This is a genomic window from Staphylococcus sp. FW104-15G4D (genome assembly GCF_058790135.1).
In genome coordinates, this window is record NZ_JBYTCH010000003.1 from 115,344 (window position 1) to 158,698 (window position 43,355).

A 43,355-nucleotide genomic window follows, 5' to 3' on the forward strand; every position below is an offset into this window, starting at 1 on the left:
GTTTCCTTGGGTATTTCTTAGAAGTCTGTCTACGTTTATCAATCACTATCATTTGTCTTTCGCCAGCATCCTCAGGCAATTCAAATGAAAATGTTTCTTTCACGTTTCCACCTAAAATATTAATAGCAAAGTTCGCTTCTTGCAATTCCTCTTCGCCTTTAGATGACTTAAGTGCGATAAATTGGCCACCTTTTTTAACTAAAGGTAAGCACAATTCACTCAATACAGTAAGACGTGCAACAGCACGTGCTGTAACGATATCATAAGACTCCCTGTAGGCTCCCTTACCATAAGATTCCGCACGATCATGCACAAAACTGACATCTTGGAGGCCTAACTCTGCAGCTAAGTGATTGAGAAATTGAATTCGTTTATTAAGTGAATCCACAATCGTTACCTTCAATTCAGGAAAAACTATTTTCAAAGGAATACTTGGAAATCCTGCACCAGCTCCAACATCGCAAATGCTTAATTCTCCATCGAAGTCATAATAGAAGCTAGGTGTAATTGAATCATAGAAGTGTTTTAAGTATACATCATGTTCTTCCGTAATACTTGTTAAGTTCATCTTTTCATTCCACTCAACAAGTAATTGATAGTACGTTTGGAATTGTTCTTTTTGCGTTTCAGACAATTCAATGCCATGTTCACTTAATTTCTTAGATAGCCATTCTACACTCATTATTGATTCACCCTTTGAAGTTTCCCTTGTTCTAAATAGACAAGTAAAATTGAGATATCTGCTGGATTTACACCAGATATACGTGAAGCTTGTGCAATATTTAATGGTTTTACTTCTGCTAATTTTTCTCTAGCTTCAGAAGCTAAACTATCTACTTTATTATAATCCAAGTCTTCAGGAATTTTCTTCTCTTCCATACGTTTTACTTTTTCAACTTGTTGTAAAGATTTATTGATATAACCTTCATATTTCGTTTGTATTTCAACTTGTTCTTCAACCGCATCAGGTAGTTGGTGGTCTTCTTCTAGAATCTCTAAAATCGTATCATAAGTCATCTCAGGACGACGTAATAAATCAATTGCTAAGATACCATCTTTCAAGCGTGAGCCACCTTTAGACTCGATAACAGATTGAGTGTGATCGTTTGGTTTAATACGAATGTCAGTTAAGCGTTGAATTTCATTTTGAATTTGTTGACGTTTCTCATTAAAGCGTGCGTAGCGTTCATCAGAAATCATGCCTAACTCATAACCTACATCAGTTAAACGTAAATCTGCATTATCATGACGTAGTAATAAACGATATTCAGCACGAGAAGTTAATAATCTATATGGTTCATTAGTTCCTTTAGTCACTAAGTCATCAATTAATACACCGATATATGCATCAGAACGACTTAAGATTTTCTCTCCAGTACCTAGCACTTTACCTGCTGCGTTAATACCTGCCATGATACCTTGTCCTGCCGCTTCTTCGTACCCTGACGTACCATTAATTTGACCTGCAGTATATAAGTTCTTAATTGATTTTGTTTCAAGGGTTGGCCATAACTGTGTAGGCACAATCGCATCATATTCGATTGCATAACCTGCGCGCATCATGTCTGCCTTTTCAAGACCAGGAATTGTCTCTAACATTTGACGTTGAACATGTTCAGGAAGACTTGTAGATAAACCTTGTACATACACTTCATTCGTATTACGACCTTCAGGCTCTAAGAAAAGTTGGTGTCTAGGTTTATCGTTAAAACGAACAAATTTATCTTCAATTGATGGACAATATCTAGGACCAGTACCTTTAATCATACCTGAATACATCGCAGATAAATGAAGATTATCATCAATCACTTTGTGAGTTTCACCATTTGTATATGTTAACCAACAAGGTAATTGATCTAAAATATATTCAGTCGTTTCATAACTAAATGCACGACCTACATCATCACCGGGTTGAATTTCAGTTTTAGAATAGTCGATTGTTTTAGCATTCACACGTGGAGGCGTACCTGTCTTGAATCGAACTACATCAAATCCAAGTTGTCTCAAGTTGTCAGCTAAAGTGATAGAAGGTAATTGATGGTTTGGACCACTAGAGTATTTCATGTTACCTAAGATGATTTCACCACGTAAGAACGTACCTGTTGTAACAACTACTGCTTTAGAGCGGTATTCTGTTCCAATATTCGTACGTACGCCTTTCACTTCATTTTCTTCAATAATTAACTCATCCACCATGCCTTGCATAATATCTAAGTTATCTTCGTCCTCGATTACACGTTTCATTTCTTGTTGATATAACACTTTATCTGCTTGTGCACGTAATGCTCTTACAGCCGGCCCTTTACCAGTATTCAACATACGCATTTGGATATGTGTTTTATCAATCGTTTTAGCCATTTGTCCACCTAACGCATCGATTTCACGCACTACAATACCTTTTGCAGGGCCACCAACGGATGGATTACATGGCATAAAGGCAATATTATCTAAATTAATTGTTAACATTAACGTTTTCGCGCCACGTCTTGCAGAAGCTAAGCCCGCTTCAATTCCTGCATGACCAGCTCCAATGACAATTACATCATACTCTTGAACCACTTTTTTACCTCCTTATATTCTTAAAAACTTTTCCGGAAAATGAAGACACCCTACCGTCTTATTCCTTAAATATTAAATATCATTATTTACCTAAACAGAATTGACTAAACAGTTGATCAATTAACTCATCGCTCGCTGATTCTCCAATGATTTCACCAAGTATTTCCCAAGTACGCGTTAAATCAATTTGAACCATATCCATAGGCACACCAGATTCAGCAGCATCTATCGCATCTTGAATTGAATGTCTAGCTTGTTTTAATAAAGAAATATGACGTGAGTTAGATACATATGTCATATCCTGATTTTGAACTTCTCCACCGAAGAATAAATCTCTAATTTGAATTTCTAATTCATCTATACCTTCTTGTTTTAACATAGAAGTTTGGATTAATGGCATGTCACCAATCATTTCTTTAACTTCATTTATATCTAAACGTGGTTCTAAATCTGTTTTATTAATAATTACAATAACGTCTTCGTTCTTCACAACTTCATACAATGTTTGATCGTCTTCTGTTAGAGGTTCATTATTGTTAAGAACAAATAAGATTAGATCCGCTTCACTTAATGCTTTACGTGAACGTTCGACACCAATCTTCTCTACAATATCTTCTGTATCACGTATACCTGCTGTATCAACTAATCGTAATGGTACCCCTCGTACATTGACATATTCTTCTAAAACGTCTCTAGTCGTACCAGCTACTTCAGTAACGATCGCTTTATTATCTTGAATAAGATTATTTAACATTGAAGATTTACCTACATTAGGACGACCAACGATAACGGTTGATAATCCTTCACGCATTATCTTACCTTGAGTACCTGTTTCAAGCAGTCGATTAATTTCTTCTTTAATATTCTTAGACTGTTCAAGTAAAAACTCAGTTGTGGCATCTTCAACGTCATCATATTCAGGGTAATCAATATTAACTTCTACTTGAGCGAGAATCTCCAATATGGATTGACGTTGTTTTTTAATAAGGTCACTTAAACGACCTTCAATTTGATTCATTGCTACTTTAGAGGCGCGATCAGTTTTAGAGCGTATGAAATCCATAACTGCCTCTGCTTGAGATAAATCAATACGACCATTTAAGAAAGCACGCTTCGTATATTCACCTGGTTCAGCCATACGTGCACCATACGTCATAGTTAATTCCAGTATGCGATTAATTGTTAAAATACCGCCGTGACAATTAATTTCAATGATATCTTCTCTAGTAAATGTTTTTGGTGCACGTAGCACAGATATCATCACTTCTTCGACAGTTTCATTAGTTTCTGGATCAATAATATGACCGTAGTTAATCGTATGTGTATCTACTTCAGATAATTTTTTCTTTCCTTTATAAAGTGTATCTCCTATTTCAATGGCTTGTGGGCCTGATAAACGGACAATACCGATAGCTCCTTCGCCGATAGGTGTTGAAATACTAGTAATCGTATCAAAATCCATAAGAGTCTCGCCTCCTTATTCAAGTAAAATTTCATTATAACATTGTAAATTGTTTCTCTATAAAAAGCTAACATAGTGCTTTTAAAGTATCCGAGTTAGGCTTACGTTTGTCTTAGGTAAGACTTCGGTTAGTCTTATTTAAAGCATATCCCCTACCCTACTTTATCTTTTTATTAAATACCTTAGCTATTTTTAGTACATGTTCTAAACTACCTTGAATTTCTAAAGTTGTCATATCTCTAGATGGATGCCTTGCAATAACAACAATATCTTTAGCTATAATATCTTCTTTGTGAACTTTAAAATTTTCTCTAATAGCTCTTTTAATTCTATTTCTAGTTACAGCATTACCCAATTTCTTAGAAACACTTATACCTAAACGAAAATGTTTATTTTCTTTATTATTATAGGTATAAACCACAAATTGTCTATTCGCTACAGATTTACCTTTTTTATAAATAGTTTGGAAATCTGAATTTTTCTTTATACGATATGCTTTTTCCACATAACATCACTCGCTTATTCAATTATCCATTATATGAATGTTTTTATTTCAAATGAATCTTTTTTCCTAATTAAAACGAAAAAAAAGACCACTGATGAGTCAGTGATCTTATGCTGATAAAACTTTACGGCCTTTACGACGACGACGCGCTAAAACTTTACGGCCATTTTTAGTGCTCATGCGTTTTCTGAAACCATGAACTTTACTATGTTTACGTTTATTTGGTTGATAAGTACGTTTTACCATGCAAAACACCTCCATCTGTATTCAATTATCTAATATTTCCAATTTCATACCTTGAAACTGGCTCATATACATAGATAAATTATCAAAGTATGTTGCAGCCTATAGTACTAACATACTTCATTTGAGCAATTGCTCTCTTATTGTGTCTGCTATTAAGAAATTTCTTATTTAGCTCATTATTATCTAGTCATAATTCAAGCAACTACTACAATATAACAAAATCCCTTTTATAAAGCAAGATGATTTTATGATGTATAGCATATCTTTCAATTAAATTTTCAGTTTTAAATCATTACGATTCTTGCAGCTCAAGAATTTTATATTAGTTATACATTTTTCATACATGTGTTATAAATTATTTCCCAAACGATTATTAAGAAATAATGAAGATTATATAAAGTTATCCACTTATTCACAAAACTATTGCTTATTTCTGTGGATAAAATAGAGTTCATACACATAGTTATGCCAAATTTAAGAACATATTCACAGTCATTTGACATCTGTCTAAGTTAAAAAGTATAATTATGTGGATAAGTCGTTCAATCAATGATTTTATAAGGATTTATTTATTAAACTTTTATACATAATTACTGTGAATAAATCATAGTATTGTGATAGTTATCCACTATATGTGATTAACTTGTGGATAATTATTAACATGCTGTGATTATTTTTATCCACTAATGTTATTTATGTGTATAAGTCAAAAATTTTAAGAAAGATGGAGTTTTTATGTCAGAGAAAGAAATTTGGGACAAAGTTTTAGAACTTGCTCAAGAAAGAATTTCACATACCAGTTATCATACGTTTATTAAAGATACTCAACTCTATTCACTTAAAAATGACGAAGCCATTATTTTAACGAGCCTATCTTTTAATGCGAATTGGCTTAATCAAAAATACTCTGAAATAATGCAAGCTATTATATATGATGTCATTGGTTATGAAGTGAAACCGCTATTTATTACTGAAGATGAACTCGCCGACTATAACAATGGTGCATCTAATGAACCTCAAGAACCACAAACGTCAACATCTACAATTGAAGATAATGATGGTGGTAAAGAACAATTTAATATTCATAACACATTCGATACATTTGTTATTGGTCCAGGGAACCGCTTCCCACATGCTGCAAGTTTAGCTGTAGCTGAAGCACCAGCTGAAGCTTATAACCCATTATTCATTTATGGGGGCGTAGGTTTAGGTAAAACACACTTGATGCATGCGATTGGTCATCATGTTCTTAGTAATCAACCTAGTGCTAAAGTGATTTACACATCTAGTGAGAAATTTACTAACGAATTTATCAAATCTATTCGTGATAATGAGACTGAAGCTTTCCGTGAGAAGTATCGAAACATCGATGTATTACTTATAGATGATATTCAATTCATTCAAAATAAAGAACAGACGCAAGAAGAATTCTTCCATACATTTAATGAATTACATCAAAACAATAAACAAATAGTTATTTCAAGTGATCGTCCACCTAAAGAAATTGCTAAATTAGAAGATCGATTACGTTCACGTTTCGAGTGGGGATTAATCGTTGACATTACACCACCTGATTACGAAACAAGAATGGCGATATTACAAAAGAAAATTGAAGAAGAAAACCTTGATATACCACCAGAAGCGCTTAATTATATTGCCAATCAAATCCAGTCAAATATTCGTGAACTTGAAGGTGCACTCACTAGACTTTTAGCTTATTCCAAACTTCAAGGCAAACCGATAACTACAGAATTAGCTGCTGAAGCTCTAAAAGATATTATTCAAGCACCTAAATCCAAAAAGATTACAATTCAAGATATTCAAAAAGTCGTTGGTCAATATTATAGTGTACGCATTGAGGATTTCAGTGCTAAAAAACGTACTAAATCTATTGCATATCCGCGTCAAATTGCTATGTATCTATCCCGTGAATTGACTGATTTCTCACTACCAAAAATTGGAGAAGAATTTGGTGGACGAGATCATACAACTGTCATTCATGCACATGAAAAGATAGCTAACGACATCAAAGCAGATCCTACTTTTAAACAAGAAATCGAAAACTTAGAAAAAGAAATTAGAAATCAGTAACGGGAAATAACAAGATAAGTCTTATACTCTAAGCAACCAGATTTAAAAAGATAAATTTCGGGAATAATTACAATGAAAATGAAGTAAATAATTTTCTCAAAATATGAGAGTTAAGAAATGGATAAAGCAAAGAATTGTGGATAATGTTTAAAAGTAGTACACAGCATACACAGTTTATCCACATGTGCATAACTTTGCTATTTCGGACATTTATGGACTTATCCACCAATCCACAGTCCCTACTACTATTACTATGAATTTAAAACCTATATAATTATATATAAACGACTGGAAGGAGTTTAGAAATTAATGATGGAATTCACAATTAAAAGAGATTATTTTATTAATCAACTTAATGACACATTAAAAGCAATTTCACCTAGAACAACATTACCAATTTTAACTGGTATCAAAATTGATGCTAAAGATAATGAAGTGATTTTAACTGGTTCAGATTCAGAAATCTCAATTGAAATTACAATTCCTAAACAAGTTGACGGTGAGGACATCGTTGAAATCTCAGAAACAGGATCAGTAGTACTCCCTGGTCGTTTCTTCGTAGATATCATCAAAAAGTTACCTGGTAAAGATGTTAAATTATCTACAAATGAACAGTTCCAAACATTGATTACTTCAGGACATTCAGAATTTAACTTAAGTGGATTAGATCCAGATCAATATCCATTATTACCTGAAGTATCAAGAGATGACGCAATTCAATTATCAGTTAAAGTACTTAAAAACATCATTGCTCAAACAAATTTTGCAGTGTCCACCTCAGAAACACGCCCAGTGTTAACTGGTGTGAACTGGCTTATACAAGATAATGAATTAATATGCACTGCCACTGACTCACACCGCTTGGCTGTAAGAAAGTTACAATTGGAAGATACTTCTGAAAATAAAAATGTCATCATTCCAGGTAAAGCTTTATCAGAATTAAATAAAATTATGAGTGATAGTGACGAAGATATTGATATCTTCTTTGCATCAAACCAAGTTCTATTTAGAGTAGGAAACGTTAACTTTATCTCTCGTTTACTTGAAGGTCATTATCCAGATACAACGCGTTTATTCCCAGAAAACTATGAAATTAAGTTAGGCATCAATAACGGTGATTTCTATCACGCTATCGATCGTGCATCTCTTTTAGCACGTGAAGGTGGAAATAATGTTATTAAATTGAGCATTGGAAATGAGTTAGTAGAATTATCCTCAACATCACCAGAAATTGGTACAGTAAAAGAAGAAGTAACTGCAAATGATGTTGAAGGTGGAAACTTAAAAATTTCATTCAACTCTAAATACATGATGGATGCTTTAAAAGCCATCGATAATGACGAAGTTGAAGTAGAATTCTTTGGAACAATGAAACCATTTATTTTGAAACCGAAAGATGACGATTCAGTAACTCAATTGATTTTACCAATTAGAACTTATTAGTTAGACCATATGGATTAAAACATAAAAATTTAATAATGCTATAATGAGTTTAGAGATTGTCACTTAGACAATCTCTTTTTAGTTACTTTAAATTCATTTTAAAGATACTGAGAGGTATTTTAAGAAACATCAATAAATTTTTTAGGGTAAACCTCCTATTTGTTAAAATTAAGTAAAATACCCCTTTAAATTTAAATTAGAGAAGCATACACAATTAAAATATGATGTCTCTTAAAACTAAAAAAATTTACCAAGTAGATTGCAGATTTTGAAAAATAAAAATATATATCAAAGTAAACGATTTCATTCTTTATTTTAAATGAAATCTAAGGCAAAAAAAGGTATAATATATTAATGACACATAAAGAAATGGAGTGATAATTTTGGTTCAAGAAGTTGTTGTAGAAGGAAACATAACTTTAGGTCAATTTCTTAAAACTGAAGGCATTATTGAATCTGGTGGACAAGCTAAATGGTTCCTCCAAGATTTCGAAGTTTTAATAAACGGCCAACGTGAGACACGTCGCGGGAAGAAATTAGAACATAACGACCGAATTGATATCACAGAATTACCTGAAGATACTGGTTCTTTTCTAATCATCCATCAAGGTGAACAATGAAACTTAATACACTCCAATTAGAGAATTATCGTAACTATGAAGAGGTTACATTAGATTGTCATCCTGAAGTGAATATCCTCATAGGAGAAAACGCGCAAGGAAAGACAAATTTACTTGAATCAATTTATACGCTAGCGCTAGCTAAAAGTCATCGTACTTCGAATGACAAGGAACTCATACGTTTTAAAGCTGACTATGCTAAAATAGAAGGTGAGCTGAGTTATAGACATGGCACAATGCCACTTACAATGTTTATAACTAAAAAAGGTAAACAAGTTAAAGTCAATCACCTTGAACAAAGTAAACTGACTCAATATGTGGGACACTTGAATGTCGTTTTATTTGCTCCTGAAGATTTGAATATTGTTAAAGGTTCACCACAGATACGACGACGTTTCATAGACATGGAGTTAGGACAAATTTCAGCCGTTTACTTAAATGATTTAGCTCAATACCAACGTATTCTTAAACAAAAGAATAACTATTTGAAGCAATTACAAATTGGGCAGAAGACAGATACGACAATGTTAGAAGTGTTAAATCAACAATTTGCTCAATATGCTTTAAAGGTAACGTTACGTCGTGAGCATTTTATAAAAGAACTGGAAGAACTTGCGCAACCGATTCATTCAGGGATTACGAATGAGCGTGAGAAGTTAGGACTTAAATATTTACCAAGTTTAAAGTTAAGTGATTATGAGAAGGAAGAGTCAGAATTGCTCGAGGAGGTCATCGAATTATTAAACGATAACCTTCAAAGAGAGAAAGAAAGAGGTGTGTGTCTTTATGGACCACATCGAGATGATTTAGGATTCAATGTTAATGACATGGATGCACAAACATATGGATCACAAGGACAACAAAGAACTACAGCATTGTCGATCAAATTGGCAGAGATTGAATTAATGAACATCGAAGTTGGAGAGTATCCAATATTATTACTGGACGATGTACTCAGTGAACTTGATGATTCACGTCAAACGCATCTTCTAAGTACAATCCAACATAAAGTACAGACATTTGTGACTACAACCTCTGTTGACGGTATAGACCATGAAATTATGAATAATGCTAAGTTATACCGTATAAGTCAAGGCGAATTACTAAAGTAATAAGAAAGTGATGGTGAATACATTGTCAGATGTAAACAACACAGATAATTATGGTGCTGGACAGATACAAGTATTAGAAGGTCTTGAAGCGGTGCGTAAAAGACCAGGTATGTATATTGGTTCAACTTCTGAAAGAGGCTTGCACCATTTAGTATGGGAAATTGTTGATAATAGTATTGACGAAGCATTAGCAGGTTATGCTAATCAAATAGAAGTCGTAATTGAGAAAGACAATTGGATAAAAGTTACTGACAATGGCCGTGGAATTCCAGTTGATATTCAGGAGAAAATGGGACGTCCTGCTGTCGAAGTTATCTTAACGGTATTACATGCTGGAGGTAAATTCGGCGGTGGCGGATATAAAGTATCAGGTGGGCTTCATGGTGTTGGTTCATCAGTAGTTAACGCGCTTTCCCAAGACTTAGAAGTATATGTGTACAGAAATGATACTATTTACCACCAAGCGTATAAAAAAGGTGTACCTCAATTTGACTTAAAAGAAATCGGTGAAACAGATCAAACAGGTACGGCAATTCGTTTTAAAGCTGATGGCGAAATTTTTACAGAGACAACTGTGTATAATTATGAAACATTACAACAACGTATACGCGAACTTGCTTTCTTAAACAAAGGTATCCAAATTACGTTAAGAGATGAGCGTGAAGAGGAAGGCCGTGAGGATTCTTATCACTATGAAGGCGGTATTAAATCTTACGTAGAATTATTAAATGAAAATAAAGAGCCACTTCATGAAGAACCTATCTACATACATCAAACAAAAGATGATATTGAGGTTGAAATCGCTCTTCAATATAACAGTGGATATGCGACTAACTTATTAACATATGCCAATAACATTCATACGTACGAAGGTGGTACGCACGAAGATGGCTTCAAACGTGCGTTAACACGTATTCTTAATAGTTACGGTATTCAAAGTAAGATTATTAAAGAAGACAAAGATAAACTTTCAGGTGAGGATACACGTGAAGGTCTAACAGCTATTATTTCAATTAAACACGGCGATCCTCAATTCGAAGGACAAACTAAAACGAAATTAGGTAACTCTGAAGTACGTCAAGTAGTGGATAAATTATTCGCTGAATACTTCGAGCGTTTCTTATTCGAGCATCCTGCCGTAGGTCGAATTATCGTTGAAAAAGGTATCATGGCGTCTAGAGCACGAGTAGCAGCTAAAAAAGCACGTGAGGTTACACGTCGTAAATCAGCATTAGATGTATCAAGTTTACCTGGTAAATTAGCGGATTGCTCTAGTAAAAATCCTGAAGAGAGTGAGATTTTCTTAGTAGAGGGTGACTCTGCCGGGGGGTCTACAAAATCAGGTCGTGATTCAAGAACTCAAGCGATTTTACCATTAAGAGGTAAAATCTTGAACGTGGAAAAAGCACGTTTAGACCGTATCTTAAATAACAATGAAATTCGCCAAATGATCACTGCTTTTGGTACAGGTATTGGTGGAGAATTTGATATTTCAAAAGCACGCTATCATAAAATCGTAATCATGACTGATGCGGACGTTGATGGTGCGCATATCAGAACACTATTACTCACATTCTTCTATCGCTTTATGAGACCGTTAATTGAAGCGGGCTATGTTTACATTGCACAGCCACCTTTATACAAATTAACGCAAGGTAAACAAAAGTATTATGTATTTAACGATAGAGAGTTAGACAAGCTTAAAGCTGAATTAAACCCTACTCCTAAATGGTCAATCTCTCGTTACAAAGGTCTTGGTGAGATGAATGCAGACCAATTATGGGAAACGACTATGAATCCAGAACATCGTTCAATGTTACAAGTAAGACTTGAAGATGCAATTGATGCAGACCAAACATTTGAAATGTTAATGGGTGATGTTGTTGAAAATCGTAGACAATTTATAGAAGATAATGCAGTTTACGCCAACTTAGATTTCTAAGCATTATGAATTGAACTTTTGAAGGAGGATATCTTGATGGCTGAATTACCTCAATCAAGAATTAATGAACGAAATATAACCAGTGAAATGCGTGAATCATTCTTAGACTATGCCATGAGTGTTATCGTGTCACGTGCATTACCTGATGTTAGAGATGGTTTAAAGCCAGTGCACCGTCGTATATTATATGGTCTGAATGAACAAGGTATGACACCAGATAAACCATATAAGAAATCTGCACGTATTGTTGGGGACGTTATGGGTAAATATCACCCACATGGTGACTCTTCAATATACGAAGCCATGGTAAGAATGGCACAAGACTTCAGTTACCGTTATCCTCTTGTAGATGGTCAAGGTAACTTTGGTTCAATGGATGGTGATGGCGCAGCAGCAATGCGTTATACCGAAGCACGTATGACTAAGATTACGTTAGAACTTTTACGTGATATCAACAAAGATACAATTGATTTTATCGACAACTATGATGGTAATGAAAGAGAGCCGTCAGTCTTACCTGCACGCTTCCCAAACCTTTTAGTTAACGGTGCTGCAGGGATTGCCGTAGGTATGGCTACTAATATTCCTCCTCACAATTTAACAGAAGTCATTGATGGTGTATTAAGTTTAAGTAAGAATCCTGATATCACGATCAATGAATTGATGGAAGATATTCAAGGTCCTGACTTTCCGACTGCAGGTCTTATTTTAGGAAAAAGTGGTATCCGCCGTGCATATGAAACAGGTCGTGGTTCTATCCAAATGCGTTCACGTGCAGAGATTGAAGAACGCGGTGGTGGACGTCAACGTATCGTAGTAACTGAAATACCATTCCAAGTTAATAAAGCACGTATGATTGAGAAAATTGCTGAACTTGTTAGAGATAAAAAAATCGATGGTATTACCGACTTACGAGATGAAACAAGTTTACGTACAGGTGTTAGAATCGTTATTGACGTACGTAAAGATGCGAATGCAAGCGTTATTCTTAACAACTTATACAAACAAACACCGTTACAAACATCATTCGGTGTAAATATGATTGCCTTAGTTAATGGCAGACCTAAGTTAATTAACTTAAAAGAAGCATTAATTCACTACTTAGAGCATCAAAAAACAGTTGTAAGACGACGCACTGAGTACAATTTAAGAAAAGCTAAAGACCGTGCGCATATTCTAGAAGGTTTAAGAATAGCTCTAGATCATATTGATGAAATTATCACGACAATTCGTGAATCAGAAACAGATAAAATCGCGATGGAAAGCTTACAAGAACGCTTTAAGCTATCTGAACGTCAAGCACAAGCTATCTTAGATATGCGTTTAAGACGTTTAACAGGTTTAGAACGCGATAAGATTGAATCTGAATATAATGAATTACTTGAATACATTAAAGAATTAGAAGAAATTCTAGCTGATGAAGAAGTATTATTACAATTGGTTCGTGATGAACTCTCTGAAATCAAAGAACGATTTGGAGATGAACGTCGTACTGAAATTCAATTAGGTGGATTAGACGATATTGAAGATGAAGATTTAATCCCAGAAGAACAAATTGTAATTACTTTAAGTCATAATAATTATATTAAACGATTACCTGTTTCTACATATCGTTCACAAAACCGTGGCGGACGTGGTGTACAAGGTATGAACACACTTGAAGAAGATTTCGTGAGTCAGTTAGTTACTTTAAGTACACACGATAACGTGCTCTTCTTCACGAATAAAGGTCGAGTATATAAACTTAAAGGTTATGAAGTTCCTGAGCTGTCTCGTCAATCTAAAGGTATCCCAGTCGTTAACGCGATAGAACTTGAGAATGACGAAACGATAAGTACGATGATTGCGGTTAAAGATCTTGAAAGTGAAGAACATTACCTTGTATTTGCTACAAAACGAGGTATTGTTAAACGTTCAGCGTTAAGTAATTTCTCACGTATTAATAAGAACGGTAAAATCGCAATAGGCTTCAAAGAAGACGATGAACTAATAGCCGTACGCTTAACAACTGGTAATGAAGATATACTTATCGGTACATCGCACGCATCACTTATTCGCTTCCCTGAATCTGCCTTACGTCCTCTAGGTCGTACAGCAGCAGGTGTGAAAGGTATCACACTACGTGAAGGCGACGTGGTTGTAGGTTTAGATGTGGCTCACGCAGAAAGTGAAGATGAAGTTCTAGTTGTTACTGAAAATGGCTACGGTAAACGTACACCAGTAGATGAATACCGATTATCTAATCGTGGTGGTAAAGGTATTAAAACAGCAACTATTACTGAACGTAACGGTAATATCGTTTGTATCACAACAGTCACTGGTGAAGAAGACTTAATGGTTGTGACCAATGCAGGTGTGATTATTCGCTTAGATGTGGAAGATATCTCTCAAAATGGTCGTGCTGCACAAGGTGTACGTCTAATGAGATTAGGCGAAGGTCAATTTGTTTCAACAGTTGCTAAAGTTAAAGAGGAAGAAGATAATCAAGCAGACTCAGATGATACTGATGCGAGCGAGACAGCAACTGAAGAAGTTATTGATGACCAAACACCTGGTAATGCTATTCATACAGAAGAAGCCGAAGATGTAACTAATGAAGAAACAGATGATAACGCTAATGATGATAGAATCGATGTTCGACAAGACTTTATGGATCGTGTAAATGAAGATATTGAAAGTGCTTCAGACGACGATGATGACAACGAATAATAGATATTAAAGCAGGTTCTCGCTATATAGTGAGAACCTGTTAATTTTTAGACTACCCTGCTTGAGGGTAGTCTTTTTTATTATAAAAAAAGCACACCAGCAATAGGTATTCACAATAAGTGAACAACTTTGAGGTGTGCATCGTAAATAGTATTTAATATATAACGTGTCTATAACTTAACCTTCCAATTGTTTCATAACATAAGGAATTTCACTGATTAAACGAGAAGGTGGTACGACATACATAGACTCAGATAATTTCTCTCCAATATAACTATGTGTGTAAGTCGCACTTGTAACGGCATCTTTAAGACTATCAAATTGACCAACGAAGCTTGTAATCATACCAGCAAGTGTATCTCCCATACCACCAGTAGCCATTGCTGGTGTACCGATAGATAATTTGTAAGCATCATCTTTAAAGTAAATTTCAGTACCATGTTGTTTTAAAACGACAGTAGCACCTAAGTTATTAACAGCTTCACGATTACGTTCATATGTTTGTTCTTCGATAGGAATCCCACTTAAACGTTCCCATTCTTTTTGATGAGGAGTGAAAATCACACGACATGTAGGAATTTGAGGTTTCAATTTACTAAATATGATGATTGCATCTCCATCTACAATAAGATTTTGGTGTGGTTGAATATTTTGTAGTAAAAACGTAATCGCATTATTACCTTTGAAGTCCACACCTAATCCAGGCCCGATTAAGATACTATCGGTAGCTTCGATCATTTTAGTTAGCATCTTCGTATCATTGATATCAATTACCATTGCTTCTGGGCAACGTGAATGTAATGCTGCATGATTATTAGGATGTGTTGCGACTGTAATTAATCCACTACCACTATAGACGCATGCGCGCGCAGCAAGCATAATTGCGCCACCCATATTGGCAGAACCACCAATTAATAAAATCTTACCATAATCGCCTTTATGCGTTTCATCTTTTCTTATAGGAATGTTAACTGTATCTAACGTTTCCATAATGACATAACCTCCGTTAAAAAACTCACTTCTCGCATCTCGTACACAAGACATCCGACCGTCTTAAATTTCACTTTATAAATTGTTGTGTACATCCATTTTTAAGAAATTAAAGTCCTTTAAAATTGCCCAATCTCTTTTAAATACAATAGAAAATACTATACCTGTAATACTCTTTAGTCAATAGCTATTTTAGAAATTTAATAATGAATACCTCTATCCGCACAAAATATCAAAAATACCATTTCCATCTACCTTATTAAAATAATAAATAATAATATTCCTATTTCTTTAACCTGTTAAATTATTACATTGATAATGCATTATAAAAAGTGCAAAAAGTGTTGTTAATATAAAAATGAAAACGTATACTTTCCTGTAATGGGGTTAAAATTTAAACAAAGGGGTTGTTTATATGACATTAATTTTAGATGGAGAGGCTTTGACTATTAAGGAAATTAAGACGTTTTTAAGCCAAGACTTACAAATTGATATTTCAGAGGATGCCATTGAACGAGTGACGAAAAGTCGCCAAGTCGTTGAACGTATCATACAGAATAAAGAAACAATCTATGGTATCACAACTGGCTTCGGTCTATTTAGTGATGTTTTAATCGATCCAGGTCAATATAACGAATTACAAGTCAATCTCATTCGTTCACATGCATGTGGTATCGGGAAACCATTTTCAGAAGAAGTGGCATTAGTCATGATGGTGTTGCGCTTAAATACATTATTGAAGGGGCATTCAGGTGCGACACTTGAGTTAGTTGAACAATTAAAATTCTTCATTAACGAACGTATTATTCCAGTGATTCCGCAACAAGGTTCATTAGGGGCATCAGGGGATTTAGCGCCTCTATCACATCTTGCACTTGCACTCATTGGTGAGGGTGACGTTTATTATAACAATGAACAAGTCGACAGTCGCTACGTCCTTAATGAGTTAGGACGTGAACCGTTAAAACTACAAGCTAAAGAAGGCTTGGCACTTATCAATGGGACACAAGCAATGACAGCTCAAGGTGTGATTAATTTCATTGAGGCAGAGGATTTAGGTTATCAAGTGGAATGGATTGCTTCACTCACGCATCAAGCTTTAAATGGTATTACAGATGCGTATAATCATAACGTGCACAAAGTCCGGAATATTAAAGAACAAGTAGATGTGGCAGCACGCATGCTTAACTGGCTTGAAGATTCACAGCTTACGACACGCCAAGCTGAATTACGAGTGCAGGACGCTTATAGTTTACGTTGTATTCCTCAAATCCATGGTGCAAGTTTCCAAGTGTTCAATTATGTAAGAGAAAAATTAGAATTTGAGATGAATGCAGCTAATGATAATCCTCTTATCTTCGATGAGGATGATGAAACATTAGTGATTTCAGGTGGTAACTTCCACGGTCAACCAGTCGCACTTGCATTAGACCATCTAAAATTAGGCGTGAGTGAATTAGCCAACGTTGCAGAGCGACGTCTAGAACGTTTGATTAATCCTCAATTAAATGGAGATTTACCTGCATTTTTAAGTCCTGAGCCAGGGTTACAAAGTGGCGCTATGATTATGCAATATGCTGCTGCAAGCCTTGTCTCTGAAAATAAAACCCTCGCACACCCAGCGAGTGTAGATTCAATTCCATCTTCAGCAAACCAAGAAGATCATGTATCAATGGGCACAATCGCTTCAAGACATGGTTACCAAATGATTGAGAATACACGTCGTGTGATTGCGATTGAATGTGTCATCGCATTGCAAGCTGTGGAATTAAAAGGTGTAGATAAATTATCTCCTAAAACACGTGAGAAATATGAAGAATATCGTAAAATCGTGCCTTCAATCAATCAAGATCGACAATTCCACAAAGATATCGAAGCGGTAGCGCAGTATCTAAAAGATGATGCTTATCACAGAGCATAAATACGAGGTAGTTTACACACATTTACATTTACTTGAAAAGTTAAAAAGACTTTGCTATATTAAAAATAACTTAATAAAACATTGTTCGTAGGCTAAGTAGCATTAACCGGACGATTTCAGAGAACTTGTGGTTAGTGAGAACAAGCAATCGACTTTGATGTGAATCTACCTACTTTATGAGAGCAATCGGTAATAACCGTTATTTTAGTTAAGTGCAGTTTAGAATAAGTGATTCAACGTTTATTTTAAATTGTTAAATAGGGTGGCAACGCGTAGACCACGTCCCTTGTCTGGGATGTGGTCTTTTTTTATGATTTTATACATACGTGCCCCCATTAAATCTATATTTTATTTGGGAAAGGATGAAGGTTACATGTTAGATATTCGTTTATTTAGAAATGAACCAGAAAAAGTTAAGAGCAAAATTGAATTAAGAGGAGACGATCCTAAGGTCGTTGACGAAGTTTTAGAATTAGATGAACAACGACGTCAATTAATCAGTAAAACTGAAGAAATGAAAGCAAGACGTAATAAAGTCAGTGAAGAAATCGCTCAGAAGAAACGTAATAAAGAAGATGCTGATGACGTTATTGCAGAAATGCGTAACTTAGGTGATGAAATTAAAGAAAACGATGCTAAATTAAATGAAGTTGATAATAAAGTAAGAGATATTTTAATCCGTATTCCAAACTTAATTAACGACGATGTACCTCAAGGGGATTCAGATGAAGAAAACGTTGAATTGAAAAAATGGGGTACACCACGTGAATTTGATTTCGAACCAAAAGCACATTGGGACTTAGTTGAAGAACTAAAAATGGCAGACTTCGAACGTGCTGCTAAAGTATCTGGTGCGCGTTTCGTTTACTTAACTAAAGATGGTGCATTATTAGAACGTGCATTAATGAACTATATGATTACGAAACATACAACTCAACATGGTTACACAGAAATGATGACACCTCAATTAGTGAATGCAGATACTATGTTTGGTACAGGTCAACTTCCTAAATTCGAAGAAGATTTATTTAAAGTTGAAAAAGAAGGCCTATACACAATTCCAACAGCAGAAGTACCTTTAACAAACTTCTACAGAGATGAAATCATTCAACCAGGAGTGTTACCTGAAAAATTCACTGGGCAAACGGCATGTTTCCGTAGTGAAGCGGGTTCAGCTGGTAGAGATACAAGAGGATTAATTCGTTTACACCAATTCGATAAAGTTGAAATGGTTCGTATCGAAAAACCTGAAGATTCTTGGGATGCTTTAGAAGATATGACTAAAAATGCTGAATCAATTTTAGAAGAATTAGGATTACCATATCGTCGAGTTATCTTATGTACAGGCGACATTGGCTTCAGCGCTAGTAAAACATATGACCTAGAGGTATGGTTACCAAGCTACAATGATTATAAAGAAATTAGTTCTTGCTCAAACTGTACTGATTTCCAAGCACGTCGTGCTAACATTCGCTTTAAACGTGATAACTCAGCTAAACCAGAATTAGCTCATACATTAAATGGTAGTGGTTTAGCCGTAGGTCGTACATTTGCAGCTATCGTTGAAAATTATCAAAATGAAGACGGTACAATCACAATTCCTGAAGCATTAGTTCCATTCATGGGTGGAAAAACTAAAATTTCTAAACCTACAAAATAATAACTTAGAATAGGCTAAATAATTACTACAATACAACGATGAATGACTCAATTAATTATTTGAACTGTCGATAAGATCTTAACGATTTTGTCGACAGTTTTTTTGTTGAACAGGGTAGGGGAAGAGAAATGATTCAACTTCAAATCTTCAAAAATGAGAGGGATGTCTAAAAGAAGAAACAAAATTCTGAAATTTTATAATCGTTGTAGTTACAACGATTTGACTATGAGGTTTGTCTTACTTCACACAAACCGAAGTCTAAAAATATTGAACAACTTTTCCAAATATAATAGACTTATTTTACTATTTTAGAAAGTGGAATGGAGGCTGATCAAATGACCCATCTTTCATTTAAGCAAGGGGTAAAAGAATGTATTCCTACTTTATTTGGATACGCCGGAGTAGGTTTATCATTTGGTATCGTTGCAGCCTCTCAAAACTTTAGTATCTTAGAAATTATTTTATTATGTCTCATTATTTACGCCGGTGCCGCACAATTTATTGTTTGCGCTTTAGCGATTACAGGTACTCCAATATCTGCTATCGTGTTGACCACACTTATCGTTAACTCACGTATGTTTCTATTAAGTATGACTTTGGCGCCTAATTATAAACAATATGGATTATGGAATAGGGTAGGTCTCGGTACATTATTAACCGATGAAACCTTCGGAGTTGCCATTACGCCATATATTAAAGGTGAAAAGATTAATGATCGTTGGCTTCATGGTCTTAATATCACAGCATATCTTTTTTGGACTATTTCGTGTGTGGCCGGCGCCCTTTTCGGCAAATATATTTCTAATCCTAATGCACTTGGATTAGACTATGCGATTACTGCAATGTTCATTTTCCTAGGTATATCTCAATTTGAGTCAGTGAAGAAATCAAGATTTCGTATATATATAATTTTAATTATCTGTGTAATCACAATGATGCTTCTTTTAAGTTTAGTGATGCCTTCATATGTAGCAATATTAATAGCCGCAACATTCGCTGCAGCCTTAGGGGTGGTGATGGATAAATGACAACAGATTTACACACACTGATACTTATTATTTTATGTGGAATTGTAACGTTACTCGTTCGAATTATTCCCTTTATGATGATATCTAGAGTTCATTTACCTGAAATTGTCGTTAAATGGCTTTCATTTATTCCTATCACATTATTTACCGCACTTGTCATTGATGGCGTCATACAACAACACGATAACACCTTTGGATATACGCTCAATTTGTCATATATTATTGCGATTATACCAACAGTACTCCTTGCCATTTTCACACGTAGCCTTACTATCACAATAATTGGAGGTATTATTACTATCGCTTGTTTACGTTTAATTTTTTAACTCCTGAAAATGACAGCAAAGTATTGAAGTCATAAACCATTTTAGTTAATATTATATTAATTAGAAAATTCCGACTATTTAAGATTGAAATTTAATCAACATCAATATACAAATCAATTCAACAAATCTTATTTCGAGAAGCTGAGGGAATTGGCCCGACGATGCTTCAGCAACCGACTAATGATAGCACGGTGCTACAACCAACGAGAATCTCGAATGATAAGTACTGACCAGCTTCCTACTTTTTTCATTTGAGTAGGAAGCTTTTTTGTAAGAGGAGGTAGCGTTAACGATGACGAATTACAGAGTAGATACGTTAGAATTAGGGACATTTACAACTGAATCAGGAGAAACCATTAATAATTTAAAATTACGCTATGAACACGTTGGATATAAAGGTCAACCATTAGTTGTTGTTTGTCACGCATTAACAGGTAATCACTTAACTTATGGAACAGACGAGAAACATGGATGGTGGCGTGAAATTATAGATGGTGGTTATATTCCACGTCATGATTATCAATTTCTAACTTTCAACGTTATTGGTAGTCCCTTTGGTTCAAGTTCCAAACTTAATGACCCTAATTTTCCACAGCATCTTACATTACGAGATATTGTTAAAGCGATTGAAAAAGGTATCAAAGCACTAGACTTCGATAAGATAAACATCCTAATTGGAGCAAGTCTAGGTGGTATGCAAGCAATGGAATTGCTGTATAATAATCAATTTCAAATCGACAAAGCCATTATTCTCGCAGCAACTGGTAAAACGTCATCATACAGTCGTGCTTTCAACGAGATCGCCCGACAAGCAATTCATCTTGGTGGGAAGGAAGGCTTAAGTATCGCTCGACAACTTGGCTTCTTAACATACCGCTCCTCTAAAAGTTATGACCAACGATTTACACCAGATGAAGTTGTAACGTATCAACAGTATCAAGGAAATAAATTCAAGAAAAACTTTGATTTACAATGTTATTTAACACTGCTCGACGTCTTAGATAGTCACAATATTGATAGAGGACGAGATGATGTTGATGAAGTCTATCAATCATTAGATACAAAAGTTCTAACGATGGGGTTTATAGATGATTTACTTTATCCAGATGATCAAGTAAGAGCAGTCGGAGAGAGATTTAAATATCATCGCCATTTCTTTGTGCCAGATAATGTAGGACATGACGGCTTCCTTCTAAACTTTAACGATTGGGCTCCAAACCTCTACCATTTCTTGAACTTAAAACAATTTAAAAGGAAATAAACACAGCTATATTTAGACATACTAAACTTTGGCTAAGCAAAGTAAGTATGTCTTTAGCATAAGTGCTACTAATTAATGACGAAGTCATTAAAAGTAGCGCTTTATTGTTAATTTTTGGCAAAGAGGTTAAAATAGAAGTTATAGTCAAAAAGTATGGGAGTGGCGTGTGTGTTTTCAAAAATACAACCTAAAGCAACTATTATTGCAACTATTTCATTACTGATAGTCGCTTTAGTAACACATGTATTACCTATTCTCGGCTTAATTTTATGTTTATTTGCAACGATTCCTGGCATCGTGCTATGGAACCGCTCTGTACAATCATTTGGAATTAGCGCTTTAGTAACAGTGATTCTGACAACGTTATTAGGTAATACATTTGTCTTAAGTATGATGGTACTTATCTTAATTTTAAGTTTTATCATCGGTCAATTACTTAAGGAAAGAACTTCAAAAGAAAGAATTCTTTATGTTTCAACGGTTTCATTGAGTTTAATAACATTGATTGGATTCATGTTATTACAAACATTCGAAAAAATTCCAAAAGCAGCCGTATTAATTAAGCCATTTAAAGATGCGATGTATGATGCCATCTTAACAAGTGGATTAAATTCTAACTATAGACAGATTCTTGAGGAAGGTTTCCGACAATCAACGGTCCAACTCCCTAGTTATCTTATTATAGTCATTTTCCTTTTAATCTTAATTAATCTGATTATTACATTTCCTATCTTACGTAAGTTTAAGGTCGCAACTCCGATCTTTAAGCCATTATTCGCATGGCAAATGAATCGTGTACTATTATGGATTTATCTTATAGTTCTTATTTGTGTAATGTTTGCGAACCAACCAAGTATATTCCAAAGTATCGTCTTGAACTTTGAGGTTGTGTTATCATTAGTGATGTATATCCAAGGTTTAAGCGTTATACATTTCTTCGGTAAAGCTAAGAGATGGCCGAATGCTGTAACGATTTTATTAATGGTGGTGGGGACACTACTTACACCGATGACACATATCGTTGGTTTACTTGGAGTTATTGATTTATGTATTAATTTAAAACGAATTATTAAAAAATGATTATTAACTAAGTGATTAGAGGTGGAAGAATGAACCGTCAATCCACTAAAAAAGCATTGCTCATACCTTTTATACTCATGGTACTTACAGCCATTGCATTAGTCATCGTATGGTTTATTTTCAACCAAATCGTCGCTGGCATTGCTGCAGCAATCCTCGTCGTGATGATTATTATTAGTGGCGTGTTATTGAGACAAGCTTTTCTTAAAATGGATAATTATGTGGATGATTTAAGTGGTCACATCTCGGCAAGTAGCAATAAAGCAATCAAACATTTGCCGATTGGGATGATTGTGTTAGATGAAGATAACCACATTGAATGGATGAACCAATTCATGACAGAACACGTTGAAACTAATGTGATTTCTGAAAATGTAAACGAAGTCTTTCCTAACATATTGAAACAATTAGAAAAAGTACAAGAAGTAGAAATTGAACATAACAATTATCATTACCATGTGCGATATTCAGAGAATGAACATTGTTTATATTTCTTTGATATCACAGAAAGCGTACATACCAACGAGTTGTATGAAGATTCAAAGCCAATTATCGCAACGTTGTTCTTAGACAACTATGACGAGATTACGCAGAATATGAACGATACACAACGTTCAGAAATCAACTCAATGGTTACACGTGTCATTAGCAGATGGGCACAAGAATACAATATTTATTTCAAACGTTATAATTCTGATCAATTCGTTGCATATCTTAACCAAAAGATATTAGCAGAACTTGAAGATTCAAACTTTGAAATTTTAAGTCAGTTGAGAGAGAAAAGTGTCGGTTACCGTGCACAACTCACTTTAAGTATCGGTGTCGGTGAAGGTACAGAGAACCTTATTGACCTAGGGGATTTATCTCAATCTGGTTTAGACTTAGCACTCGGTCGAGGAGGCGACCAAGTAGCCATTAAAAATATGAATGGTAACGTTCGCTTCTACGGTGGTAAGACTGACCCTATGGAGAAACGTACGCGTGTACGTGCCCGAGTAATTTCTCACGCACTTAAAGATATATTAACTGAAGGCGACAAGGTAATTATTATGGGACATAAACGCCCTGATTTAGATGCAATTGGTGCAGCAATTGGTGTCTCACGTTTTGCATTAATGAATAATTTAGAAGCCTTTGTCGTTCTCAATGATTCAGATATTGATCCGACTTTACGTCGTGTCATGGACGAAATTGATAAGAAACCAGAATTGAAAGAACGCTTTGTCACTTCAGATGAAGCTTGGGATATGATGACGTCTAAGACGACAGTCGTTGTCGTGGATACGCACAAGCCTGAAATGGTCTTAGATGAAAATGTCTTAAATAAAGCAAACCGTAAAGTCGTTATTGACCACCACAGACGTGGCGAAAGCTTTATTTCAAACCCACTATTGGTATATATGGAGCCATATGCAAGTTCAACTGCAGAGCTTGTTACTGAATTATTAGAATATCAACCAACTGAACAAAGATTGACACGTTTAGAATCAACAGTCATGTATGCAGGTATTATAGTAGATACTAGAAACTTCACATTAAGAACAGGTTCAAGAACATTTGATGCTGCAAGTTATTTACGTGCGCATGGTGCAGATACAATCTTAACGCAACACTTCTTAAAAGATGATGTAGATACTTATATTAATCGTTCAGAACTTATTAGAACGGTTCAATTACAAGATCATGGCGTAGCAATCGCTCATGGTTCAAATGATAAAATCTACCATCCTGTTACGGTTGCACAAGCAGCCGACGAGTTGTTAAGTTTAGAAGGTATCGAGGCATCTTATGTTGTGGCTAAACGTGAAGATAACCTCATCGGTATCTCTGCACGTTCACTAGGTTCTATCAACGTTCAATTAACGATGGAAGCATTAGGTGGTGGTGGACACCTTACAAATGCTGCCACACAAATTAAAGGTGTCACTATAGAAGATGCTATAGAACAATTACAGCAAGCAATTACAGAACAAATGAGTAGGAGTGAAGATGCATGAAAGTAATTTTCAAACAAGATGTTAAAGGTAAAGGTAAAAAAGGCGAAGTAAAAGACGTACCAGTAGGTTACGCAAACAACTTCTTACTTAAAAACAACTATGCTGTAGAAGCAACTCCTGGTAACTTAAAACAATTAGAACAACAAAATAAACGTGCTGAAGCAGACAGACAACAAGAAATTGATGATGCGAAAGCACTTAAAGAAAAATTAGAAAACATCGAAGTTGAAGTATCAGCTAAAACAGGTGAAGGCGGTAAATTGTTTGGTTCAATCAGTACTAAACAAATTGCCGAAGCATTAAATAAACAACATGATATTAAAATTGATAAACGCAAAATGGACTTACCACATGGTATCCACGCGTTAGGTTATACAAATGTGCCAGTTAAATTAGATAAAGAAGTTGAAGGTACAATTAGAGTACACACAGTAGAACAGTAATTTCGAAAATAACAAAGATGGATTGAAATAAGAGGTGTAAAGCAAACAATGGATGGAATGTATGAGCAAAATCAAATGCCGCATAGCAATGAAGCTGAACAATCTGTCTTAGGTGCCATTATTATAGATCCAGAATTGATTAATACAACTCAGGAAGTCCTCCTTCCTGAGTCGTTTTATAGAGGCGCCCATCAACATATCTTCCGAGCAATGATGCATCTTAATGAAGATAACAAAGAAATCGACGTTGTCACACTTATGGATCAACTATCTAGTGATGGAAGCTTAAGTGAAGCGGGTGGCCCTCAATATCTCGCAGAGCTATCGACTAACGTTCCAACAACGCGAAACGTTCAATATTATACAGATATCGTCTTTAAACACGCGTTAAAACGTAAGTTAATTCAAACGGCAGATAGTATTGCAAATGATGGCTATAATGATGAATTAGAACTAGATACAATCCTAAGTGATGCCGAAAGACGTATCCTTGAACTTTCTTCTACAAGAGAAAGTGACGGGTTTAAAGATATTAGAGATGTCTTAGGACAAGTGTATGAGACTGCCGAAGAACTCGACCAAAATAGTGGTCAAACGCCTGGTATTCCAACAGGTTATCGAGATCTCGACCAAATGACTGCTGGGTTTAACCGTAATGATTTAATCATCTTAGCGGCTCGTCCTTCCGTGGGTAAGACTGCCTTCGCTCTTAATATTGCCCAAAAAGTTGCGACACATGAAGATATGTTTACAGTAGGCATATTCTCGCTTGAGATGGGTGCAGACCAGTTAGCAACGCGTATGATTTGTAGTTCAGGTAACGTAGATTCAAACCGCTTAAGAACTGGTACGATGACAGAAGAAGACTGGAGTCGTTTTACGATTGCAGTTGGTAAATTATCAAAAACTAAGATTTTTATCGATGATACACCAGGTATTCGTATTAATGACTTACGATCTAAATGTCGCCGTCTTAAACAAGAACACGGCTTAGATATGATAGTGATTGACTATCTACAATTAATTCAAGGTAGCGGTTCTCGATTCTCAGACAACCGTCAACAAGAAGTATCAGAAATCTCACGTACACTTAAAGCCATTGCCCGTGAACTAGAATGCCCAGTTATCGCACTGAGTCAGCTTTCACGTGGTGTTGAACAACGTCAGGATAAACGTCCAATGATGAGTGATATTCGTGAATCTGGGTCTATCGAGCAAGACGCTGATATCGTTGCTTTCTTATACCGTGATGATTACTACAATCGTGGCGAGGATGAAGATGATGACGATGATGCAGGCTTTGAGCCACAAACGAATGATGATAACGGTGAAATTGAAATCATAATTGCTAAACAACGTAACGGCCCAACAGGAACTGTGAAACTTCATTTTATGAAACAATATAATAAATTTACAGACATTGATTATGCTCATGCAGAAATGACATAAAATTTATTTTTCCGTACAATAAACTTATTTTTAGTTTTATTGTACGGTTTTTATTTTGTTTTCATTCTTTGCAATCACTTGAAGTATGTATATCATTTTCCGGAAAATGAATTCAAAAGCACTGATAACACAACGATGAAACTGTATAAAAAGTAAAAACAAGATGAATCAATTGCAAACAACTTAAACAAATTTAATGTTCGATTTTTATTTGCAATCTCATAGGCATATTGGTAGAATATCTAATGGTTAAACGAGAAAAACTTGGAGGTGCTCTTATGTCATCAATCGTAGTAGTTGGGACACAATGGGGAGACGAAGGTAAAGGTAAAATCACAGATTTCTTAGCAGAACAAGCAGATGTTATCGCTAGATTCTCAGGTGGTAATAATGCAGGACACACAATTCAATTTGGTGGAGAAACTTACAAATTACATTTGGTACCATCAGGTATCTTTTATAAAGATAAATTAGCAGTTATCGGTAACGGTGTAGTTGTAGATCCAGTAGCATTATTGAAAGAATTAGACGGTTTAAATGAACGTGGTATTTCAACTAACAACTTACGTATCTCTAACCGTGCACAAGTCATCTTACCTTATCACCTAGCTCAAGACGAATATGAAGAACGTCGTCGTGGAGATAATAAAATCGGTACAACTAAAAAAGGTATCGGCCCAGCATACGTAGATAAAGCACAACGTATCGGTATTCGAGTAGCAGACTTATTAGAGAAAGAAACATTCGAACGTCGTCTTAAAGAAAACATTGAATATAAAAATGCTTATTTCAAAGGAATGTTCAACGAAACATGCCCTACGTTTGATGAAATCTTTGACGAGTACTATGCAGCAGGTCAACGCTTAAAAGAATATGTCACTGACACAGCTAAAATCTTAGATGATGCTAACGTTGCAGACGACAAAGTATTATTCGAAGGTGCCCAAGGTGTCATGTTAGACATCGATCACGGTACTTACCCATTCGTTACGTCAAGTAACCCAGTTGCTGGTAATGTCACAGTAGGTACAGGTGTAGGTCCTACATCAGTTTCTAAAGTCATCGGTGTATGTAAATCTTATACGTCACGTGTAGGTGACGGTCCATTCCCTACAGAATTATTCGATGAAGACGGCCATCACATTAGAGAAGTAGGTCGTGAATATGGTACAACAACAGGACGTCCACGCCGTGTAGGTTGGTTCGACTCAGTAGTACTACGTCATTCACGTCGCGTAAGTGGTATTACAGACCTTTCAATCAACTCTATCGACGTTTTAACAGGTTTAGATACAGTTAAGATTTGTACAGCATATGAGTTAGATGGCGAAGAAATCACTGAATACCCAGCTAACTTAGATCAATTAAGACGTTGTAAACCAATCTTCGAAGAACTTCCAGGTTGGACAGAAGATATCACAGGCTGCCGCAGTTTAGAAGAACTCCCTGAAAATGCACGCAAATACTTAGAGCGTATTTCAGAATTATGTGGCGTACACATTTCAATCTTCTCTGTAGGCCCAGACCGTGAACAAACAAACCTATTAGAACAATTATGGTAAAACAAAGGTGTAAAAGAAAGCTGAGATCATTAATGATATCCCAGCTTCAAAGAAGACCGACTTGTTTCATTACAACGAGTCGGTCTTACTTTATTTATATAGAAGAAAGTAGTTGAATACGCGATATGCAATCCCGTTTTAAACGGCGCCATCAACACTTTTATAGCAATATTTCTCATTTATTAACCCTTAAAAAATATTGTTAAATTTATGTAAAAAATAGCTTGTCATGAAAAGATGAGCTATGCTATAATCTATTTTGTGCTTAAGAACGGCTCCTTGGTCAAGCGGTTAAGACACCGCCCTTTCACGGCGGTAACACGGGTTCGAGTCCCGTAGGAGTCACCATGATAGGTCCCGTAGTGTAGCGGTTAACACGCCTGCCTGTCACGCAGGAGATCGCGGGTTCGATTCCCGTCGGGACCGTATTGCCTACCCAATAGGGTAGGCATTTTTTATACCTTCATATCCGTTTTATTCCTGTTACAATCCATCCACTCATATAAAGTAATAACTCTATCCTCACCCAGACATAACGCTCACTTTACAATATCCATGACGTTGCAATAAAAACTTAACATTTACGCTATTTGTTTACATTTTCAAAAGGGAGAATCGCATAAGCATACGTTTTACACCAAATATTTATATTACAAAATAATGAAAACACTGATATATAGATAATTTGAGCTATTTGCAACTGTTCAACATATTTTGTAATACAGTATTTCAATGGTAAAATTATAAATAATATTATTCTATAATTTTTAATACAAAAATAGAATTACCCGTTCATAAATGGTAAATTATATATTAGGTAACTATGCGCTATATATATTACATACATCACCTTTCACAAGGTATAATAGAGAAAAATATAGCCTTCACATAATTAAACGAACGGAAGAATTACACTTTGAGAAAAGAGGTTAAAATATATGGCTAGAAAAGTTGTTGTTGTCGACGATGAAAAACCAATTGCTGATATTTTAGAATTTAATTTGAAGAAAGAGGGATACGAAGTATTCTGCGCTTACGATGGTAACGATGCAGTAGATTTAATCTATGAAGAAGAACCAGATATCGTACTCTTAGACATCATGTTACCAGGCAGAGATGGCATGGAAGTATGTCGCGAAGTACGTAAAAAATTCGAAATGCCAATCATCATGTTAACAGCGAAAGACTCAGAAATTGATAAAGTATTAGGACTTGAACTTGGTGCAGACGACTATGTAACAAAACCTTTCAGCACGCGTGAACTTATCGCACGTGTGAAAGCAAACTTACGTCGCCATTATTCACAACCAGCTCAAGAAGTGAGTGGCGCTACAAATGAAATAACAATCAAAGATATCGTCATCTACCCAGACGCTTACTCAATTAAAAAACGTGGTGAAGATATCGAATTAACACATCGTGAATTTGAATTATTCCACTACCTTTCTAAACATATGGGTCAAGTAATGACACGTGAACATTTATTACAAACAGTGTGGGGTTATGATTATTTCGGTGACGTACGTACAGTTGACGTAACGATTCGTCGTTTACGCGAAAAAATTGAAGACGATCCATCGCACCCAGAATACATTGTGACACGTAGAGGCGTTGGATACTTCCTCCAACAACATGATTAGAGGCAACATCCTATGAAGTGGCTTAAACAATTACAATCCCTTCACACTAAACTCGTTATTGTTTATGTATTACTGATTATTATTGGTATGCAAATCATCGGTTTGTATTTTACTAATAGTTTAGAAAAAGAATTACTAGATAATTTTAAAAAGAACATAACGCAATATGCGAAGCAGTTAGATGTTAATATAGAAAAAGTTTATAACGATAATGACAAAGGTACGGTAAACGCTCAAAAGGATATCCAAAACCTTTTGAGTGAATATGCCAACCGTCAAGAAATCGGAGAAATTCGCTTCGTTGATAAAGACCAAATTATTATGGCTACGACAAAGCAGTCTAACCGTAGTCTAATTAATCAAAAAGCGAATGACGGTTCCGTCCAAAAGGCACTTTCTCTCGGTGAAACCAACAACCACATGGTCCTTAAAGACTATGGTAGTGGTAAGGAACGTGTCTGGGTTTATAACATACCAGTTAAAGTCGACAAACAAACTATCGGTGATATTTACATAGAATCGAAAATCAACGACGTATATAACCAACTCAATAACATTAACCAAATCTTTATCGTCGGTACAGCTATATCATTATTCATCACAGTAATCCTCGGTTTCTTTATCGCCCGAACGATTACCAAACCAATTACCGATATGCGTAACCAGACTGTTGAGATGTCTAAGGGTAACTATACTCAACGTGTGAAGATTTATGGTAACGACGAAATCGGTGAGCTCGCACTTGCTTTCAACAACCTATCTAAACGTGTGCAAGAGGCGCAGGCTAACACCGAAAGTGAGAAACGCCGTCTAGATTCAGTTATCACACATATGAGTGATGGTATCCTCGCGACAGATCGCCGTGGACGCGTGCGTATTGCGAATGATATGGCGCTTAAGATGCTCGGTCTCGCGAAAGAAGACGTTATCGGCTATTACATGCTCGGTCTTCTTAACCTTGAAAATGAATTCTCACTAGACGAAATTCAAGAAAATAATGATTCCTTCTTATTAGATATTAACGAAGAAGAGGGCATTATTGCACGTGTCAACTTTAGTACCATCGTGCAAGAAACAGGATTCGTCACAGGTTACATTGCCGTGTTACATGATGTAACAGAACAACAACAAGTTGAACGTGAACGTCGCGAATTCGTAGCAAACGTTTCACACGAACTACGTACGCCACTCACATCAATGAACAGCTATATCGAAGCACTCGAAGAAGGCGCTTGGCAAGATGAAAGCCTTGCACCACAATTCTTATCCGTTACACGTGAAGAAACAGAACGTATGATACGACTCGTTAACGACTTACTCCAATTATCCAAAATGGACAACGAGTCAGACCAAATTACTAAAGAAATCGTTGACTTCAACATGTACATTAATAAAATTATTAATCGACATGAAATGGCAGCGAAAGATACAACATTCGTAAGAGAAATCCCACAACAAACAATATTCACAGAAATCGATCCAGATAAGATGACACAAGTATTCGACAACGTTATCACTAACGCAATGAAATATTCACGTGGTGATAAACGAGTTGAGTTTCATGTGAAACAAAATGCACTTTACAATAGAATGACCATTCGTATAAAAGATAATGGTATTGGAATTCCAATCAATAAAGTAGATAAAATATTCGATAGATTCTACCGTGTTGATAAAGCACGTACACGTAAGATGGGTGGTACAGGACTCGGTCTCGCAATTTCCAAAGAAATTGTAGAAGCGCACAATGGACGCATCTGGGCAAACAGCGTAGAAGGTCAAGGTACGTCTATCTTCATCACACTTCCTTGTGAAATCATTGAAGACGGTGATTGGGATGAATAGTAAAGAACATATTAAATCAATTATCCTAGGTCTTCTCGTACTCATCAGTATCGTTTTGACATACTTGGTCTGGAACTATACACCAGACCTCAATAATGTTACTAACTCAGATAGCAGTAAAAAGAACGAGCCGAAACCACTAAGTAAACCTATGACAGCAAGCATGGAAGGCACGGTTACACCATTTCAGATCATTCATTCAAAGGATGATAAACCACAAGGAACGGTCTCAACAGGTGATGCACTTGATAGCATTACGAAGCCATTGAAGAATCAAGAAGTTAAATCTGTGTCACATATGCGCAGAGATCATAACCTTGTTATACCAGAACTAAGTAATGACTTTACCGTGCTAGATTTCACATACGATTTACCTTTAACGACATACTTAAGTCAGGTATTGAACATCGATGCGAACGTACCCAACCACTTTAACTTCAATCGATTACTTATAGACCAAGATAATGACAATCACGTGGTGCTTTATGCGATAAGTAAAGACCGTCACGAAGTCGTGAAATTAAAAACATCAGCACAAGGTAAAAATATAGATAGCGCCTTAGACAGTATTAAGTCAGATATGCAACCATATACTGAAATCATCACTAATAAAGACACTATCGATAAAGCAACACACGTCTTCGCGCCAAGTAAACCTAAAGACTTAAAATCATATCGTATGGTCTTCTCAACAATGAACGTCGAACGAATGAATTCCATTCTCTTTGAAGATTCAACTATCGTACGAAGCTCTCAAAGTGGTGCGACAACATATAACAACAACACAGGCGTCGCGAACTATGACGATAACAGTGAAATGTATCATTATAAAAACCTATCTGAAGACGCGAAAAGCTCAAGCAATATGGAAGAAACAATTCCAGGTACCTTTGAATTTATCAACGGCCATGGTGGATTCCTTAACGAAGATTATCGTTTATTCAGTACAGATAATAAGACAGGTAAACTGACTTACCAACGCTTCTTGAATGGTTACCCTACATTCAACAACCAGAATTTAAATGAAATTCAAGTCACATGGGGTAAAAAAGGCGTCTTCGATTACCAACGCTCATTACTTAAGAGCAGCGTTCAACTGAACAGTGAAGAACCTAAGACCTTACCTACAGCCGAATCCGTTCGTTCAGCACTTGCCAATAATAATAATATTGACTTTGAAAAGGTAACCAACATTGCAGTCGGCTATGATATGGATGACAAACCAGATAAAGATGATATAGAAGTTCAACGCAATAGTGAATTCACACCACAATGGTACGTAGAATACGATGGCAATTGGTACGCCTATAAAGATGGGAGGCTTGAATAAATGAATTGGAAACGCACAAAGACGCTATTCATTTTCGTATTTATTCTCGTCAACATCTTACTCGTCATGATATACATCGATAAAGTCAATAAAGCACAGATTAATGACGCAGAAAGTGGGAACAACGTTAATTTTCAACAAGAAGAAATTAAAGTCCCTACAGACGTACTTAATAAGAAAGTTAAAGATACGAAACTCGCACAAATCACAGCACGCTCTAAAGACTTCTCGAGCTACGCTAAAGAACATTCAAGCTTAGATACATCAGACAAAAACAAGACATTAGAAGGCGATATAGACAAAACTGTGAAAGTAAGCGATAAGAACCTAAAAGACATTAAAGATTTTATTGCAGATAGTATTTATAACGGTAAACAATATCAATTGAGTGATCTAAGTTCAGATAAAATCACTTACGAACAAACCTTTGAAGGTTATCCTATTATGAATAACAATAAAGCCCGTTTAACCTTTAATTTAAATGATGGAAAAGCAACAAGCTACAAACAAACAGCGATGAATAATATCCATATCGCAGAAGGGTCAAATAGTACTAAGAAACAAGTCATTAGCCCACGTAAAGCCGTCGAAGCACTTTACTTCAACAGATATCTAAAACGAAACGACCAAGTCATCGACGCACGCCTAGGCTATTACTCAGTCGTCAAAGAAACCAACGTACAATTACTACAACCCAACTGGGAAATTAAAGTTAAACACCACGGTAAAGACAACATAGAAACCTATTACGTCGAAGCCACCACCAAAAACCCAAAAGTTATAAATTAAGGTGCTAAGAAAAGCGCTTAGGTCGCGAGCAATAACTAGCATCAAGCGAAAATTGTTCCTCAAATTTTAGCGCGATGCGTATTATTGTCGAACGACCTGCTTTTCGAAGCCCGTCAATTAAGGTGCGAAAGTGAGCGTTTAGGTTTTGAGCAGAACCGAAAAGCGAGCAAAACTGTTCTTTAGTTTTGACGAGAGTTTGAGAGTTTCTGCCGAAAAACCTGCTCACTGAAGCCCGTCTATCATTCCTGCAACACTCAGTACAATAACGTTCATCATAAACGACCACTCCCCGAAACAGAGTGGTCGTTTCTTTATGCTATAACGAAGCGGTCAAAAAATGATATTCCACGACACTAATTATTCATAAACTGACAATTGGCACACACCTCTTAAAATTGGTATAGTATAATATAAAGGAATTTTAGAGAACGTTTCGTTTCGAGAATTCATATTTAGAATCAACACACCTCGAAACCTCATTTATAACTCACATTAACGTGCAAAAAAGTAAAATAAAACTTAAGAACTACTAGAACCAAATGCACGTCTCACCCGTACCGCACAAACAATTCTCAAACAAATACAGATTGTACATATTAGAAAGGATGAAGTCGCTTGATACGTATGAGTGTATTAGCAAGTGGTAGTACAGGTAACGCCACTTACGTAGAAAGTGAGAAAGGTAGCCTACTTGTAGACGTAGGTCTAACCGGCAAGAAAATGGAAGAGCTATTTAGCCAGATTGATCGAAATATCAAGGATCTAAACGGCATTCTAGTCACACATGAACATATCGACCACATCAAAGGACTTGGAGTTCTCGCACGTAAATATAACCTTCCAATTTATGCAAATGAGAATACATGGAAAGCCATTGAAAAGAAAGATAGCCGAATCCCAATGGATCAGAAATTCATCTTCAATCCATATGAAACGAAATCTATCGCAGGATTCGATATCGAGTCATTCAACGTCTCACATGACGCGATTGACCCACAATTCTATATTTTCAACAATAACTATAAGAAATTCACGATACTGACGGACACAGGCTATGTGTCAGACCGTATGAAAGGCATGATTCGTGGTAGCGATGCATTCATGTTCGAGAGTAATCACGATGTTGATATGTTACGCATGTGTCGCTATCCTTGGAAGACGAAACAACGAATTTTAAGTGATATGGGACATGTGTCTAACGAAGATGCTGGTCTCGCTATGACAGACGTCATCACAGGTAACACGAAGCGTATTTACCTATCTCACTTATCTCAAGACAACAACATGAAGGATCTTGCTCGTATGAGTGTCGGCCAAGTGTTAAATGAACATGATATTGATACTGAGAAAGAAGTACTTCTCTGCGATACGGATAAAGCTCAAGCTACACCAATTTATACTTTATAATTGAATAACAGTAAGACACCTGACCTACTTAAGTATCTTTCTTAAGTAGGTTCTTTTTTTGAAAATATTCTGTGGAAAAGTAATGAAAAATGAGGAAAATAATACGTAAGTTAGTCTTAAAAGTAGGTTATATATATGCTATAAATGTAATTATTGAGTTTAGACACCCTCAAAGTTATCCACTAAAATGTCCATAGTTATCCAGTATTGTGTACAATACACACAAAAATACCCACATTATACACAGAGTTATCCACAAAATAACAGGTTATTACACAGGAAATGTGTATAAATCTCAAAAATAATTAAGAAAGTATAAATATTATTGTTATAATAAGAGGGAATAGTGTGCACAAGTGAATAATTTGTGGATAAGTTGGATAAATCATACATATTTACATGGAGGATAAAATGAAAATTACAATCCTGTCAGTAGGAAAACTAAAAGAAAAATATTGGAAACAAGCAATAGCAGAATATGAGAAACGACTAGGACCTTATACCAAAGTTGAAATTATAGAAGTTCCAGATGAGAAAGCCCCAGAAAATATGAGCGACAAAGAAATAGAACAAGTAAAAGAAAAAGAAGGCCAACGACTACTCGCCAAAATCAAACCACAATCCACAGTCATCACATTAGAAATACAAGGTAAAATGTTGTCATCAGAAGGATTAGCCAAAGAATTACAAACACGTATGACCCAAGGACAAAGCGATTTTGTTTACGTCATAGGTGGATCAAATGGCCTACACCAAGATGTCTTAAACCGCAGCAACTACGCACTCTCCTTCAGCAAAATGACCTTCCCACACCAAATGATGCGAGTAGTCTTAATCGAGCAAATCTACCGCGCCTTCAAAATTATGCGTGGTGAAGCGTATCACAAATAAAACTAAAAAATAAGTTGTATATAACTTATTTTGAAATTGGTTAAGTATATAGTATCTCCAATAAAATGTAGTTAACTTACGATAATGCTGAACTATAGCTTTGTAAACTAAAATGTAAATAATTACAATCAAATTGCAACAATATAGTTCAAGAATGCTACAATTTGAGGACAGATTGATAGCATTAATCCCTTTAAAATGAAGCTAGGAGATAACTTACATTATGATTAGTAAACAAATAAAGGATTTACGAAAGCAACATAATTATACTCAAGAAGAGCTAGCTGAAAAATTAAATACTTCAAGACAAACAATTTCTAAATGGGAACAAGGTATTTCAGAACCAGACTTAATTATGCTTATGCAATTGTCACAATTATTTTCTGTTAGTACAGACTATCTCATTACAGGAAGTGACAATATTATTAAAAAAGATAATAAAAGCTATTATGAAATGAATTTTTGGGCATTTATGTCTGAAAAATGGTGGGTAATTATTATTATAGTAATCATAATTTGTGGAACAATAGGACAAATTTTTTCAAACTAATGTAAGTATCTCTCAAATATTTTGGGAGGTTTTATTATGAAAATCAAAAAATTATTAAAGACATTATTAATTATTTTATTATGTTTTGTATTGTCTGTTATTGTGCAAAATATTTCAATGCTATGGCATATTGTGAGCATTTGGAGTGTTGAATATATTTTACATGCATTAACTTATATAGTACTTTCATACTTTTCAGTAAAATGGTTCATTGAAATTGTGCTTAAAAGCAATATGAAAGATTATAGAATAATACCGGTGAAATTTTTCAAGTCTTGTTTTCTTATAGGATTAATTTTGATATTAGTAATTGATTTAATATATCTATTATTTATTCCTGGTAAATTGATAATACCTCATTATTCAACAAGCGTTGGATTTATGGAGATGTTCTTTAGCGCATTTTTAATTACTGGTATTGCTGCGCCTATATTTGAAGAGATGGTATTTCGAGGAATACTAATGAGATACTTTGAAAAACAATATGGAATTTTATTTGGAATTATAATACCCTCGATTTTATTTTCTCTTGTTCATCTATTTAATGGAGAGTTAAAGGGAGAAAATTTATTATTACTACTTATAGGTGGCTCAATTGCTGGAATAATGTATGCAGTGACTGCATGGACGTTTAATAGTATATGGGCCTCTGCTATATTACATATGCTTTGGAATATAAATGGTTTATTAAATATCACAACTCAAGATGATCATTGGGGAGTATATCAGTACATATTAGAAACAAAAAATGTACTGATTACAGGTGGGGATTATGGTATGGATACATCATTACTTTCAATATGTAGTTATATTGCAGTTATTATAGTTATGATTGTTACTAAAAGACACTTTAACTTTTTACTAAAGTAATTATAGAATAGTGTGGTTAATCCTGACGACTAGTCGGATACAATTTAAAGAGTAATAAAAAGTGTATTATTAACTGATATGCAAAAGTATCCCACTAAAGAAATAAAAAAACAGATGGTAGAATATGTTAGCATTTAATATACAAATTAGTTTTTAACTTACATGAAAACTAGTTCAATAAAAAAGTTAAATTAGGAGCTTATTATGAATATCTATCAAACCTATGCATGCTTAGTCATAGGAATAATCGTTAATAGTACTACTACTATACTAAAAAGAAAAAAATTAATTTCAAATATTAAACAACTTTGGAAAAGTAAAAAGACTTTAGAAGAATTTATACGTTCAAATTCGAGATTTGATTATTAGTTTAATCTTCGACGTAAGAATTATTCTGATACATTAGTAGATGATAAAACATGGATAGACTTAGATATGGATACTTTGCTTCATAAAATTAATTTTAACTATACAGTTATCGGAGAAATGAACTCCCTATAATCTAATTGAGAAAATATAAGAAGAAAAAATTTAAGGTTTTAGAGTCCCATGTATTATTCCGTTCTTTCTTGATAGATGTGTAATATTTTAGTGGATTTAATAATTAGTAAATTTTTAACAGGCATAATAACTTACAATTAAGAAAAGATTAAAACTTATTAATAATAGAGAGGTTATGTGAATAATGAATGATTTGTTAAAAATTTATGAAAAATTGAAAAAAGATATTGAAAACAGGTGGTTAATACCATTTCATTATGTGGTTTTTGGATTAGCATTAGTTGTATATTTTCTGGAAATTCCTATTTATAAATTGGTGAATAACTTAGATAAAGAGCTTGTTGATAAGGTTTTATATGCTTTTTCATTAGTGTATGATCACATTGTATTGATATTTATATTAATTATAATTATCATTTTGATAGTTTATTTATTCTTTGATGTGTTTAATATGAATCGTTTTGTTCCATCGCCTACAACTTATGTAGATGGTAGTGAAAGTTCTATAAACTATGTAAGTGCTATTAAAAGATTGATAAACTTTATGATATTAATTATCACAAAGTACTGGATAACTTACTTTATTGTAAACTTAATATTTCATAATGATAAATTACTGTATTTAAACAATGATTCAAAACATTTGTATAAGTGTCTCTTGTTTTTAAATATCTGTATCTTTATAGTGCATATATTAAAATCAATTTTTATAATAAAAATTATGGCAGATGATTCGCTAAGACTTATTAATGAAAATGATTTAACTGATTTTTACATAACATTAAATAAAAATGATGAATATCGTATGGTAAAACCTAAATATAGAAAAATAGATAATTTTATTATTATTAAAAAAAGTGAAGATTTCACTAATTCAAATGAGTATAAAGTTATTAATAAAAGTAAAAATTTTGAGGAAATAATTTATCATTTTGACAATCTTACTTCAAATCATTGATGATTTATAAATTATTATTCTAAGTTTAACTAGAAATTAAATTTTTATGCAGGCCAATCGATTTCTTTATCGATTAATAAAAATGGTTATATTAATAACAGTTTTGATGCTTCGCGAGATGTCATTAGAAACATCGAAGTAAGCATCTTAGACTATAAATAAAGTCATTGTTTATAAAAACAATTGCATTAAAAAAGGGAGTATAGAACTCCCTTAATAAGTTGATATATAAGTCACTTATTTTTTTAATAAAATTTTAATTCCTCTGATAATGTTGAGAATATATAATATTAAAGCAATTAAAAAGAATACAATAGCAATGATTAAAGCAATAACAAATATTAATAATTGATGATCAAACGGTTTATCAAAGACTCCTTTTGAAAAAATAAAAATTCCTCTGCCTACACAAAAACTAATCCATGTCATAATATGATTCCCTAATGCTTTTTTACCATGTCCTGATGTTGGCTCATCAGCAAGTATCCATACAAATAAAGGTAAAATGACAGGTGCGAAAAAGATACTTAAATAACTCAATGCTGATAAAACGTAACTATTGTCATTTTTATGCATATTACTATTTGTATTTTCCACTTTTTTCACCTTCTTTACTTTTCTTTATTATTATAAAAACATTAATAGCGAGCTATTACAACAGTTATAAGAGAAACTTACAATAATGAAAGTATTCCACTAGACCTTCAAATCTTACTTTGGCACATGGTAGAAGAAAAAGATAACCAGCCTCAAAAGCTTTATCACTTATTATTGATAATTTTGACTGCATCATTAATAATATTTTTTGTTAATTGAGCTGCATCGACTGTGTCAGCTAATCTAGTACTTTGTCCACTCCAAATATGGGTCCACTCAGTATATCCTTTCTCCAAAGCAGATTTTCGTATTTGCGTTGTTAATTGATTTTGTAAAGGATAAGGAGGCACCTGTTTTGAATATAAATTCATATTGTGTACAAATTCATTCATAATTCCGCGAGCCAATTTGCCACTAAATACATTTGTCAGTATTGTATCTGTTTCAGAGCTTTCAATAATTTCATTTTTGATTTTGTCATCAGCGCCACTTTCATTCGTTGTTAAATAAGCAGTACCTAATTGCGCTGCTCCAGCCCCCAAAGCTAAACTAGCTACTAAACCTCTTCCATCCATAATACCACCAGCTGCAATAACTGGTATAGACACATTATCAACAATTTGTGGTACTAAAGATAAAGTACCGACCAATGGAAATTCACCATTGATTGTTGTAAATGATCCTCTGTGGCCACCTGCTTCATAGCCCTGGGCTACAACTATATCCATACCAGCATTTTCATTTTCAACTGCTTCTTCGACTGATGTTGCAGTTCCAATTAAAATTTTTCCTGCATTATGAAGTCGTTTAATAATATTTTGATTTGGAATACCAAAAGTAAAAGCAATGATAGGTACTTTTAATGATTCAATAACTTCTATTGCATCTTCAAACTTTTCTTTTTCTTTAGCCGTACTATTTTTGGGAGTAGATAATCCAAGCGCTTCTCTATATGGTTTGAGTTTTGTATTCATCTGCTCAATTTGTTTTTTATCGTACTTAATATCATTGGGTGTAAATAGATTTACTGCAAAAGGAGCTTGTGTCAGTTTTTGAACTTCTAAAATCTCTTTCGAAAGTTGATGTGAATCAAAATAACCTGCTCCTATCATACCTAAGCCTCCTTGTTTACTAACAGTAGAAACTAGTTCTGGCGTAGTACTTCCTGCCATTCCAGCTTGTATAATAGGATATTTAATACCTAACATTTTTGTGATTTGAGTAGTTAAATTCATAATTAACACCTTCTATTTTATTATATTTGATTTCATTTTCTCAAAAGCAACTTGTTTCAATTGATTTATCACATTATTATTTTTATTATCTTGTCGATAAATGATATTTAGTGATATTGTTTGAAATGACTCCTCTACTTTGGTTATTTCTATACCATCGCTATTTCCTTTATTTAATACTGACATAGGTAAAAATGCTATACCTAATCCAGCTTCAACACACCCCAAAATGCCATCTAAAGTATTTAATGTCATTTTATTTTCTATATTAATATCATGATAATTAAGCCAATCTTCAAAAATTTTTCTATAAAAACAACCTTCGCCAAACATTATAATAGACTTATTTTCGTTTATATTCTGTTTAAAGTTGCTCTTTTGAGATAAAATCACTAATTTTTCATTAAAGATATTTGTGCAAATAAGATCTTTATCGTTAATATTCCCAGATATAAAAGCACAATCCATTTCTCTATTCTTTACATGTTCAATTAATTTAATACTATTATCTGTTTTTAAATTAATTTGAATTTTTGGATTTTTCCTCTTATATTCATTCAATAATTTAGGTAAATGAACTGCAGCTATTGTTTCAATTGTCCCTATGTTAATATTTAATTTTTTATTGTTGCTTACATTATGTTCTGCTTCATGTAAAATTGTGAATATTCTCTTAATATATTTTAGTAATTCAATACCTTCTGGTGTCGGTTTAATTCCTTTTTTATCTCTATATAGTAATTTCACTTGATAATAAGACTCTAATCTTTGAATTTTAGCTGTTACATTTGATTGAACATAATTCAGTTCTTGCGCTGCTTTAGTAAAGCTACGATTTTCGCAGACTTTATAAAAAGCTTCTAAGTCATTTAAGTTCATATTTTTCACCAATACTTTCGTTTTGTTTATAGCTAAATATTGTAGAAATAAGACCCAGTATTAATAAAACAGTTGCAAATATTAAAGCAATGTTATAATTATTCGATTTACCAATTAAGATTCCCGCAAACATAGGAGCTAACATTTGTCCTAAACTGTATATTACAGTCAGTAATGAGACTAAATTTAAGGGGTCATCTGTTTTGTACATTAAACTTTGCCCTTTAGAAATAAATAATGTAGTTAAACCTAAAAAAGTCCCTCCAAATAGAACTGAACTAATAACTAAACTAAAAATTTCATGAGTAAAAACAGGTAGACAAACGCTTATAATTTGTAAAATAAATGCACCATAAATGGCTTTTTTATAACTGATTTTTTCAGCTATAAGTGACCAAATTAATGTAGAAGGAATTGCACCTAATCCAACAAACATCCAGCTTAAAGTCGCATATTCAGCAACAGAAGGAATTGATTTAACTATAGCAACTAGAAAAGTACCAGTAATAATATAACCTGCCCCTTCAAAGAAGTAAGCAATAGAAAAAAAGATAACAAACTTTTTGTTTAGTCTATTATTAATTTTCATTTTTTCTTCTTTAAAATTTATTATTGTATTTGTATTTTCTTTCATAAAAACCAATACAATTAAGCCCAAAACCAGTGAAACTATTCCTAAAACAAACCAAACCATTTTCCATGAATCCACACTGGCAAAAAAATAAAGATAAATACTACTTAAAAAAATACCTAATCCAACAGCACTATATAATACACCTGATATCCCCTCTCTTTGTATTTTCTTTAATGAATCTAGTACTATGTTTGAAGTTAATACAAATACCGTCCCGCTTGTTATCCCGGAAATCAATCGAAAAATTGACCAAATTAAATATTGTTCTGTAAATCCCATTAAGATAGTAGAAATAATATTTAAAGCAAGGTAAATTTTCAAATCTATTACTTTAGTTTTATAAATATAAAATATTGGAATAACAGCGCCAACTAAATACCCTAAATAATTCCATGTAGCTAAAAACCCCGCTTCTTGATTGTCCATAGATGTATCTTGTTGCATAAATGGTAATATAGGTGTATAAGCAAACCTACTGATAGACATAACGATTAACATTGCTATCATACCTAATAAAAGTTGTTTATATGCATGTTTTTTCATATAATTATCCTTTCATTTCAACTTAATTTTAGTATAGTCAATTTGTTATATTAATAAAAATGATTATTTAAGATAATTATTATCAAAAATAATGATGTATATAACCATGATTTTTTGATTTTTACAAATATGTATGACAAACATGTCTTTAAGTGGTTCTGTTGCAAAGTTGAATTTATAGTATAATTTTAACAAAAAGGAGCCTTCTGTATGAACTATTTCAGATATAAACAATTTAACAAGGATGTTATCACTGTAGCCGTTGGCTACTATCTAAGAT

General features: G+C 34.3%; 35 protein-coding genes, 2 tRNA genes, 1 pseudogene, 1 riboswitch and 1 other annotated feature (1 of these 40 only partly in view). Of the genes and pseudogenes, 28 read left to right on the forward strand and 10 right to left on the reverse strand.

Annotated elements, in window-relative coordinates; translation table 11 throughout:
* The 5 genes from rsmG to rpmH form a co-directional block, all read right to left on the reverse strand.
* On the reverse strand, positions 1 to 682 hold the 5' portion of the coding sequence (gene rsmG / locus AC3WQX_RS10185) for a 16S rRNA (guanine(527)-N(7))-methyltransferase RsmG (RefSeq protein WP_002454373.1). Its footprint begins 38 nt before the window's first position; 682 of the gene's 720 nt are visible here — the first part of the coding sequence; the start codon lies at positions 680 to 682; its stop codon lies off the left edge, out of view.
* Entirely contained in the window at positions 682 to 2,559 is a 1,878-nt protein-coding gene (gene mnmG / locus AC3WQX_RS10190; RefSeq protein ID WP_030061526.1) for a tRNA uridine-5-carboxymethylaminomethyl(34) synthesis enzyme MnmG, read from the reverse strand. The genes rsmG and mnmG overlap by 1 nt, the downstream gene beginning before the upstream one ends.
* Before the next feature lie 82 nt (positions 2,560 to 2,641).
* A complete protein-coding gene (gene mnmE / locus AC3WQX_RS10195; protein ID WP_492740142.1) occupies positions 2,642 to 4,021 on the reverse strand; it encodes a tRNA uridine-5-carboxymethylaminomethyl(34) synthesis GTPase MnmE in 1,380 nt (459 codons plus the stop codon).
* A 157-nt stretch (positions 4,022 to 4,178) separates the two neighbouring features.
* Positions 4,179 to 4,526: a ribonuclease P protein component gene (gene rnpA / locus AC3WQX_RS10200; protein ID WP_030061530.1), complete on the reverse strand. Its 348-nt coding sequence runs from the start codon at positions 4,524 to 4,526 to the stop codon at positions 4,179 to 4,181.
* Positions 4,527 to 4,634: 108 nt separating this feature from the next.
* Positions 4,635 to 4,772, reverse strand: a complete 138-nt coding sequence (gene rpmH / locus AC3WQX_RS10205; protein ID WP_000240855.1) for a 50S ribosomal protein L34 — start codon at positions 4,770 to 4,772, stop codon at positions 4,635 to 4,637.
* Between the two features lie 735 nt (positions 4,773 to 5,507).
* Between rpmH and dnaA the strand changes: the two genes are divergently transcribed.
* The 6 genes from dnaA to gyrA all read left to right on the forward strand — a co-directional run bounded on the left by dnaA (position 5,508) and on the right by gyrA (position 14,689).
* Positions 5,508 to 6,863: a chromosomal replication initiator protein DnaA gene (dnaA, locus tag AC3WQX_RS10210; protein ID WP_016898446.1), complete on the forward strand. Its 1,356-nt coding sequence runs from the start codon at positions 5,508 to 5,510 to the stop codon at positions 6,861 to 6,863.
* Positions 6,864 to 7,172: 309 nt separating this feature from the next.
* The gene (gene dnaN, locus AC3WQX_RS10215; protein ID WP_049427084.1) at positions 7,173 to 8,306 is read left to right on the forward strand and encodes a DNA polymerase III subunit beta; all 1,134 of its coding nucleotides are present in this window, start codon (positions 7,173 to 7,175) and stop codon (positions 8,304 to 8,306) included.
* Between the two features lie 374 nt (positions 8,307 to 8,680).
* Positions 8,681 to 8,926: a S4 domain-containing protein YaaA gene (gene yaaA / locus AC3WQX_RS10220; RefSeq protein WP_002454368.1), complete on the forward strand. Its 246-nt coding sequence runs from the start codon at positions 8,681 to 8,683 to the stop codon at positions 8,924 to 8,926.
* Positions 8,923 to 10,038, forward strand: coding sequence for a DNA replication/repair protein RecF (gene recF, locus AC3WQX_RS10225; RefSeq protein WP_023349972.1), 1,116 nt, complete (start codon positions 8,923 to 8,925; stop codon positions 10,036 to 10,038). The genes yaaA and recF overlap by 4 nt, the downstream gene beginning before the upstream one ends.
* 10 nt (positions 10,039 to 10,048) lie before the next feature.
* Entirely contained in the window at positions 10,049 to 11,980 is a 1,932-nt protein-coding gene (gene gyrB, locus AC3WQX_RS10230; protein ID WP_023349973.1) for a DNA topoisomerase (ATP-hydrolyzing) subunit B, read from the forward strand.
* Between the two features lie 36 nt (positions 11,981 to 12,016).
* A complete protein-coding gene (gene gyrA, locus AC3WQX_RS10235) occupies positions 12,017 to 14,689 on the forward strand; it encodes a DNA gyrase subunit A (protein ID WP_037550842.1) in 2,673 nt (890 codons plus the stop codon).
* 177 nt (positions 14,690 to 14,866) lie between these two features.
* Here the strand turns inward: gyrA and AC3WQX_RS10240 are convergent, their stop codons facing one another.
* Entirely contained in the window at positions 14,867 to 15,679 is an 813-nt protein-coding gene (locus AC3WQX_RS10240) for an NAD(P)H-hydrate dehydratase (RefSeq protein ID WP_030062309.1), read from the reverse strand.
* Positions 15,680 to 16,094: 415 nt separating this feature from the next.
* Here AC3WQX_RS10240 and hutH point away from each other — a divergent pair, with 415 nt between their 5' ends.
* From hutH to AC3WQX_RS10345, 21 genes are all read left to right on the forward strand, one after another.
* Positions 16,095 to 17,600, forward strand: coding sequence for a histidine ammonia-lyase (hutH, locus tag AC3WQX_RS10245; protein ID WP_002434518.1), 1,506 nt, complete (start codon positions 16,095 to 16,097; stop codon positions 17,598 to 17,600).
* Positions 17,601 to 17,676: 76 nt separating this feature from the next.
* Positions 17,677 to 17,890: a binding site (T-box leader), on the forward strand.
* Positions 17,891 to 17,973: 83 nt separating this feature from the next.
* Positions 17,974 to 19,260 (forward strand): serine--tRNA ligase, encoded by a 1,287-nt coding sequence (serS, locus tag AC3WQX_RS10250; RefSeq protein WP_002434130.1) that lies wholly within the window; start codon positions 17,974 to 17,976, stop codon positions 19,258 to 19,260.
* 335 nt (positions 19,261 to 19,595) lie between these two features.
* Positions 19,596 to 20,288, forward strand: a complete 693-nt coding sequence (locus AC3WQX_RS10255) for an AzlC family ABC transporter permease (RefSeq protein WP_002434554.1) — start codon at positions 19,596 to 19,598, stop codon at positions 20,286 to 20,288.
* On the forward strand, positions 20,285 to 20,614 hold the full coding sequence (locus tag AC3WQX_RS10260) for an AzlD domain-containing protein (RefSeq protein WP_030062311.1): 330 nt from the start codon (positions 20,285 to 20,287) through the stop codon (positions 20,612 to 20,614). Before AC3WQX_RS10255 ends, AC3WQX_RS10260 begins: the two co-directional genes overlap by 4 nt.
* Positions 20,615 to 20,739: 125 nt before the next feature.
* Positions 20,740 to 20,840, forward strand: a riboswitch (SAM riboswitch).
* A 66-nt stretch (positions 20,841 to 20,906) separates the two neighbouring features.
* Positions 20,907 to 21,875: a homoserine O-acetyltransferase MetX gene (gene metX / locus AC3WQX_RS10265; protein ID WP_030062313.1), complete on the forward strand. Its 969-nt coding sequence runs from the start codon at positions 20,907 to 20,909 to the stop codon at positions 21,873 to 21,875.
* A gap of 153 nt (positions 21,876 to 22,028) precedes the next feature.
* Complete coding sequence (locus tag AC3WQX_RS10270) at positions 22,029 to 22,955, forward strand: YybS family protein (protein WP_030062315.1); 927 nt, start codon at positions 22,029 to 22,031, stop codon at positions 22,953 to 22,955.
* Positions 22,956 to 22,984: 29 nt separating this feature from the next.
* Entirely contained in the window at positions 22,985 to 24,952 is a 1,968-nt protein-coding gene (locus tag AC3WQX_RS10275) for a DHH family phosphoesterase (protein WP_023349981.1), read from the forward strand.
* Complete coding sequence (gene rplI, locus AC3WQX_RS10280) at positions 24,949 to 25,395, forward strand: 50S ribosomal protein L9 (RefSeq protein WP_002434521.1); 447 nt, start codon at positions 24,949 to 24,951, stop codon at positions 25,393 to 25,395. Before AC3WQX_RS10275 ends, rplI begins: the two co-directional genes overlap by 4 nt.
* 48 nt (positions 25,396 to 25,443) lie before the next feature.
* Complete coding sequence (dnaB, locus tag AC3WQX_RS10285; RefSeq protein WP_002434020.1) at positions 25,444 to 26,844, forward strand: replicative DNA helicase; 1,401 nt, start codon at positions 25,444 to 25,446, stop codon at positions 26,842 to 26,844.
* Between the two features lie 278 nt (positions 26,845 to 27,122).
* A complete protein-coding gene (locus AC3WQX_RS10290; RefSeq protein WP_002434422.1) occupies positions 27,123 to 28,406 on the forward strand; it encodes an adenylosuccinate synthase in 1,284 nt (427 codons plus the stop codon).
* A gap of 273 nt (positions 28,407 to 28,679) precedes the next feature.
* Positions 28,680 to 28,754 (forward strand) — tRNA-Glu (locus AC3WQX_RS10295).
* Positions 28,755 to 28,759: 5 nt separating this feature from the next.
* Positions 28,760 to 28,832, forward strand: a tRNA-Asp gene (locus tag AC3WQX_RS10300).
* A 512-nt stretch (positions 28,833 to 29,344) separates the two neighbouring features.
* Entirely contained in the window at positions 29,345 to 30,046 is a 702-nt protein-coding gene (gene yycF, locus AC3WQX_RS10305; protein ID WP_002434481.1) for a response regulator YycF, read from the forward strand.
* 12 nt (positions 30,047 to 30,058) lie between these two features.
* Complete coding sequence (gene walK / locus AC3WQX_RS10310) at positions 30,059 to 31,891, forward strand: cell wall metabolism sensor histidine kinase WalK (protein WP_002434451.1); 1,833 nt, start codon at positions 30,059 to 30,061, stop codon at positions 31,889 to 31,891.
* Complete coding sequence (gene yycH / locus AC3WQX_RS10315; protein ID WP_002434631.1) at positions 31,884 to 33,221, forward strand: two-component system activity regulator YycH; 1,338 nt, start codon at positions 31,884 to 31,886, stop codon at positions 33,219 to 33,221. Before walK ends, yycH begins: the two co-directional genes overlap by 8 nt.
* On the forward strand, positions 33,222 to 34,010 hold the full coding sequence (locus AC3WQX_RS10320; RefSeq protein WP_030065550.1) for a two-component system regulatory protein YycI: 789 nt from the start codon (positions 33,222 to 33,224) through the stop codon (positions 34,008 to 34,010). It abuts the gene before it with no gap.
* Between the two features lie 624 nt (positions 34,011 to 34,634).
* The gene (locus tag AC3WQX_RS10325; protein WP_030065548.1) at positions 34,635 to 35,417 is read left to right on the forward strand and encodes an MBL fold metallo-hydrolase; all 783 of its coding nucleotides are present in this window, start codon (positions 34,635 to 34,637) and stop codon (positions 35,415 to 35,417) included.
* 411 nt (positions 35,418 to 35,828) lie between these two features.
* A complete protein-coding gene (gene rlmH, locus AC3WQX_RS10330; RefSeq protein WP_030065546.1) occupies positions 35,829 to 36,308 on the forward strand; it encodes a 23S rRNA (pseudouridine(1915)-N(3))-methyltransferase RlmH in 480 nt (159 codons plus the stop codon).
* Positions 36,309 to 36,531: 223 nt separating this feature from the next.
* Entirely contained in the window at positions 36,532 to 36,858 is a 327-nt protein-coding gene (locus AC3WQX_RS10335; protein WP_000624048.1) for a helix-turn-helix domain-containing protein, read from the forward strand.
* A gap of 36 nt (positions 36,859 to 36,894) precedes the next feature.
* Entirely contained in the window at positions 36,895 to 37,728 is an 834-nt protein-coding gene (locus AC3WQX_RS10340; RefSeq protein WP_000694291.1) for a CPBP family intramembrane glutamic endopeptidase, read from the forward strand.
* A 685-nt stretch (positions 37,729 to 38,413) separates the two neighbouring features.
* The gene (locus tag AC3WQX_RS10345; protein ID WP_000998885.1) at positions 38,414 to 39,187 is read left to right on the forward strand and encodes a hypothetical protein; all 774 of its coding nucleotides are present in this window, start codon (positions 38,414 to 38,416) and stop codon (positions 39,185 to 39,187) included.
* A 237-nt stretch (positions 39,188 to 39,424) separates the two neighbouring features.
* Here the strand turns inward: AC3WQX_RS10345 and AC3WQX_RS10350 are convergent, their stop codons facing one another.
* The 4 genes from AC3WQX_RS10350 to AC3WQX_RS10365 form a co-directional block, all read right to left on the reverse strand.
* Positions 39,425 to 39,784 carry a magnetosome magnetite crystal formation protein family gene (locus tag AC3WQX_RS10350; protein ID WP_000432280.1) on the reverse strand — a complete coding sequence of 120 codons (360 nt, stop codon included), beginning with the start codon at positions 39,782 to 39,784 and terminating at the stop codon, positions 39,425 to 39,427.
* Positions 39,785 to 39,948: 164 nt separating this feature from the next.
* Positions 39,949 to 41,019 carry an NAD(P)H-dependent flavin oxidoreductase gene (locus AC3WQX_RS10355; protein ID WP_002499602.1) on the reverse strand — a complete coding sequence of 357 codons (1,071 nt, stop codon included), beginning with the start codon at positions 41,017 to 41,019 and terminating at the stop codon, positions 39,949 to 39,951.
* 12 nt (positions 41,020 to 41,031) lie between these two features.
* Complete coding sequence (locus AC3WQX_RS10360; RefSeq protein ID WP_001052247.1) at positions 41,032 to 41,898, reverse strand: LysR family transcriptional regulator; 867 nt, start codon at positions 41,896 to 41,898, stop codon at positions 41,032 to 41,034.
* A complete protein-coding gene (locus AC3WQX_RS10365; RefSeq protein ID WP_000716034.1) occupies positions 41,885 to 43,075 on the reverse strand; it encodes a YbfB/YjiJ family MFS transporter in 1,191 nt (396 codons plus the stop codon). The genes AC3WQX_RS10360 and AC3WQX_RS10365 overlap by 14 nt, the downstream gene beginning before the upstream one ends.
* Before the next feature lie 210 nt (positions 43,076 to 43,285).
* On the opposite strand from AC3WQX_RS10365, the pseudogene AC3WQX_RS10370 reads away from it, so the two are divergent.
* A pseudogene (locus AC3WQX_RS10370) lies at positions 43,286 to 43,355 on the forward strand (IS6 family transposase); the annotation flags it as partial.

What these genes read in the sequence shown, in the direction of transcription:
- mnmE (WP_492740142.1), bottom strand. Translation starts at nt 4,021, where the DNA reads ATGGATTTTGATACGATTACTAGTATTTCAACACCTATCGGCGAAGGA.
- rpmH (WP_000240855.1), bottom strand. Translation starts at nt 4,772, where the DNA reads ATGGTAAAACGTACTTATCAACCAAATAAACGTAAACATAGTAAAGTT.
- dnaA (WP_016898446.1), top strand. Translation starts at nt 5,508, where the DNA reads ATGTCAGAGAAAGAAATTTGGGACAAAGTTTTAGAACTTGCTCAAGAA.
- dnaN (WP_049427084.1), top strand. Translation starts at nt 7,173, where the DNA reads ATGATGGAATTCACAATTAAAAGAGATTATTTTATTAATCAACTTAAT.
- recF (WP_023349972.1), top strand. Translation starts at nt 8,923, where the DNA reads ATGAAACTTAATACACTCCAATTAGAGAATTATCGTAACTATGAAGAG.
- gyrB (WP_023349973.1), top strand. Translation starts at nt 10,049, where the DNA reads ATGGTGAATACATTGTCAGATGTAAACAACACAGATAATTATGGTGCT.
- gyrA (WP_037550842.1), top strand. Translation starts at nt 12,017, where the DNA reads ATGGCTGAATTACCTCAATCAAGAATTAATGAACGAAATATAACCAGT.
- AC3WQX_RS10240 (WP_030062309.1), bottom strand. Translation starts at nt 15,679, where the DNA reads ATGGAAACGTTAGATACAGTTAACATTCCTATAAGAAAAGATGAAACG.
- hutH (WP_002434518.1), top strand. Translation starts at nt 16,095, where the DNA reads ATGACATTAATTTTAGATGGAGAGGCTTTGACTATTAAGGAAATTAAG.
- serS (WP_002434130.1), top strand. Translation starts at nt 17,974, where the DNA reads ATGTTAGATATTCGTTTATTTAGAAATGAACCAGAAAAAGTTAAGAGC.
- AC3WQX_RS10255 (WP_002434554.1), top strand. Translation starts at nt 19,596, where the DNA reads ATGACCCATCTTTCATTTAAGCAAGGGGTAAAAGAATGTATTCCTACT.
- AC3WQX_RS10260 (WP_030062311.1), top strand. Translation starts at nt 20,285, where the DNA reads ATGACAACAGATTTACACACACTGATACTTATTATTTTATGTGGAATT.
- metX (WP_030062313.1), top strand. Translation starts at nt 20,907, where the DNA reads ATGACGAATTACAGAGTAGATACGTTAGAATTAGGGACATTTACAACT.
- AC3WQX_RS10270 (WP_030062315.1), top strand. Translation starts at nt 22,029, where the DNA reads ATGGGAGTGGCGTGTGTGTTTTCAAAAATACAACCTAAAGCAACTATT.
- AC3WQX_RS10275 (WP_023349981.1), top strand. Translation starts at nt 22,985, where the DNA reads ATGAACCGTCAATCCACTAAAAAAGCATTGCTCATACCTTTTATACTC.
- rplI (WP_002434521.1), top strand. Translation starts at nt 24,949, where the DNA reads ATGAAAGTAATTTTCAAACAAGATGTTAAAGGTAAAGGTAAAAAAGGC.
- dnaB (WP_002434020.1), top strand. Translation starts at nt 25,444, where the DNA reads ATGGATGGAATGTATGAGCAAAATCAAATGCCGCATAGCAATGAAGCT.
- AC3WQX_RS10290 (WP_002434422.1), top strand. Translation starts at nt 27,123, where the DNA reads ATGTCATCAATCGTAGTAGTTGGGACACAATGGGGAGACGAAGGTAAA.
- yycF (WP_002434481.1), top strand. Translation starts at nt 29,345, where the DNA reads ATGGCTAGAAAAGTTGTTGTTGTCGACGATGAAAAACCAATTGCTGAT.
- walK (WP_002434451.1), top strand. Translation starts at nt 30,059, where the DNA reads ATGAAGTGGCTTAAACAATTACAATCCCTTCACACTAAACTCGTTATT.
- yycH (WP_002434631.1), top strand. Translation starts at nt 31,884, where the DNA reads ATGAATAGTAAAGAACATATTAAATCAATTATCCTAGGTCTTCTCGTA.
- AC3WQX_RS10320 (WP_030065550.1), top strand. Translation starts at nt 33,222, where the DNA reads ATGAATTGGAAACGCACAAAGACGCTATTCATTTTCGTATTTATTCTC.
- AC3WQX_RS10325 (WP_030065548.1), top strand. Translation starts at nt 34,635, where the DNA reads ATGAGTGTATTAGCAAGTGGTAGTACAGGTAACGCCACTTACGTAGAA.
- rlmH (WP_030065546.1), top strand. Translation starts at nt 35,829, where the DNA reads ATGAAAATTACAATCCTGTCAGTAGGAAAACTAAAAGAAAAATATTGG.
- AC3WQX_RS10335 (WP_000624048.1), top strand. Translation starts at nt 36,532, where the DNA reads ATGATTAGTAAACAAATAAAGGATTTACGAAAGCAACATAATTATACT.
- AC3WQX_RS10340 (WP_000694291.1), top strand. Translation starts at nt 36,895, where the DNA reads ATGAAAATCAAAAAATTATTAAAGACATTATTAATTATTTTATTATGT.
- AC3WQX_RS10345 (WP_000998885.1), top strand. Translation starts at nt 38,414, where the DNA reads ATGAATGATTTGTTAAAAATTTATGAAAAATTGAAAAAAGATATTGAA.
- AC3WQX_RS10355 (WP_002499602.1), bottom strand. Translation starts at nt 41,019, where the DNA reads ATGAATTTAACTACTCAAATCACAAAAATGTTAGGTATTAAATATCCT.
- AC3WQX_RS10360 (WP_001052247.1), bottom strand. Translation starts at nt 41,898, where the DNA reads ATGAACTTAAATGACTTAGAAGCTTTTTATAAAGTCTGCGAAAATCGT.
- AC3WQX_RS10365 (WP_000716034.1), bottom strand. Translation starts at nt 43,075, where the DNA reads ATGAAAAAACATGCATATAAACAACTTTTATTAGGTATGATAGCAATG.